Source organism: Streptomyces sp. TG1A-8 (genome assembly GCF_030499535.1).
GTDB lineage: Bacteria > Actinomycetota > Actinomycetes > Streptomycetales > Streptomycetaceae > Streptomyces.
On record NZ_JASTLB010000001.1, the window covers coordinates 4,067,826 to 4,125,496 of the forward strand.

At 75.1% G+C, this 57,671-nt stretch carries 46 protein-coding genes and 2 pseudogenes (1 of these 48 only partly in view); 32 read left to right on the forward strand and 16 right to left on the reverse strand.

The genetic code is table 11. The features are described from left to right. The first annotated feature begins 160 nt into the window (after positions 1-160). From QQY24_RS17825 to thpR, 3 genes are all read left to right on the forward strand, one after another. Positions 161-598: a MarR family winged helix-turn-helix transcriptional regulator gene (locus tag QQY24_RS17825; protein WP_301973682.1), complete on the forward strand. Its 438-nt coding sequence runs from the start codon at positions 161-163 to the stop codon at positions 596-598. 28 nt (positions 599-626) lie between these two features. Then, positions 627-1,970 (forward strand): MFS transporter, encoded by a 1,344-nt coding sequence (locus tag QQY24_RS17830; RefSeq protein WP_301973683.1) that lies wholly within the window; start codon positions 627-629, stop codon positions 1,968-1,970. 89 nt (positions 1,971-2,059) lie between these two features. Further along, positions 2,060-2,632: an RNA 2',3'-cyclic phosphodiesterase gene (gene thpR, locus QQY24_RS17835; protein ID WP_301973684.1), complete on the forward strand. Its 573-nt coding sequence runs from the start codon at positions 2,060-2,062 to the stop codon at positions 2,630-2,632. 177 nt (positions 2,633-2,809) lie between these two features. Here thpR and QQY24_RS17840 read toward each other — a convergent pair whose 3' ends face one another. Beyond that, complete coding sequence (locus tag QQY24_RS17840; protein WP_301973685.1) at positions 2,810-3,802, reverse strand: aldo/keto reductase; 993 nt, start codon at positions 3,800-3,802, stop codon at positions 2,810-2,812. Positions 3,803-3,894: 92 nt separating this feature from the next. Continuing rightward, positions 3,895-4,578 (reverse strand): GDSL-type esterase/lipase family protein, encoded by a 684-nt coding sequence (locus tag QQY24_RS17845; protein WP_301973686.1) that lies wholly within the window; start codon positions 4,576-4,578, stop codon positions 3,895-3,897. A 93-nt stretch (positions 4,579-4,671) separates the two neighbouring features. On the opposite strand from QQY24_RS17845, the gene QQY24_RS17850 reads away from it, so the two are divergent. Next, the gene (locus tag QQY24_RS17850; RefSeq protein WP_301973687.1) at positions 4,672-5,634 is read left to right on the forward strand and encodes a WD40 repeat domain-containing protein; all 963 of its coding nucleotides are present in this window, start codon (positions 4,672-4,674) and stop codon (positions 5,632-5,634) included. Between the two features lie 185 nt (positions 5,635-5,819). On the opposite strand, the gene serC is transcribed toward QQY24_RS17850, so the two are convergent. Next, a complete protein-coding gene (gene serC, locus QQY24_RS17855) occupies positions 5,820-6,938 on the reverse strand; it encodes a phosphoserine transaminase (protein ID WP_301973688.1) in 1,119 nt (372 codons plus the stop codon). Between the two features lie 172 nt (positions 6,939-7,110). Between serC and QQY24_RS17860 the strand changes: the two genes are divergently transcribed. The 10 genes from QQY24_RS17860 to QQY24_RS17905 all read left to right on the forward strand — a co-directional run bounded on the left by QQY24_RS17860 (position 7,111) and on the right by QQY24_RS17905 (position 21,503). Further along, positions 7,111-9,960 (forward strand): FAD-binding and (Fe-S)-binding domain-containing protein, encoded by a 2,850-nt coding sequence (locus QQY24_RS17860; RefSeq protein WP_301973689.1) that lies wholly within the window; start codon positions 7,111-7,113, stop codon positions 9,958-9,960. 206 nt (positions 9,961-10,166) lie between these two features. Continuing rightward, positions 10,167-11,111 (forward strand): DMT family transporter, encoded by a 945-nt coding sequence (locus tag QQY24_RS17865; RefSeq protein ID WP_301973690.1) that lies wholly within the window; start codon positions 10,167-10,169, stop codon positions 11,109-11,111. A 193-nt stretch (positions 11,112-11,304) separates the two neighbouring features. After that, positions 11,305-12,099: a TIGR03084 family metal-binding protein gene (locus tag QQY24_RS17870; RefSeq protein WP_301973691.1), complete on the forward strand. Its 795-nt coding sequence runs from the start codon at positions 11,305-11,307 to the stop codon at positions 12,097-12,099. Continuing rightward, positions 12,096-13,820, forward strand: a complete 1,725-nt coding sequence (locus QQY24_RS17875) for an acyclic terpene utilization AtuA family protein (protein WP_301973692.1) — start codon at positions 12,096-12,098, stop codon at positions 13,818-13,820. Before QQY24_RS17870 ends, QQY24_RS17875 begins: the two co-directional genes overlap by 4 nt. Beyond that, positions 13,817-15,415, forward strand: coding sequence for an acyl-CoA carboxylase subunit beta (locus QQY24_RS17880; protein WP_301973693.1), 1,599 nt, complete (start codon positions 13,817-13,819; stop codon positions 15,413-15,415). The genes QQY24_RS17875 and QQY24_RS17880 overlap by 4 nt, the downstream gene beginning before the upstream one ends. A 91-nt stretch (positions 15,416-15,506) precedes the next feature. Then, positions 15,507-17,417: a biotin carboxylase N-terminal domain-containing protein gene (locus QQY24_RS17885; protein ID WP_301973694.1), complete on the forward strand. Its 1,911-nt coding sequence runs from the start codon at positions 15,507-15,509 to the stop codon at positions 17,415-17,417. After that, positions 17,414-18,574 carry an acyl-CoA dehydrogenase family protein gene (locus tag QQY24_RS17890; RefSeq protein WP_301973695.1) on the forward strand — a complete coding sequence of 387 codons (1,161 nt, stop codon included), beginning with the start codon at positions 17,414-17,416 and terminating at the stop codon, positions 18,572-18,574. Before QQY24_RS17885 ends, QQY24_RS17890 begins: the two co-directional genes overlap by 4 nt. A 33-nt stretch (positions 18,575-18,607) precedes the next feature. Then, a complete protein-coding gene (locus tag QQY24_RS17895; RefSeq protein ID WP_301973696.1) occupies positions 18,608-20,173 on the forward strand; it encodes a 4-coumarate--CoA ligase family protein in 1,566 nt (521 codons plus the stop codon). Next, a complete protein-coding gene (locus QQY24_RS17900) occupies positions 20,170-20,907 on the forward strand; it encodes an enoyl-CoA hydratase family protein (protein WP_301973697.1) in 738 nt (245 codons plus the stop codon). Before QQY24_RS17895 ends, QQY24_RS17900 begins: the two co-directional genes overlap by 4 nt. Next, positions 20,895-21,503 carry a TetR/AcrR family transcriptional regulator gene (locus tag QQY24_RS17905; protein WP_301973698.1) on the forward strand — a complete coding sequence of 203 codons (609 nt, stop codon included), beginning with the start codon at positions 20,895-20,897 and terminating at the stop codon, positions 21,501-21,503. Before QQY24_RS17900 ends, QQY24_RS17905 begins: the two co-directional genes overlap by 13 nt. A gap of 33 nt (positions 21,504-21,536) precedes the next feature. Here the strand turns inward: QQY24_RS17905 and QQY24_RS17910 are convergent, their stop codons facing one another. Beyond that, positions 21,537-22,637 (reverse strand): citrate synthase 2, encoded by a 1,101-nt coding sequence (locus QQY24_RS17910; RefSeq protein WP_301973699.1) that lies wholly within the window; start codon positions 22,635-22,637, stop codon positions 21,537-21,539. Positions 22,638-22,804: 167 nt separating this feature from the next. Here QQY24_RS17910 and pdxH point away from each other — a divergent pair, with 167 nt between their 5' ends. Next, the gene (gene pdxH / locus QQY24_RS17915) at positions 22,805-23,491 is read left to right on the forward strand and encodes a pyridoxamine 5'-phosphate oxidase (RefSeq protein ID WP_301973700.1); all 687 of its coding nucleotides are present in this window, start codon (positions 22,805-22,807) and stop codon (positions 23,489-23,491) included. A gap of 435 nt (positions 23,492-23,926) precedes the next feature. Beyond that, positions 23,927-25,339 (forward strand): PAS domain-containing protein, encoded by a 1,413-nt coding sequence (locus tag QQY24_RS17920; RefSeq protein ID WP_301973701.1) that lies wholly within the window; start codon positions 23,927-23,929, stop codon positions 25,337-25,339. Between the two features lie 134 nt (positions 25,340-25,473). Here QQY24_RS17920 and QQY24_RS17925 read toward each other — a convergent pair whose 3' ends face one another. After that, positions 25,474-26,229 carry an SIS domain-containing protein gene (locus QQY24_RS17925; RefSeq protein WP_301973703.1) on the reverse strand — a complete coding sequence of 252 codons (756 nt, stop codon included), beginning with the start codon at positions 26,227-26,229 and terminating at the stop codon, positions 25,474-25,476. 241 nt (positions 26,230-26,470) lie between these two features. Between QQY24_RS17925 and QQY24_RS17930 the strand changes: the two genes are divergently transcribed. Further along, complete coding sequence (locus QQY24_RS17930) at positions 26,471-27,163, forward strand: metal-dependent transcriptional regulator (RefSeq protein WP_301973704.1); 693 nt, start codon at positions 26,471-26,473, stop codon at positions 27,161-27,163. A gap of 295 nt (positions 27,164-27,458) precedes the next feature. Beyond that, entirely contained in the window at positions 27,459-28,316 is an 858-nt protein-coding gene (locus QQY24_RS17935) for an alpha/beta fold hydrolase (protein ID WP_301973705.1), read from the forward strand. A gap of 133 nt (positions 28,317-28,449) precedes the next feature. Here the strand turns inward: QQY24_RS17935 and QQY24_RS17940 are convergent, their stop codons facing one another. Further along, the gene (locus QQY24_RS17940) at positions 28,450-29,109 is read right to left on the reverse strand and encodes a bifunctional DNA primase/polymerase (protein WP_301973706.1); all 660 of its coding nucleotides are present in this window, start codon (positions 29,107-29,109) and stop codon (positions 28,450-28,452) included. Between the two features lie 268 nt (positions 29,110-29,377). On the opposite strand from QQY24_RS17940, the gene QQY24_RS17945 reads away from it, so the two are divergent. From QQY24_RS17945 to QQY24_RS34785, 3 genes are all read left to right on the forward strand, one after another. Beyond that, positions 29,378-30,763 carry a transcriptional regulator gene (locus QQY24_RS17945; RefSeq protein WP_301973707.1) on the forward strand — a complete coding sequence of 462 codons (1,386 nt, stop codon included), beginning with the start codon at positions 29,378-29,380 and terminating at the stop codon, positions 30,761-30,763. Between the two features lie 422 nt (positions 30,764-31,185). Beyond that, complete coding sequence (locus QQY24_RS17950) at positions 31,186-32,448, forward strand: hypothetical protein (RefSeq protein WP_367658003.1); 1,263 nt, start codon at positions 31,186-31,188, stop codon at positions 32,446-32,448. An 8-nt stretch (positions 32,449-32,456) separates the two neighbouring features. Further along, a complete protein-coding gene (locus QQY24_RS34785; protein ID WP_367658004.1) occupies positions 32,457-32,834 on the forward strand; it encodes a hypothetical protein in 378 nt (125 codons plus the stop codon). 41 nt (positions 32,835-32,875) lie between these two features. On the opposite strand, the gene QQY24_RS17955 is transcribed toward QQY24_RS34785, so the two are convergent. Next, a complete protein-coding gene (locus tag QQY24_RS17955; protein WP_301973708.1) occupies positions 32,876-34,288 on the reverse strand; it encodes an ABC transporter substrate-binding protein in 1,413 nt (470 codons plus the stop codon). A 117-nt stretch (positions 34,289-34,405) separates the two neighbouring features. Here QQY24_RS17955 and QQY24_RS17960 point away from each other — a divergent pair, with 117 nt between their 5' ends. Together QQY24_RS17960 and purU are read left to right on the forward strand one after the other, a co-directional pair. Beyond that, positions 34,406-34,906 carry a hypothetical protein gene (locus QQY24_RS17960; protein ID WP_301973709.1) on the forward strand — a complete coding sequence of 167 codons (501 nt, stop codon included), beginning with the start codon at positions 34,406-34,408 and terminating at the stop codon, positions 34,904-34,906. A gap of 46 nt (positions 34,907-34,952) precedes the next feature. Then, positions 34,953-35,834 carry a formyltetrahydrofolate deformylase gene (gene purU, locus QQY24_RS17965; RefSeq protein WP_301973710.1) on the forward strand — a complete coding sequence of 294 codons (882 nt, stop codon included), beginning with the start codon at positions 34,953-34,955 and terminating at the stop codon, positions 35,832-35,834. 38 nt (positions 35,835-35,872) lie between these two features. Here the strand turns inward: purU and QQY24_RS17970 are convergent, their stop codons facing one another. Then, positions 35,873-37,018 carry an MDMPI N domain containing protein gene (locus QQY24_RS17970; protein ID WP_367658048.1) on the reverse strand — a complete coding sequence of 382 codons (1,146 nt, stop codon included), beginning with the start codon at positions 37,016-37,018 and terminating at the stop codon, positions 35,873-35,875. Between the two features lie 89 nt (positions 37,019-37,107). Then, positions 37,108-37,689, reverse strand: a complete 582-nt coding sequence (locus QQY24_RS17975) for a sigma-70 family RNA polymerase sigma factor (RefSeq protein WP_301973711.1) — start codon at positions 37,687-37,689, stop codon at positions 37,108-37,110. Positions 37,690-38,019: 330 nt separating this feature from the next. On the opposite strand from QQY24_RS17975, the gene QQY24_RS17980 reads away from it, so the two are divergent. The 3 genes from QQY24_RS17980 to QQY24_RS17990 all read left to right on the forward strand — a co-directional run bounded on the left by QQY24_RS17980 (position 38,020) and on the right by QQY24_RS17990 (position 40,136). Continuing rightward, positions 38,020-38,400, forward strand: a complete 381-nt coding sequence (locus QQY24_RS17980; protein ID WP_301973712.1) for an STAS domain-containing protein — start codon at positions 38,020-38,022, stop codon at positions 38,398-38,400. A 186-nt stretch (positions 38,401-38,586) separates the two neighbouring features. Beyond that, positions 38,587-39,117: an EF-hand domain-containing protein gene (locus tag QQY24_RS17985; protein ID WP_301973713.1), complete on the forward strand. Its 531-nt coding sequence runs from the start codon at positions 38,587-38,589 to the stop codon at positions 39,115-39,117. A gap of 545 nt (positions 39,118-39,662) precedes the next feature. Then, positions 39,663-40,136, forward strand: coding sequence for an ATP-binding protein (locus QQY24_RS17990; protein ID WP_301973714.1), 474 nt, complete (start codon positions 39,663-39,665; stop codon positions 40,134-40,136). Positions 40,137-40,468: 332 nt separating this feature from the next. Here QQY24_RS17990 and QQY24_RS17995 read toward each other — a convergent pair whose 3' ends face one another. Further along, positions 40,469-41,482 carry a GlxA family transcriptional regulator gene (locus QQY24_RS17995; protein ID WP_301973715.1) on the reverse strand — a complete coding sequence of 338 codons (1,014 nt, stop codon included), beginning with the start codon at positions 41,480-41,482 and terminating at the stop codon, positions 40,469-40,471. 71 nt (positions 41,483-41,553) lie between these two features. Here QQY24_RS17995 and QQY24_RS18000 point away from each other — a divergent pair, with 71 nt between their 5' ends. Then, complete coding sequence (locus QQY24_RS18000) at positions 41,554-42,867, forward strand: MFS transporter (protein ID WP_301973716.1); 1,314 nt, start codon at positions 41,554-41,556, stop codon at positions 42,865-42,867. Between the two features lie 24 nt (positions 42,868-42,891). Here the strand turns inward: QQY24_RS18000 and QQY24_RS18005 are convergent, their stop codons facing one another. The 3 genes from QQY24_RS18005 to QQY24_RS18015 form a co-directional block, all read right to left on the reverse strand. Next, a complete protein-coding gene (locus QQY24_RS18005) occupies positions 42,892-44,100 on the reverse strand; it encodes an NAD(P)/FAD-dependent oxidoreductase (protein ID WP_301973717.1) in 1,209 nt (402 codons plus the stop codon). A gap of 381 nt (positions 44,101-44,481) precedes the next feature. Next, entirely contained in the window at positions 44,482-45,150 is a 669-nt protein-coding gene (locus QQY24_RS18010; RefSeq protein WP_301973718.1) for a pyridoxal 5'-phosphate synthase, read from the reverse strand. Positions 45,151-45,340: 190 nt separating this feature from the next. Continuing rightward, a complete protein-coding gene (locus tag QQY24_RS18015; RefSeq protein WP_301973719.1) occupies positions 45,341-45,988 on the reverse strand; it encodes a TetR family transcriptional regulator in 648 nt (215 codons plus the stop codon). A gap of 123 nt (positions 45,989-46,111) precedes the next feature. Here QQY24_RS18015 and QQY24_RS18020 point away from each other — a divergent pair, with 123 nt between their 5' ends. Continuing rightward, a complete protein-coding gene (locus QQY24_RS18020) occupies positions 46,112-46,846 on the forward strand; it encodes a VOC family protein (protein ID WP_301973720.1) in 735 nt (244 codons plus the stop codon). 213 nt (positions 46,847-47,059) lie between these two features. Next, the gene (locus tag QQY24_RS18025; protein WP_301973721.1) at positions 47,060-49,399 is read left to right on the forward strand and encodes a PQQ-binding-like beta-propeller repeat protein; all 2,340 of its coding nucleotides are present in this window, start codon (positions 47,060-47,062) and stop codon (positions 49,397-49,399) included. Positions 49,400-49,627: 228 nt separating this feature from the next. Here QQY24_RS18025 and QQY24_RS18030 read toward each other — a convergent pair whose 3' ends face one another. Next, on the reverse strand, positions 49,628-49,798 hold the full coding sequence (locus QQY24_RS18030; protein ID WP_301973722.1) for a hypothetical protein: 171 nt from the start codon (positions 49,796-49,798) through the stop codon (positions 49,628-49,630). A gap of 205 nt (positions 49,799-50,003) precedes the next feature. Next, on the reverse strand, positions 50,004-52,970 hold the full coding sequence (locus QQY24_RS18035; RefSeq protein WP_301973723.1) for a BTAD domain-containing putative transcriptional regulator: 2,967 nt from the start codon (positions 52,968-52,970) through the stop codon (positions 50,004-50,006). Between the two features lie 240 nt (positions 52,971-53,210). Here QQY24_RS18035 and QQY24_RS18040 point away from each other — a divergent pair. The 3 genes and pseudogenes from QQY24_RS18040 to QQY24_RS18050 all read left to right on the forward strand — a co-directional run bounded on the left by QQY24_RS18040 (position 53,211) and on the right by QQY24_RS18050 (position 57,368). After that, positions 53,211-54,088, forward strand: a pseudogene (locus tag QQY24_RS18040) (TIGR03619 family F420-dependent LLM class oxidoreductase). A gap of 59 nt (positions 54,089-54,147) precedes the next feature. Beyond that, positions 54,148-56,732, forward strand: a pseudogene (locus tag QQY24_RS18045) (bifunctional FO biosynthesis protein CofGH). Positions 56,733-56,804: 72 nt separating this feature from the next. Continuing rightward, positions 56,805-57,368, forward strand: a complete 564-nt coding sequence (locus tag QQY24_RS18050) for a hypothetical protein (RefSeq protein ID WP_301973724.1) — start codon at positions 56,805-56,807, stop codon at positions 57,366-57,368. On the opposite strand, the gene QQY24_RS18055 is transcribed toward QQY24_RS18050, so the two are convergent. Continuing rightward, a protein-coding gene (locus QQY24_RS18055) for a DUF2165 domain-containing protein (RefSeq protein WP_301976277.1) crosses the window boundary here: on the reverse strand, positions 57,361-57,671 show its 3' portion. It continues 214 nt past the right edge of the window; the window shows 311 of its 525 coding nt (coding positions 215-525); the start codon falls outside the window, past its right edge; its stop codon occupies positions 57,361-57,363. The two genes, QQY24_RS18050 and QQY24_RS18055, sit on opposite strands and share 8 nt — an antisense overlap.

Genomic DNA, 57,671 nt, shown 5'->3' on the forward strand with positions numbered 1-57,671 from the left:
GTGCCGCCCCGTCCCGGCCTCGGGGCCGCCGGGCACTCCCCGCCCGGAACCCATTGATCCGTTCACTCGTCCGGGTGATCGTGATTCAGTGGTGGGCGTCACGGGCATACATGTGCGCCCCGGTGGTACTTAGTCAGGGTAATGAGTTACGCTAAAGAACATGCCGGACCTTGCCCATGGTGACGACGCCGCCGCCGTGAACTCCCTGCGCTCCGCCGTGATGCGGCTCTCCCGTCGGCTCAAGCACCAGCGGGTCGACGAGTCGCTGAGCCCCACCGAGATGTCGGTGCTCGGCACCCTCTCCCTGTGCGGCCGGGCCACCCCGGGTGAACTGGCCCGCAAGGAGCACGTGCAGCCGCCGTCGATGACCCGCATCGTGGCGCTGCTCGAAGCCAAGGGACTGGTCCGGCTGGAGCCGCACCCCGAGGACCGGCGCCAGAAGGTCGTCACCAGGACGGAACAGGCGGAGGTGATGCTCGAGGAGAGCCGCCGCAAGCGCAACGCGTTCCTGGCCGGCCTCGTCGAGGCCCTCGACGAGGACGAGTGGGCGAAACTGCGCGCCGCCGCCCCGGTACTGGAGAAGCTCGCCCATCTGTAAGTCCACGTTTCCGAGGAGGCGAACCCTTTTGAGTACGGGACCCGGAGCAGCTTCCGCCCCCGCACCGACCCCTACTACCCCCGCGGCCGGCAAGTCCTCGATGTTCAGCTCGCTGAAGATCCGGAACTACCGCCTGTTCTTCATCGGCCAGGTCGTCTCCAACACCGGTACCTGGATGCAGCGCATCGCCCAGGACTGGCTCGTGCTCAGCCTCACCGGCTCCTCCGCGGCCGTCGGCATCACCACGGCCCTGCAGTTCCTGCCGATGCTCCTGTTCGGTCTCTACGGCGGCGTCCTCGTGGACCGGCTGCCCAAGCGGCCCACCCTGCTGGTCACCCAGACCGCGATGGCCCTCACCGGGCTCGCCCTCGCCTTCCTGACCCTCTCCGGACACGTCCAGGTCTGGCACGTCTACCTCGTCGCCTTCGCCGTCGGCCTCGCCACCGTCGTCGACAACCCGGCCCGCCAGTCGTTCGTCTCCGAGATGGTCGGACCCGACCAGCTCCAGAACGCGGTCGGCCTGAACTCCGCGAACTTCCAGTCCGCCCGCCTCGTCGGCCCCGCCGTCGGCGGCCTCCTGATCACCGGCGTGGGCACCGGCTGGGCGTTCCTCCTCAACGGCCTGTCCTTCGTCGCCCCCATCGCCGGCCTGCTGCTCATGCGCGCCCGCGAACTGCACGCGGTGCGGCGCGCCCCGCGCGGCAAGGGCCAGCTGCGCGAGGGCCTGCGCTACGTCGCCGGCCGCCCGGAGCTGATCTGGCCGATCGTCCTCGTCGGATTCATCGGCACCTTCGGCTTCAACTTCCCCGTGTGGCTGTCGGCCTACGCGGACGACGTCTTCCACGCCGGCGCGGGCGCCTACAGCCTCTTCAACACCCTGATGGCCGCCGGCTCCCTCTGCGGCGCCCTGCTCGCCGCCCGGCGCGGCAGGTCCCGGCTGCGGCTGCTGATCGCCGCCGCGCTGGCCTTCGGCGCGCTGGAGACCGTGGCCGCGCTGGCGCCGTCGTACTGGCTGTTCGCCCTGCTGATGGTCCCCATCGGTGTCTTCGGCCTCACGGTCAACGTCACCGCCAACACCGCCGTGCAGATGTCCACCGACCCGGCCATGCGCGGCCGGGTGATGGCCCTGTTCATGATGGTGTTCACCGGCGGCACGCCGCTGGGCGCGCCGGTCGTCGGCTGGATCACCGACACCTACGGCGCCCGGGTCAGCTTCGCCTCCGGCGGCCTCATCGCCGCCGCGGCGGCCGGCGCCATCGGCCTGGTCCTGGCCCGCATCGGCAACCTGCGCCTGTCGGTCGGCTGGCACCGCGGCCACCCGCGGATCCGGTTCGTCCCCCGGGACCGGGGACAACTGGCGACGGCGGCCTGACCCCGGCCCCCGCGCTCCCTCCGGGCCCCGGACGGCCGCCCCGGACCCTTCCGGGGCCCCAGGGGGCGCGGGGCTGGGAGGGTGGGGGCATGAGACTCTTCGCCGCCGTGCTGCCCCCCGAGGACGTCGCGGACGAACTCGCCGCCGAGGTGGCCCGCCTGCGCGGGCTGCCCGGCGCCGACGGGCTGCGCTGGACCGGCCGCCCCGGCTGGCACTTCACGCTCGCCTTCTACGGCGAGGTCGCCGACGACCTCGTACCCGGCCTGTCGGACCGCCTCGCCCGCGCCGCCCACCGCACCGCGCCCTTCCCGCTCGCCCTGTCGGGCGGCGGCCGGTTCGGCGGGGGCAGGGCCCTGTGGGCGGGTGCCTCGGGCGACGTGGCGGCCCTCCGCCTGCTCGCCGGGCGCGCGGAGGCCGCGGCGCGCAGGGCGGGCGTGCCGATGGGGGAGCCCCGGCACTACAAGGCCCACCTGACCCTGGCCCGCGGCCGGGGCCCGGTGGACGTACGGCCGCACGTCGACGCCCTCGACGGCTTCACCGGCCGCACCTGGACGGTGGCCGACCTGGCCCTGGTCCGCAGCCACCTGCCCCGCTCCGGCGCGCCCGGCGAACAGCCCCACTACGAGACGGTCGCCCGCTGGGCACTGGGCGGGCCCGGTTAGGCTCGGCGCGTGGACCCGAAAACCCGGAACCGGATCATGGCCGGTGCGCTCGTTCTCCTGTTCGTGGTGGTGGCGCTGGCGGCGGCCCTCAGGTAGGGCCCGGCGGGCGGCACCGGCGCCGTCCGGTCCGCGGCCGTCCCGCCGCGGACCGGACGCGCCGGTGCCGCCCTCCCGGTGCTACCAGGCGAAGGCCTCCGGGGACGGGCCCGGACCGGGGAAGATCTCGTCGAGGTCGGCCAGCAGTTCCTCGCCCAGCTCCAGCTCGACCGCCCGCAGCGCCGACTCGAGCTGCTCGGCGGTGCGCGGGCCGACGATCGGGCCGGTGACGCCGGGCCGGGTCAGCAGCCACGCCAGGGCCACCTCGCCGGGCTCCAGACCGTGCTTGCCGAGCAGGTCCTCGTAGGCCTGGATGCGCGCCCGGGCAGCGGGGTCGGCCAGCGTGTCGGCGGCCCGTCCGGAGGCACGGCGACCGCCCTGGACCTCCTTCTTGATCACTCCGCCGAGCAGGCCGCCCTGCAGCGGCGACCAGGGGATGACCCCGAGGCCGTACTCCTGCGCGGCCGGGATGACCTCCATCTCGGCGCGGCGCTCGGCGAGGTTGTACAGGCACTGCTCGCTGACGAGCCCGATGGTGCCGCCCCGGCGGGCGGCGGTCTCGTTCGCCTGGGCGATCTTGTAGCCGGGGAAGTTGGAGGATCCGGCGTAGAGGACCTTCCCCTGCTGGACCAGGACGTCGATCGCCTGCCAGATCTCCTCGAACGGAGTGCCGCGGTCGACGTGGTGGAACTGGTAGAGGTCGATGTGGTCGGTCCGCAGCCGCTTCAGGCTGGCGTCCACCGCCCGCCGGATGTTGAGCGCGGAGAGCTTGTCGTGGTTCGGCCAGGCCTCGCCGTCGGCGCCCATGTTGCCGTACACCTTGGTGGCGAGGACGACCTTGTCGCGCCGCCCGCCGCCCTTGGCGAACCAGTCGCCGATGATCGACTCGGTCCGCCCCTTGTTCTCACCCCAGCCGTACACGTTGGCGGTGTCGAAAAGGTTGATGCCCGCGTCCAGCGCCGCGTCCATGATCGCGTGGCTGTCCGCCTCGTCGGTCTGCGGCCCGAAGTTCATCGTCCCGAGAACGAGCCGACCCACCTTGAGCCCCGTGCGTCCTAGCTGTGTGTACTTCATGGTTCACCAGCCAACGTCTTCGAGTGCGCTCGAGGCAAGCGGCCGGCGGGCCGCCCGGGCGGGAGCCGGCGGCCGGGAACCCGCGCGCACGGTCAGCGGGCGCCGCCCGCGTAGGGCTGTCCGACCCCCCACGCCTCCCACATCGCCGCCGCGAACGCCCCCGCCACCTTGTGCTCGCCGCTCGCGTTCGGGTGCGTGCCGTCGTAGGTGTCGGCGTCGATGTCGTACGCGTCCGGCGGCGAGGCCAGCAGCAGCGGGGAGCGGGGCTCGTCCAGGTCGGCGACCGTCTTGGCGAGCAGGGTGTTGAAGAGGTCCACCTGGGCGGCGAAGGACGGGTCCGTCCGGGCCCGGACGTTCGGGATCACCGGCAGCAGCACCATGCGGACGCGCGGCCGGGCCCCGCGCGCACCGGTGACGAAGTCCCGTACGTTGTGCGCCGTCTGCTCGGCGTTCGTGTAGAAGCCCAGGTCGATCAGGCCGAGGGAGACCAGCAGGACGTCGGCCCGGTGCTCGCGCACGGCCGCGCCGATCCGCGGCGCCATGTGCAGCCAGCCCTCGCCCCAGCCGGCCAGGTGGGCGCGGGGGAAGCCCGGTTCGGCGTAGGCGTACGACGTCGGCGCCCCGGCGGCCTGGTCGTACAGCTCCTCGCGCGGGCCGACGAACGTGAACGGCTCGCCGTACGTCTCGCACAGGTGGCGCCACAGCCGGTAGCGCCAAGTGTGTTCACCCGCGCTCCCGATCGTCATGGAGTCACCCACGGGCATGAACCTGAGCATCCGCTCATGATGGACGATCGCGCGGGCGGGCGGAGTGTGAGGCCCGCCACGTCAGGTGCCGGCGACCGGCGCCGGGGATGGCAGGCTTGGGGCATGCGCCGACCGTCCGCCGTCCTTGCCGGAGTGCTGCTCGCGGGTTGCTGTGCCCTGCCCGCCTCCGCCGCCGACGGTGACCGGGGGTTCACCATCAAGGACCCCCGGATCACCGAGTCCAGCGGCCTGGCCGCCTCCCACCTGCACCCGGGGGTCTACTGGACGCACAACGACAGCGACGACGGGCCGTACCTGTACGCCGTGGACAGCGCGACCGGGAAGACCGTCGCCACCGTCACCCTGCGCGGCATCGGCTCCCCGCGTGACGTGGAGGCCGTCTCGATCGGCCCCGGCAACCAGATCTACGTCGGCGACATCGGCGACAACCTCGGCGGGAAGTGGCCGTACGTGTGGATCTACCGGCTGCCCGAGCCGAAGGTGCTGGAGGACCAGGCGGTCACGGCCGTGCAGTACGTCGTGAAGTACGCCGACGGGGCGCGGGACGCCGAGTCGCTGGTGGTGCACCCGAAGACCGGGCGGGTGTACATCATCGACAAGAACCAGGACGGCGGGCACCTGTACCAGGGGCCCGCGCACCTGTCGGCCTCCGGCGCGAACGTTTTCGAGCCGGTCGCCCCGGTGGACCTGTGGGCCACCGACGCGGCCTTCTCCCCGGACGGGCGGCAGCTCGCGGTGCGCGGCTACTTCGGCGGTGTCTACTACGGCTTCGACGGCGGCCGGATCAAGCGCGAGGGGCGGCTCGACGTGCCCCTGCAGGGGCAGGGCGAGTCCCTGACCTACTCCGCCGACGGCACCAGGCTGATGTACGGCAGCGAGGGCGCGGACAGTTCGGTGCAGGCCGAGGACGCGCCGGGCCGGAGCTCCGGCCCGGCGTCCCCGGGGAGCGGCGGCTCCGCCGCGGGCGGGGGCGGTGCCGGGACGAGCGGGGGCGTCGGGCTGGGGGCCGTCGTCGCCGTCGGCGCGGTCGTCCTCCTGTGGATGCGGCGGCGGCGCAGGAGCTGAGGCGGCACGCGCCGCCGGTCCCGGCGCGAGCCGGACTCCGGTGGCACCGGCGGCGCCCCGGAGGGGAAGCGGACGGGCGGGCGGCCCGGGACCGGCCCCGGCGGGAGGCCGGCCCGCACGGTGACGCGGAAAGGGGGCGCCCGGTGCACGCACCGGGCGCCCCCGCAGCCGTGGGGCGGTGTCCGCTACAGCTTCTCGATCACGTAGTCGACGCACTTCGTGAGCGCCTCGACGTCCGCCGGGTCGATCGCCGGGAACATCGCGACGCGCAGCTGGTTGCGGCCGAGCTTGCGGTACGGCTCGGTGTCCACGACGCCGTTGGCGCGCAGCACCTTGGCGACGGCGGCCGCGTCGATCTCGTCGGCGAAGTCGATCGTGCCGATGACCTGCGAGCGCTGGGCCGGGTCCGAAACGAACGGGGCGGCGTACTTGGACTCCTCCGCCCAGGTGTACAGGCGGGTCGAGGAGTCCTTGGTGCGCGCCGTGGACCAGTCCAGGCCGCCCTGGCCGTTCAGCCACTCCAGCTGCTGGTTCAGCAGGAAGAGGGTGGCGAGCGCCGGGGTGTTGTACGTCTGGTCCTTGCGCGAGTTGTCGATCGCCGTGGGCAGGCTGAAGAACTCCGGGACGTGGCGGCCGGAGGCGTGCACGCGCTCGGCGCGCTCGATCGCCGCCGGGGAGAAGACGCCGATCCACAGGCCGCCGTCGGAGGCGAAGGACTTCTGCGGGGCGAAGTAGTAGACGTCGGTCTCGGCGACGTCCACCGGCAGGCCGCCGGCGCCGCTCGTCGCGTCCACCAGCACCAGGGCGCCCTCGTCGGCACCGGCCACGCGCCGGATCGGCATGGCGACGCCGGTGGAGGTCTCGTTGTGGGTGAGGGCGTACACGTCGACGCCCGCCTCGGCCCGCGCCTCGGGGTGGGTGCCCGGGTCGGCGGCGATCACGCTCGGCTCGGCCAGCCACGGGGCGAGCCTGGCCGCCTTCGCGAACTTGGAGGAGAACTCGCCGAACGTCAGGTGCTGGGACCTGTGTTCGATCAGACCGTGGGTGGCGATGTCCCAGAAGGCGGTGGACCCGCCGTTGCCGAGGACGACCTCGTACCCGTCGGGGAGGGAGAACAGGGAGCTGATGCCTTCGCGGACCTGGCCCACCAGCTTCTTGACCGGGGCCTGGCGGTGGGAGGTGCCGAGCAGGGAGCTGCCGGTCGCGGCGAGCGCGTCCAGCGCCTCGGTGCGCACCTTGGAGGGGCCCGCGCCGAAGCGTCCGTCGGCGGGCTTGATGTCAGCGGGAATCTGGATGTCGGCCACGCAAGGAGGTTAGCCGCTGGGGGAAACCGGGGCGAAGCGACGTCCGTCGGGTGAGACGGCTTTTCACCGGGTGTCCGAGGGGGCCGCGCCCCCGGACCCCGGCCCGGCGGGGCCCCGTCCGCGGGCCCCGGGCGGGCTGCCCGTACCGGGCGCGGGCTGGTTTGCTGGGCGTATGACGGATCTCGCGGGTGAACTGCGCAGGACGGTCCGGGGCGAGGTCGGCTTCGACGCCGCCTCCCGGGCGCTCGTGACCATGGACGCCTCCAACTACCGGCGGGTCCCCCTCGGGGTCGTGGCCCCCCGGGACGCCGAGGACGTCGCGGCGGTGCTGGAGGTGTGCCGGGCGCGCGGGGTCCCGGTGGTCGCGCGGGGCGGGGGCACCTCCATCGCGGGGCAGGCCACCGGCACCGGCGTGGTGCTGGACTTCACCCGGCACATGAACGGCCTGCTGGAGCTGGATCCGGCCGCCCGCACCGCCGTCGTCCAGCCCGGCCTCGTCCTCGACCGCCTCCAGGAGGCCGCCGCCCCGCACGGCCTGCGCTTCGGCCCCGACCCGTCCACCCACAGCCGGTGCACGCTCGGCGGGATGATCGGCAACAACTCCTGCGGCTCCCACTCGGTCGCCTGGGGAACCACCGCGGACAGCGTGCGCGAGCTGTCCGTGCTCACCGCGCGCGGGCGGCGGCTGCGGCTCGGGCGGGACTGGGCGGGGGCGCCGGACGGGCTGCGAGAACTGGCCGAAACCGAGCGGGCCCGGCTGCGCACCGGCTTCCCCGACCTGCCCCGCCGCATCTCCGGGTACGCCCTGGACGCGCTGCTGCCCGAGAACGGCGCCGACGTCGCCCGCTCCTTCTGCGGCTCCGAGGGCACCCTCGGGGTGCTCACGGAGGCCGTCGTGCGCCTGGTCGAGGCCCCGCGCGCGCGTGCGCTCGCGGTGCTGGCGTACGCCGACGAGGGCGCTGCCGCCGAGGCCGCCGCCGGACTCCTCCCGCTCGGGCCGCTGACGGTGGAGGGCATGGCCGCCGACCTGGTCCGCCGGCCGGCCGGGCTGCCCCGGGGCGGCGCCTGGCTGTTCGTGGAGACCGGGGGGCGGACGGCGGCCGAGGCGCACGCGCGTGCCGGGGCGGTCGTCCGGGCGGCCGACGTGACCGACTCCCTCGTGGTGACCGACCCGGCGGCCCAGCGGGCCCTGTGGCGCATCCGCGAGGACGCCGCCGGCACCGCCACCCGGATGCCCGACGGCTCCGAGGCCTGGCCCGGCTGGGAGGACTGCGCGGTGCCGCCCGCCCGGCTCGGCGCCTACCTGCGCGACTTCCGCGCCCTGCTCGCCGCCCACGGCCTGCGGGGCACGCCCTACGGCCACTTCGGGGACGGCTGCATCCACGTCCGCGTCGACTTCGACCTGCTCACCGCGGCGGGCGTCGGCCGCTTCCGGCGCTTCTCCGAGGAACTGGCCGACCTGGTCGTCGCCCACGGCGGCTCGCTGTCCGGGGAGCACGGCGACGGGCAGGCCCGCGCGGAACTGCTGCCGCGCATGTACGGCGAGGGGACGGTGCGCCTCTTCGAGCGGGCCAAGGCGGTCTGGGACCCCGACGACCTGCTCAACCCCGGCGTGCTGGTCCGCCCGGCCCCGCTGGACGAGGGCCTGCGCTTCTCGGTCCTGCCGCGCCGCCCGGTCGACGTCGCCTTCGGCTACCCGGCCGACGGCGGCGACTTCCGGGCGGCCGTCCGCCGCTGCGTCGGCGTCGCCAAGTGCCGCACGGCCACCGTGGCCGGGCCCGCCGTGATGTGCCCCTCCTTCCGGGCGACCGGCGAGGAGGAGCACTCCACCCGGGGACGGGCCCGGCTGCTGCACGAGATGCTCGCGGGCGACGTCGTCACGGACGGCTGGCGCTCACCGGAGGTGCGCGACGCCCTGGACCTGTGCCTGGCCTGCAAGGGCTGCCGCTCGGACTGCCCGGTCGGCGTCGACATGGCCACCTACAAGGCCGAGTTCCTGCACCACCACTACGCCGGCCGGCGCCGCCCGGCCGCCCACTACGCGCTGGGGTGGCTGCCGGTGTGGCTGCGCTGGGCGGCCCGCACGCGCACCGCCCCGCTGGTCAACGCGCTCGCCTCCGTCCGCCCGGCGGCCGGCCTGGCCAGGCGGCTCGCCGGGATCACGCCGGAGCGGGAGATCCCCCGCCTGGCGCGGGAGCCGTTCACCCGCTGGTGGCGCCGGCGGCGGAAGCGCTCCCGCGCCGCCGGGGCGCCGGTCGTGCTGTGGCCCGACACCTTCACCGAGCACCTCTCGCCCTCCGTCGGCCGGGCGGCCGTGCGGGTCCTGGAAGCGGCGGGCCTGCGCCCCGTCCCCCCGCCGTCCCGCCCCCTGGGCGGCACCGTCTGCTGCGGCCTGACCTACGTCTCCACCGGCCAGCTCGACCGGGCCCGCGCGGTGCTGCGCCGCACACTGGACCTCATGGAACCGGTGCTGCGGACCGACGCCCCCGTCGTCGTCCTGGAACCGAGCTGCGCGGCGGCCCTCCGCTCCGACCTGCCCGAACTCCTGCACGACGACCCGCGCGCGGCCCGCCTCGCCGCCCGCGTCCTCACCTTCGCCGAAGCGCTGGAGCGGCACGCCCCCGACTGGACCCCGCCCGCCCTGAACCGCCCGGTCACCGGTCAGACCCACTGCCACCAGCACGCCGTCCTCGGTGACGGCGCCGACCGCCGCCTGCGCGCGGCCGCGGGCCTGACCGGCGAGCTGACCGGCGGCTGCTGTGGCCTCGCCGGCGACTTCGGCTTCGGGAAGGGCCACTTCGAGGTCTCGCGCACCTGCGCCGAGGAGCAGCTGCTGCCCGCCGTGCGGCAGGCGCCCCCGGACGCGGTGGTCCTGTCGGACGGCTACTCCTGCCGTACCCAGCTGGAACAGCTCGCCGGCGTGCGGGGACGCCACCTGGCGGAGGCGCTGGCGGAAGGGCTCGCGGCAGGGCGGGCGGAGGCGCCGGTGGAGGCGAAGGGGACGGTGGAGGCGGGGGAGTAGGTGGAAGGCCGGCGTGCGTCCGCGCCGCGGGGGCGGTGTGCGTCCGCGCCGCGGGCGCCGTCGGCCGCCCGGCATCCGAACACGGCGCGTCTCAGCATCCAGGACAGGCACGTACCAGGTGCACACTCCTGTCGAGGTCCATTACCCTGGACTCAGTAGTACATCCAGATGAACATGATCCGTTCCGAGACAGCCCAGGACCGCCCGTGACCTCCTCCAGCGCCGCCGCACCCTCGACGCGACACGCGCCCGGCTCCGGCGGCGGCCCGGGTCGGTTCGGCTCCCCCGGCTCCCTCGGTCCCGTCGGGCTGGTGCTGGCCGGGGGCGTCTCGGTGCAGTTCGGCGGGGCGCTCGCGGTGACCCTCATGCCGAGGGCGGGCGCACTCGGCATCGTCACGCTGCGGCTCCTCGCGTCGGCCGTGGTCCTGCTGCTGGTCTGCCGGCCCCGGCTGCGCGGCCACTCGCGCTCCGACTGGGGCACGGTGATCGCGTTCGGGATCGCCATGGGCGCGATGAACAGCCTGTTCTACGAGGCGATCGCCCGCATCCCCCTGGGTCCCGCCGTCACCCTGGAGGTCCTCGGCCCGCTGGCCCTGTCCGTCCTGGCCTCCCGCCGGATCGCCAACGCCCTCTGGGCCGGGCTGGCCCTCGCGGGTGTCTTCCTGCTCGGCGGCGGAAACTTCGGCACCCTGGACCCCATAGGCGTGGTCTACGGCCTGGGGGCCGGCGCCATGTGGGCGGCTTACATCATCTTCAGCGCCCGTACCGGCCGCCGCTTCCCGCAGGCGGACGGGCTGGCCCTCGCCATGACGGTGGCGGCCCTGCTGGCCCTGCCGATGGGCACCGCCGAGGCCGGCACCCGCCTCCTGAACCCCGTCACCCTCGGTCTCGGCTCGGCCGTCGCCATGCTCTCCTCGGTCCTGCCCTACACCCTCGAACTCCTGGCCCTGCGCCGCCTGCCCGCCTCCACCTTCGCCGTCCTCATGAGCCTGGAACCGGCCCTCGCGGCAACGGCCGGCTTCCTGGTCCTCGGCCAGGCGCTCTCCGCCACCGAGGTCGCCGCGATCGCCCTGGTCATCGTCGCGAGCATCGGTGCGGTACGCACGCGGGTGGCCCGGGGGAAGGCGCCGGAGCCGGTTCCGGAGGCCTGACGGGGCGGTTCCGGGGCCGTCCGGTCACCCGCGGACGGCCTCCGGCCCGGAGGCCGTCCCATCCGTCCCGCCCGCCCCGCCCGCCCCGCCCGCCCCGTCCGCGTCGGCCCCGGCCCGTCGACCCCGTCGTGCCCAGCGCCAAATTCATGCAAGCACGCTTGATTGTTTCTCGGGGCGCTGCCATGCTCCCCCCATGTCCGACCCGATGCGCGTCCACGACGACCTGTGTGAGGAAAGCGCCCAACTCGATTTCCTGGTGGCCGAGTTGAGTGAAGAGGAGTGGGGCCGGGCGACGCCCGCGCCCCGGTGGGACATCGCCCACCAGATCGCCCACCTGCACTGGACGGACCACGCCGCCCTGCTCGCCCTCACGGACGAGGACGGCTTCCGCGGGGTCGTGGAGAAGGCGCTCGCCGCGCCCGGCTCCTTCGTCGACGAGGCGGCCGAGGAGGGCGCCCGCCTCCCGCCCGCCGAACTGCTGGCGCGGTGGCGGCAGGAGCGGGCCGCGCTGGACACGGCGTTGCGGGCGGCACCGGGCGGCAGCCGGTTCCCCTGGTTCGGACCGCCCATGTCGGCTGCCTCCATGGCCACCGGGCGGCTCATGGAGACCTGGGCCCATGGGCAGGACGTGGCAGACGCCCTGGGTGTGGTGCGCGCACCCACCGACCGGCTCTGTCATGTGGTCCGCATCGGGGTGCGAGCCCGGGACTTCGCGTTCGGGGCGCGGGGACTGCCCGTGCCCGAGGAGGAGTTCCGCATCGAGGTCCGGGCGCCCTCGGGCGAACTGTGGGCGTTCGGTCCCGAGGACGCCCGGCAGCGGGTCACCGGTCCGGCCCTGGACTTCTGCCTGCTCGTCACCCAGCGCGCGCACCGTGCCGACCTCGGCGTCCGGGCCGAGGGCCCGGACGCCAACCGCTGGCTGGACATCGCCCAGGCCTTCGCGGGCCCACCCGGCACCGGCCGTCCCCCGAAGGACACCGGCCGGTGAGTGCCGGGCCCCGGCCGGGAAGCCTGCGCATCGGCAACTTCTCCGGCTTCTACGGGGACCGCTCCGCCGCCCTGCGGGAGATGCTGACCGGCGGGGAGGTCGACGTCCTCACCGGTGACTACCTCGCCGAACTCACCATGCTCATCCTCGGCCGCGACCGGCTGGGGGACCCGGCCGCCGGATACGCCCGCACCTTCCTGCGCCAGCTGGAGGACTGCCTCGGCCTCGCGCACGAGCGCGGGGTGCGGATCGTCAGCAACGCGGGCGGCCTCAACCCGGCCGGACTCGCCGGCGCCGTGCGGGAGCTGGCCGGCCGGCTCGGCGTCCCGGTGCGGGTCGCGCACGTCGAGGGCGACGACCTGACCGCCTCCCACCCGGGCGCCCTGGCCGCCCACGCCTACCTCGGCGGCTTCGGCATCGCCGCGTGCCTGCGGGCCGGCGCCGACGTCGTGATCACCGGCCGGGTGACCGACGCGGCCCTCGTCACCGGGCCCGCCGCCGCCCACTTCGGCTGGCGGCCCGGGGACCACGACCGGCTCGCGGGCGCCGTCGTCGCCGGGCACGTCCTGGAGTGCGGGACGCAGGCGACCGGCGGGAACTACGCCTTCTTCGAGGAGGGGGACGTACGCCGTCCCGGCTTCCCGCTCGCCGAGGTCCACGCCGACGGCAGCAGCGTGATCACCAAGCATCCCGGCACCGGCGGCTTCGTCGACGTCGGCACGGTCACCGCCCAGCTGCTGTACGAGACCGCCGGCGCCCGCTACCCCGGGCCCGACGTCACCGCCCGGCTGGACACCGTGCGGCTGAGCCGGGACGGGCCGGACCGGGTGCGTGTCGAGGGGGTGCGCGGGGAGGCGCCGCCGCCCGCCCTCAAGGTCGGTCTCAACCGGCTGGGCGGCTTCCGCAACGAGATCGTCTTCGTCCTCACCGGTCTCGGCGTCGAGGCCAAGGCGGCCCTCGTCCGGGAACAGCTGGCCGGCGTCCTCGCCGCGTCACCGCCGGACGAGGTCCGCTGGGAGCTGGTCCGCACCGACCGTGCCGACGCCGACAGCGAGGAGACGGCCAGCGCCCTGCTGCGGCTCGTCGTGCGGGACGCGGACCAGCGGGTCGTCGGGCGGGCGCTGAGCGGGGCCGCGATCGAGCTGGCCCTGGCCAGCTACCCCGGATTCCACGTGCTGGCCCCACCCGGTAAGGGCGAGCCCTACGGAGTCTTCGAGGACGTGTCCGTCCCCCAGAGTGCCGTCGACCACGTGGCGGTCCTCCACGACGGGCGCCGTATCCCTGTGGCACCGGCCTACGACGCCCCCGTGACCGACGGTCCCACCGGGACACCGCCCCTCCAGGTACCGCTCCCCGAACCACCCCTGCCCGCCCCCCTCCCGCCCGGCCCCACCCGCCGCGCCCCCCTCGGCCTGGTCGCCGGGGCCCGCAGCGGGGACAAGGGCGGCGACGCCAACGTCGGGGTGTGGGCGCGGTCGGAGGAGGCCTGGCGCTGGCTCGCGCACGAGCTGACCGCCGACCGGTTCCGGGAGCTGATCCCCGAAAGCCGCGGCCTGCCCGTCACCCGGCACGCGCTGCCGAACCTGCGCGCCCTCAACTTCGTCGTGACGGGGATCCTCGGCGCGGGCGTCGCCGCCCGGCACCGCTTCGACCCGCAGGCCAAAGCGCTCGGCGAATGGCTGCGCTCCCGCCACCTGGACATCCCGGAGGCCCTGCTGTGACGGTTCTCGACACCGCCCTGGACACCCACGGCCCCGACCACCGGGCCAACCGCGACGCCCTGCTCGCCAAGCTCGCCGGCCTGGAGGCCGAGCACGCCAAGGCGCTCGCGGGCGGCGGCGAGAAGTACGTCGCCCGGCACCGCGGGCGCGGCAAGCTGCTCGCCCGCGAGCGCATCGAACTGCTCCTGGACCCGGACACCCCCTTCCTGGAGCTGTCCCCGCTGGCGGCCTGGGGCAGCGAGTACCCGGTCGGCGCCTCCCTGGTCACCGGCATCGGCGTGGTCGAGGGCGTGGAGTGCCTGATCACCGCCAACGACCCGACCGTGCGCGGCGGCGCCAGCAACCCGTGGAGCCTGAGGAAGGCCCTGCGCGCCAACGACATCGCGCTCGCCAACCGGCTGCCCTGCGTCAGCCTGGTGGAGTCGGGCGGTGCCGACCTGCCCTCCCAGAAGGAGATCTTCATCCCGGGCGGGGCCGTCTTCCGCGACCTGACCCGCCTGTCGGCCGCCGGCGTCCCCACCGTCGCCGTCGTCTTCGGCAACTCCACGGCCGGCGGCGCCTACGTCCCCGGCATGTCCGACCACGTCATCATGGTCAAGGAACGCGCGAAGGTGTTCCTCGGCGGGCCGCCGCTGGTGAGGATGGCCACCGGCGAGGAGAGCGACGACGAGTCCCTGGGCGGCGCGGAGATGCACGCGCGCGTGTCGGGCCTCGCCGACCACTTCGTTGTGGACGAGCGGGACGCCCTGCGCCAGGCCCGCCGCGTGGTCGCCCGCCTCAACCACCGCAAGGCGTACCCGGACCCGGGCCCGGCCGAGCCGCCCAGGTACGACGCGGAGGAACTGCTCGGCATCGTCCCCGGCGACCTGAGGACGCCCTTCGACCCGCGCGAGGTCATCGCCCGGATCGTCGACGGCTCCGACTTCGACGAGTTCAAGCCGCTGTACGGGACGAGCCTCGTGACCGGCTGGGCGCGCCTGCACGGCTACCCGGTCGGCATCCTCGCCAACGCCCGGGGCGTGCTGTCCAGCCCCGAGTCCCAGAAGGCCGCCCAGTTCGTCCAGCTGGCCAACCAGCGCGACATCCCCCTGCTCTTCCTGCACAACACCACCGGCTACATGGTCGGCCGGGAGTACGAGCAGGGCGGGATCATCAAGCACGGCGCGATGATGATCAACGCGGTGAGCAACAGCCGGGTCCCGCACCTGTCGGTGCTCATCGGGGCCTCCTACGGCGCCGGGCACTACGGCATGTGCGGGCGCGCCTACGACCCGCGCTTCCTGTTCGCCTGGCCCAGCGCCAAGTCGGCCGTCATGGGCCCGCAGCAGCTCGCGGGCGTGCTGTCGATCGTCGCCCGGCAGTCGGCGGCGGCCAAGGGACAGCCGTACGACGAGGACGCGGACGCCGCCCTGCGGGCGATGGTGGAGCAGCGGATCGAGTCCGAGTCGCTGCCGATGTTCCTGTCCGGGCGGCTGTACGACGACGGCGTCATCGACCCGCGCGACACCCGCACCGTGCTCGGCCTGTGCCTGTCCGCGATCCACACCGCCCCCTACCAGGGCGCGCGCGGCGGCTTCGGCGTCTTCCGGATGTGAGGGAACCCCAGTGACCCCGACGACCCCCGTGACCCCGACGACCCCCGTGGCCCCGACGACCCCCGTGGTCCCAACGGCTCCACGGACCCCGGTGATCACCTCCGTACTGGCCGCCAACCGGGGCGAGATCGCCTGCCGGATCTTCCGCACCTGCCGTGAGCTGGGCATCCGGACGGTCGCGGTGCACTCGGACGTGGACCAGGACGCGCTCCACACGCGCGTGGCCGGCGCGGCGGTACGGCTGCCGGGGGCGACGCCCGCGGAGACGTACCTGCGCGGCGACCTGATGGTGAAGGCGGCCCTGGCCGCCGGCGCGGACGCCGTGCACCCCGGTTACGGCTTCCTGTCCGAGAGCCCCGGCTTCGCCCGCGCCGTGCTCGACGCCGGCCTGGTCTGGATCGGCCCGCCGCCCGGGGCGATCGAGGCGATGGCCTCCAAGACCCGCGCCAAGGAACTGATGGGCATCGCCCCCCTCGGGGCGCAGGACGTCACCGACGCCGACCTGCCGGTGCTGGTGAAGGCGGCGGCGGGCGGCGGCGGGCGCGGCATGCGGATCGTGCGCCGCCTGGCCGACCTGCCGGCCGCCCTGGAGGGCGCGCGCGCCGAGGCCGCGAGCGCCTTCGGTGACGGCGAGGTGTTCGTGGAGCCCTACCTGGAGCGGGGCCGCCACGTCGAGGTGCAGGTCCTCGCCGACACCCACGGCACCGTCTGGACGCTCGGCACCCGCGACTGCTCCCTGCAGCGCCGCCACCAGAAGGTGATCGAGGAGGCCCCGGCCCCGGGGCTGCCGCCCCGGCTCACCGACGAGCTGCACCGGACGGCCGTGCGCGCCGCCCGGGCCGTGTCCTACGTGGGCGCCGGCACCGTCGAGTTCCTGGTCGCCGACGGCCGGGCGCACTTCCTGGAGATGAACACCCGCCTCCAGGTGGAACACCCGGTCACCGAGGCCGTGTTCGGCCTCGACCTGGTCGCCGAGCAGATCCGCGTCGCCGAGGGCCACCGGCTCCCGGCCGAACCGCCCCGCCCGCGCGGCCACGCGGTGGAGGCCCGCCTGTACGCCGAGGACCCCGCCCGCGGCTGGGCCCCGCAGACCGGCACCCTGCACCGCCTCGCCGTACCGGACGGCGTCCGCCTCGACACCGGCTACACCGGCGGCGACCGGATCGGCGTCCACTACGACCCCCTGCTCGCCAAGGTCGTCGCCCACGCGCCCACCCGCGCGGAGGCGGTCCGCAGGCTCGCCGGCGCCCTCGACGCCGCCACCGTCCACGGCCCGGTCACCAACCGCGACCTGCTGGTCCGCTCCCTGCGGCACGAGGAGTTCGCGGACGGCCGCATGGACACCGGCTTCTACGACCGCCACCTCGCCGCCCTCACCGAGCCCGCCCCCGACCCCCACGCCCCCCTGGCCGCCGCCCTCGCCGACGCCCACGGCCGCTCCCGCTTCGGTGGCTGGCGCAACGTGCCCTCGCAGCCCCAGGTGAAGCGGTACGCCGGAGCGGGACAGGAGTACGAGGTCCACTACCGGCACACCCGCCGGGGCCTCGCCGCCGACGGGGTGCGGGTCGTGCACGCCGACGCGCGCCTGGTCGTCCTGGAGATCGACGGCGTACGGCGCCGGTTCGAGGTCGAGCGCCACGGCGAGCGGGTCTACGTCAACTCCACCGCCCTCACCGCCCTGCCCCGCTTCCCCGACCCGGCGGCCCAGTCCGCCCCCGGCTCCCTGCTGGCCCCCATGCCCGGCACCGTCGTGCGCGTCGCTGACGGCCTGGCCGAAGGGGCGGCCGTACGGGCCGGACAGGACCTGATCTGGCTGGAGGCCATGAAGATGCAGCACCGGATCACCGCACCCGTCACCGGAACGCTGACCACCCTGCGGGCCGCCGTGGGACGGCAGGTGGAGGTGGGCGCGCTCCTGGCGGTGGTCGACGCCGGCCCGCCCGGGGCCGCGGGGGACCGCCCGAACAGCGACGGCCAGGCCGCACCCGGAGGGACCGCATGACCACGTCCGTCGAACCCGAGGAGCACCGGGCCCTGCGGTCCGCGGTGGCCGCCCTCGGCGAGCGCTACGGCCGCGACTACCTCACCCGCACCATCGCCGAGGGCCGCCACCCCACCGAACTGTGGTCCGAGGCCGGCGCGCTCGGCTACCTGGGCGTCAACCTGCCCGAGGAGCACGGCGGCGGGGGCGGCGGCATCACCGAACTGTCCATCGTGCTGGAGGAACTGGGCGCCGCCGGCTCCCCCCTCCTCATGCTCGTCGTCTCCCCGGCCATCTGCGGCACGGTCATCTCCCGCTTCGGCACGCCGGAACAGAAGCGGACCTGGCTGCCCGGCATCGCCGACGGCACCCGCACGATGGCCTTCGGCATCACCGAACCCGACGCCGGTTCCAACTCCCACCGCATCACCACCACGGCCCGCAGGGACGGCGCCGACTGGCTCCTGACCGGCCGCAAGGTGTTCGTCTCCGGCGTGGACCGGGCGGACGCCACCCTCGTCGTCGGCCGCACCGCGGACCGCCGCACCGGCACCCTCAAGCCCTGCCTGTTCATCGTCCCGCGCGACGCCGAGGGCTTCTCCCGCAACCCCGTCGACATGGAACTGCACGCGGCGGAGAAGCAGTTCGAACTCGTCCTGGACGACGTACGGCTGCCCGCGGACGCGCTGGTCGGCGACGAGGACGCGGGCCTGCTGCAACTCTTCGCCGGCCTCAACCCGGAACGCGTCATGACGGCCGCCTTCGCCATCGGAATGGGCCGCTACGCCCTGTCCAGGGCCGTCGCGTACGCCCGCGACCGCACCGTCTGGAAGACGCCCATCGGCGCCCACCAGGCCATCGCGCACCCCCTGGCGCAGGCCCACATCGAGCTGGAACTGGCCCGCCTGATGATGCAGAAGGCGGCCCGCCTGTACGACCGCGGCGACGACGCCGGCGCGGGCGAGGCCGCCAACATGGCCAAGTACGCCGCCGCGGAGGCCTGCGTGCGGGCGGTCGACCAGTCCGTGCACACCCTCGGCGGCAACGGCCTCACCCGCGAGTTCGGGCTCGCCTCACTGGTGACGGCCGCGCGCGTGGCCCGCATCGCCCCGGTGAGCCGCGAGATGATCCTCAACTACGTCTCCCACCAGACCCTGGGCCTGCCCAAGTCGTACTAGGCCCGCACGCGCACCGCCGCGCGAGGAGGAACCGTGTTCCGCAGCGAGTACGCAGACGTCCCGGCCGTCGAACTCCCCATCCACGAGGCCGTCCTCGGCCACGCCGCCGCCTTCGGCGACCGGCCGGCGCTCATCGACGGCACGGACGGCACCACCCTCACCTACGGGCAACTGGACCGGTTCCACCGGCGGCTGGCCGCCGCATTCGCCCAGACCGGCGTCCGCCAGGGCGACGTCCTCGCCCTGCACAGCCCCAATACCATCGCCTTCCCCACCGCCTTCTACGCCGCCACCCGCGCCGGCGCCACCGTCACCACGGCCCACCCCCTGGCCACCCCCGAGGAGTTCGCCAAGCAGCTCTCCGACAGCGGCACCCGCTGGATCGTCACCGTCTCCCCCCTGCTCGACCGCGCCGAGCGCGCCGCCGAACTCGCGGGCGGCGTACGGGAGATTCTCGTGTGCGACGGCGCACCCGGGCACCGCTCGCTGACCGACATGCTCGCCTCGACCGCACCCGAGCCGCACATCCGCATCGACCCGGCCGAGGACGTCGCCGCGCTGCCCTACTCCTCCGGCACCACGGGCCTGCCCAAGGGCGTGATGCTCACCCACCGGCAGATCGCCACCAATCTCGCCCAGCTGGACCCCGCCGTCCCGGCCGGCCCCGGCGACCGCATCCTCGCCGTCCTGCCGTTCTTCCACATCTACGGCCTGACCGCCCTGATGAACGCCCCCCTGCGCAAGGGCGCCACCGTCGTCGTCCTGCCCCGCTTCGACCTGGACACCTTCCTCACCGCCATCGAGGACCACCGCATCACCCACCTCTACGTCGCCCCGCCCATCGTCCTCGCCCTCGTCAAGCACCCCGCCCTCGCCCGCTACGACCTGTCCTGCCTGAAGTACGTCATCAGCGCCGCCGCCCCGCTGGACGCCCGCCTCGCCGCCGCCTGCGCCGAACGCCTGGGCCTGCCCCCGGTCGGCCAGGCCTACGGCATGACGGAACTGTCCCCCGGCACCCACGTCGTCCCCGTCGACGCCCTGCGCGAGGCACCCGCCGGCACCGTCGGCAGGCTCATCGCCGGCACCGAGATGCGCATCGTCTCCCTGGACGACCCCGCCAGGGACCTGGGCACCGGGGAACCGGGCGAGATCCTGATCCGCGGCCCGCAGGTGATGAAGGGCTACCTCGGGCGGCCCGACGCCACCGCCGCCGTGATCGACGCCGACGGCTGGCTGCACACCGGGGACGTCGGCCGCGTCGACGCCGACGGCTGGCTGTTCGTCGTCGACCGGGTCAAGGAACTCATCAAGTACAAGGGCTTCCAGGTGGCCCCCGCCGAACTGGAGGCCCTGCTGCTCACCCACCCCGGCATCGCCGACGCCGCCGTCGTCGGCACCCGCGACGCCGACGGCAACGAGGTCCCGCACGCCTTCGTCGTCCCCCTGCCCGCCGCCGGCCCCGACGCGAACGCGCTCATGCGCTACGTCGCCGAACGCGTCGCACCCCACAAACGGATCCGGCAGGTCACCTTCGTCCCGGACGTGCCCCGCGCCACCTCCGGCAAGATCCTGCGCCGGCAGCTCAGGGAGCGCACGTGACCCCCCTCCTCACCCGCACGCGCACCCGCGCCGTCGAAACCCTCAGCCTGGACTCCGCCGGCACCCGCAACGCGCTCTCGGCCGCCCTCGTCCGCGGCCTCGCCGACGCCCTGGCCGACTGCGCGGGGGACCCGGAGGTCCGGGCCGTCGTCCTCACCCACACCGGCGGCACCTTCTGCGCCGGCGCCGACCTGCGCGACCCGCCCCCGCCCGGGGAACTGGTGGGCCTGTTGCGGCAGATCGCCGAACTGCCCAAACCCGTGGTGGCCCGCGTCACCGGACACGTCCGCGCCGGCGGCCTCGGCCTCCTGGCCGCCTGTGACGTGGCCGCGGCGTCCACCGCGGCCACGTTCGCCTTCCCCGAGGTCCGCATCGGCGTCGCCCCGGCCGTCATCTCCCTCCCGCTGGTCCCCCGCGCCGACCCGCGCGCCCTGGCCCGTTACTGCCTCACCGGCGAGCGCTTCGGCCCCGCGGAGGCCGTCGCCGCGGGCCTGCTCACCCTGGCGGCACCCGACGTGGACGAAGCCCTCGTCCCCGTCCTGGACGGCCTGCGCCGCTCCTGCCCGCAGGCCCTGGCCGCGACGAAACGACTGCTCACGGCTAGGGTGCTGGAGACGTTCGACCGGGACGCGGCGGACCTGACCGCGCTCTCGGCCCGGCTGTTCGCCTCCGCCCACGCCCGGGAGGGGATGACGGCCTTCCTGGAGGGACGGGACGCGGCATGGGTGGTGTGATGAACACGGCGGAGCGCGAGCGCGTGCCCAAGCAGGACCGCAGCCGGGCCACCCGGCAGCGGCTCCTGGAGGCAGCCGTGGCCTGCCTCGCCGAACGCGGCTGGGCGGGCTCCACGGTCGCCGTCGTCGCCGAACGCGCCGGCGTCTCCCGGGGCGCCGCCCAGCACCACTTCCCGACCCGCGAGGACCTGTTCACGGCAGCCGTCGAGTACGTCGCCGAAGAACGCTCCAGCGCGCTGCGGGACCTGTTCCCCGGCGGCGCCGCCGACCGCACGGCCGTCGTCGCCGCCCTGGTCGACCTCTACACCGGCCCCCTCTTCCGCGCCGCCCTGCACCTGTGGGTCGCCGCCCGTGACGAGGACCAGCTGCGCGCCCGGGTGACCGAGCTGGAGGCCCGCGTCGGCCGCGAGACCCACCGCATCGCCGTCGAACTGCTCGGCGCCGACGAATCCCGCCCCGGTGTCCGCGAGACCGTCCAGGGCCTGCTCGACATGGCCCGCGGCCTCGGCCTCGCCCACCTCCTCACCGACGACACGGCCCGCCGCGAACGCGTCGTGGCGCAGTGGGCGCTCCTGCTGGAGGAGGCGCTGCGCTGAGGACGCGGCGGACCGTCACGGGCGCGCCCGCCCTCAGCCGGCGATGTCCGCGTACCCCTCGATGTCCCGCGGGCCGCGCGCCCCCGGGCCCACGTACGTCGCCGACGGCCGCACGAGCCGCCCCGTCCGCTTCTGCTCCAGGATGTGCGCCGACCACCCGGCGGTGCGCGCGCACGTGAACATCGAGGTGAACATGTGGGCCGGCACCTCGGCGAAGTCCAGCACGATGGCCGCCCAGAACTCCACGTTCGTGGCCAGCACCCGGTCCGGCCGCCGGTTGTGCAACTCCTCCAGCGCGGCCTTCTCCAGCGCCTCCGCGATCTCGAACCGCGGAGCGCCCAGCTCACGGGCGGTGCGCCGCAGCACCCGCGCCCGGGGGTCCTCCGCCCGGTACACCCGGTGCCCGAACCCCATCAGCCGCTCACCGCGGTCCAGGGCCCGCTTGACGTAGGCCCCCGCGTCCCCGGTGCGCTCGATCTCCTCGATCATCCCGAGCACCCGTGACGGCGCGCCCCCGTGCAGCGGCCCGGACATGGCGCCCACCGCGCCGGACAGCGCCGCGGCGACGTCCGCGCCCGTCGAGGCGATGACCCGCGCCGTGAAGGTGGACGCGTTCATGCCGTGCTCGGCGGCCGACGTCCAGTAGGCGTCCACGGCGGCGACGTGCCGGGGGTCCGGCTCGCCCCGCCAGCGGATCATGAACCGCTCGACCACCGACCGCGCCTTGTCGATCTCCCGCTGCGGCACCATCGGCATCCCCTGCCCGCGCGCGGACTGGGCGACGTACGACAGCGCCATGACGGCGGCCCGCGCCAGGTCCTCCCGGGCCTGCTCCGCGTCGATGTCCAGCAGCGGCTTCAGGCCCCAGACCGGGGCGAGCATGGCGAGCGCGGACTGCACGTCGACGCGGATGTCCCCGGAGTGCACCGGGATCGGGAACGGCTCGGCGGGCGGGAGGCCGGGGTTGAAGGCGCCGTCCACCAGCAGCCCCCACACGTTCCCGAACGAGACGTGGCCGACCAGGTCCTCGATGTCGACGCCCCGGTAGCGCAGGGCACCGCCCTCCTTGTCCGGTTCGGCGATCTCCGTCTCGAACGCGACGACTCCCTCGAGCCCGGGCACGAAGTCGGACATCAGGCGGCTCCTCATGATGGGTCGGCGGCGGTCACCCGCGCCGCGGGGGGACCAGCACCATAGCGCCGAGTGCCACCTTTGGGGAGGGTGGGCGACACTCAGTGCCACTCGGGATCCGAAACCCGGCGGGAACGCGCCACCCCGCGTCCGTACGGCAAGATGACCGGGTGACCGACCGCGAACCCGCCCCCGACCCCGTCTTCGACCCCGCGGCCATGCGCAAGCAGTACCAGGCCCGGGGCCTGTACGAGCAGGACCTCGCCACGCACCCCATGGACCAGTTCGCGCGCTGGTTCGAGGAAGCCGTGCGGGCGGCCGTGCACGGCACGCTCTACGAGCCCAACGCGATGGTCGTCTCCACGGCGGACGCGGCCGGCCGCCCCAGCTCCCGCACGGTCCTCATGAAGCAGTTCGACACCGACGGCTTCGTCTTCTACACCAACTACGACTCCCGCAAGGCCCGGGACCTGGCGCAGAACCCCGCCGTCGGTCTGCTCTTCCCCTGGCACCCGCTGGCCCGCCAGGTCGTCGTCACCGGCACCGCCCGCCGCACCGGCCGCGACGAGACCGCCGCCTACTTCCGCACCCGCCCGCACGGTTCCCAGCTCGGCGCCTGGGCCAGCGCCCAGTCCTCGGTGATCGCCTCCCGCGCCGAACTCGACACCGCCTACGCCGAACTCGGCGCCCGTTACCCCGAGGACGAGCGGGTCCCGGCCCCGCCGCACTGGGGCGGCTTCCGCATCGCGCCCGAGACGGTCGAGTTCTGGCAGGGCCGCGAGAACCGCCTCCACGACCGGCTGCGCTACACCGCCCGGCGGGACGGCTCCTGGAAGGTCGAGCGGCTCAGCCCCTGAACGGCCCGCGGACGCAGACGACCCGCGAGTCGTGGTCCCCCGCCGGAGGCGGGGGAGCCGGCCGGACGTACCGGCGACTCGCGGGTCGGGTGACTGCCTGGGATTGGGCCGGCTGCACGCATCCGTCGCGCGCTGGTCCGGCACCGCACTGGTGTGGTGACGGGCCGCTAGCCCGCAGCCACCTCACGCGTCCGGTATTCACACATCTGCCGAACCACCTCCCTTCTCGTGTGTTCCACACCTTAGGAAGCGACGGGCGACCGCTCAACTGTTTTTTCGCCGCGGCTCCTCCCCGGCGGCACCCCGGGGAGAAGCGGGACGGGATTCCCTGTGAACTTCCGGGAACATGACGTGGGCTGTGTCACGTTCCAGTTGAATGAAGGCCGGAGAGCGAATCGAGCGCCGTACGCGCGTACGCAGTCTCAGGGAGTTCAGGTGAGTGCTTCGCGGTGGAGTGGGACCACCGACGAACTGGGACCGGACGAGCCCGGTCCCGAGGAGTCCGGCGGCTCGGACCTGCTGGCCGCGCTGCTGGACGGGATGGACGCGGCCCTGTGCGCCTTCGACGCGGACGGGGTCGTCACGCACTGGAACCGGGAGGCCGAGCGGATCCTCGGCTGGACCGCGGCCGAGGCGGTGGGGCGGCGCGGGTTCGCCGGGTGGGCCGTGCGCAGCGCCGACGCCGAGGAGATCCAGGGGCGGCTGATGTCCGCGATGCACGCCCCCGGACGCCAGGTGCACGAGTTCGCCCTGGTCACCAAGGGCGGCGGCCGTGTCCTCGTGCGCACCCAGTCCGCCGCCGTGCGCGGGCCCGAGGGGAAGCCGGCCGGGCTGTACTGCGCGTTCAGCGAGGTGCACACGCAGATCGACCTGGAGCGGTCGATCGCGCTGAGCGAGGCCCTGTTCGAGGACGCGTCCTGGGGCGTGGTCCTGGTGGACGCCGACCTGCGGCCCGCCGTCGTCAACGCGTACGCGGCGCGCGCCCTGGGCATCCGGCGCACCGCCGCGCTGGGCCGGCCGCTCGGGGAGCTGCTCGCGCAGGGCGTGGAGGAGCTGGAGGGTGCGCTGACCCACGTGCTGGCCGAGGGCGCGCCGCCCGCGCCCGCCGAGATGTGGGTGAGCGTGCGCACGGCCGAGGGCGAGAAGCGGCGCTGCTGGCGCAGCGGCTTCCTGCGGCTGTCCTCGCCGCTCGCCGAGGAGCCGGTGCCGCTCGGGGTGGGCTGGCTGTTCCGCGACGTCACGGAGGCCAGGCAGGGGGAGCAGGAGGCGTCCCTGCTGCGCTTCCGCACCCACCAGCTGCACCGGGCGTCCCGCGCCGCCGCCGAGTGCGAGGACCCGTCGGAGGCGGCCACGGTCCACCTGGACTTCGCCCTCGCCGGCTTCGCCGACCACGCCCTGCTCGACCGCGTCGCGGGCGCCCCGCGCGCGGAGGGCGACGACACGGCACCGGTGCGGCTGGTGCGGCTCGCCGCCACGCCCGCCGGGGCGCCGGGGCCCAGCGTCCTGACGGGCGCGGCCGGCCTGCCGGCGCGCTACGAGGCGGGCCACCCGGCGCTGCAGTGCATCGAGCGGGCCGGTGCCGTGCGCGCGGGCGCCGGGTCGGTTCCGGCCGAGCGGGCGCGGGAGTGGGCGCTGGCCCGGCAGTGGCCCGGTGACGCCGTGCACGCGCTGTGCGTGGTGCTGCGCAGCCGGGGCCGCACGCTGGGCGTGGTCACCTTCCTGCGGGGGGCCGGCCGCAGCCGCTTCGAGCGGTCGGACGTGGCCTACGCGGAGGACGTGGCCGGCCGGATAGCGGCGGCCCTGGACCTGGCGGAGGCGGCGCGGACCCGCGACGGGGCGGGGGAGTAGCCGCCGGAGGGGCGTACCCGCGGACTCCCGCCGGGTGCCGGGTGCCGGCGGCCGCTGGACCGGGGCCGCCCGCCCCGGTACGGCGGCCGGGGGCCGCCGTCTCCCCGGGGGTTTCCGCGCCCGGCGGCGGGCGCTCAGTGCCGGTAGAAGATGCGGTCGCCGTACTCCGTCATGATGCGGGCGTTCCAGTCGTGGCCGCCGTCGACGTTGCCGGAGCGCAGCAGCGGGGGTTCGATGCCGCGGTCGGCCAGGGTGGCGGCCGTGGTGGCGAGGACGGCCTGCATGAGGGCCGTGGTGACCACCGTGGAGGCGGGCGCGAAGGGCGCCGGGACCGTGTCGAGCGCGAGTTCCGCGTCGCCGACGGCGATCTTGGAGTCCAGGACGATGTCGCAGTGGTCCTTCAGGAAGGTGCCCGAGGCGTGCTGGGAGCTGGTCTCCGCGGCGTAGGCGACGGAGGTGACGCCGACGACCTTGACGCCGAGGGCGCGCGCGTTGAGGGCCATCTCCACGGGCAGGGCGTTGCGGCCGGACAGGGAGATGATCACGAGCGCGTCGCCGGCGCGGACCGGTGAGGTGGCCAGGACGGCGCTCGCGAGGCCGCCGACGCGTTCCAGGGCGGAGCCCAGGGTGGCCGGGGTGATGTCGACGCCGACGACGCCGGGAACGGCGAGCAGGTTCATCAGGGCGAGTCCGCCGGCCCGGTAGACGACGTCCTGGGCGGCCAGCGAGGAGTGCCCGGCGCCGAAGGCGAACAGCCGGCCGCCGGCGGCCACGGTGTCGGCGAGCAGGGCGCCGGCCGCGGTGATGGCCCCGGCCTCCTCCTCGCGGACCCGTTGCAGCAGCCCGACGGCGGCGTCGAAGAACAGGTCGGCAGCCGTGCCGTCGCTCATGCGGAGCCCCTTCGCAGCGTCTGTGTCGCGGATCACCGTGCGGTCCGGACCAGTACGGTGTCAATACGGGGGCGCGCGCACGTGCCGCGGGGCGTACGTTGGCGTCGTCGGGCGGTTTCCGCGGCGCGGCACGGTTGCCGGTGGCTTCCGGCAGAATTGAATGCAGGGCCAGGTTGAATGCAGGGCCAGCGCACGCGCCGGCGAGCGGCGAGCTTCCGGCAGAGGTAATCAAGGGGCACGTATGTCCGGACTGATCGACACCACGGAGATGTATCTCCGCACCATCCTCGAACTGGAAGAGGAAGGCGTCGTCCCCATGCGCGCCCGCATCGCGGAGCGGCTCGACCAGAGCGGGCCGACGGTGAGCCAGACGGTGGCGCGGATGGAGCGCGACGGGCTGGTGTCCGTCGCCAGCGACCGTCATCTGGAGCTGACCGACGAGGGCCGCCGGCTGGCCACGCGCGTGATGCGCAAGCACCGTCTCGCGGAGTGCCTGCTGGTCGACGTGATCGGCCTGGAGTGGGAGCAGGTGCACGCGGAGGCGTGCCGCTGGGAGCACGTGATGAGCGAGGCGGTGGAACGGCGCGTGCTGGAGCTGCTGCGGCACCCGACCGAGTCGCCGTACGGCAACCCGATCCCGGGCCTGGAGGAGCTGGGCGAGAAGGACGGGGCGGATCCGTTCCTCAACGCGGGCATGGTGTCGCTGGCCGACCTGGACCCGGGCTCCGACGGCAAGACGGTCGTCGTCCGCCGGATCGGGGAGCCGATCCAGACGGACGCGCAGCTGATGTACACGCTGCGGCGCGCGGGTGTGCAGCCCGGCTCCGTGGTGAGCGTGACGGAGTCGGCCGGCGGGGTGCTGGTCGGCAGCGGCGGTGAGGCGGCGGAGCTGGTGGCGGACGTGGCCTCGCACGTGTTCGTGGCCAAGCGCTGACACGAGCGGGCCCCGGCGCCTGGTGGCGCCGGAGCCCGTCCTCCCCCGTGCTGACCCGGAGCCCCGAGCTCTCAAGGTCATCCCCCTCGGACCGTTTTTCCCCGAGCGGTCCGCCTCTTGCCAGAAAGATCCCCTGGAGGGCGGCGATCATTCCTTGCGCGGTGTCACTCGAATGAGGGGTGTTGTCGACGGGCACTCCGTCTTCGAATAGCCATTCGATAGTCTGCGACGGCAGTGCGACTTCGGCGGTACACCGGTACGGGGCGGGCGGAGCTGGGTGGGGGGTGCCTGATCGATGGCACGGCGTATCGACGTGACGGGGGCGGGCGGGCTGCGCCTGGCCGCCTGGGAGTTCCCCGGTCCGCCCGCGGAGGCGGAGCCCGGCGCGCCGGGCGTGCTGCTGCTCCACGGCCTGATGGGCCGGGCCTCGCACTGGGCGTCCACCGCCCGCTGGCTGGGCGAGCGGCACCGCGTCGTCGCGCTCGACCAGCGCGGCCACGGCCGGAGCGACAAGCCGCCGCAGGCCGCCCACACCCGCGAGGCCTACGTCCAGGACGCCGGGGCCGCCCTGGAACAGCTCGGCCTGGCCCCCGCCGTCGTCATCGGCCACGCCATGGGCGCCCTGACCGCCTGGCAGCTCGCCGCGCTCCGCCCCGACCTGGTGCGCGGCCTGGTCATCTGCGACATGCGGGCCTCTCCGCTCGGCGCCGCCTCGCAGCGCGAGTGGGCCGACTGGTTCCGTTCCTGGCCCGTGCCCTTCGCGACCCTCGCCGACGTCCGCAGGTGGTTCGGGGAGGACGATCCCCGGGTGGAGCGCCCCTGCCCCTCCCGGGGCGCGTTCTACGCCGAGGTCATGCAGGAGTCCGCCGACGGCTGGCGCCCCGTCTTCGAGCCCGAGCAGATGCTGCGGGCCCGGGAGAGCTGGGTGCACGACGCGCACTGGGAGGAACTGGCGCAGGTGCGGTGTCCCGCGCTCGTCGTGCGGGGGCTGGACGGGGAGCTGGGGCGGGCCGAGGCGCAGGAGATGGTGCGGGTGCTGCCGCTGGGGGCGTACGCGGAGGTGGCCGACGCGGGGCACCTGGTGCACCTCGACCAGCCGGCGGCCTGGCGGGCGGCCGTCGAGCCGTTCCTGGAGGCCGTGCGGTCGGGGTGAGGGCCGCCCGGCCCGGCGCGCCCGCGCGGGCGCCCTGCCGCGGGGAAGGCGCGGAAGGCGTTCCCGGCCCCGGGCGAGGGGACGGGGCCGTGCCCGGGAGGGACCGGGGGAGGCCGGTCGCCCGTGCCCCGCGCTACCGCCCCCGGCCGCAGGCGTAGGCGAGCGGCGCCATCAGTTCCTCCGCGTCCGGCAGCCACCGGTTCGCCGGCGCCGGCCGGCGCGCCCACTGGGCGACCCCCCGGGACCCGAACCGGGTCGGCGGGGCGACCACGTAGTCCCCGTCGCCCAGGGGCGCCAGGTGCAGCAACGACACCGGCCACCCGAGCCTGCGCACCAGGCCGCGCACCTTCACGGCGGCGCCCGGCAGCACGAAGAACTGCATCCGCCGGTCGGGGGTGTGGGTCACCGGCCCGAGCGCCAGCTCCATCCGCTCCATCCGGGCGAGCGCCAGGAACCCCGCGCACTCCGGGACGGACAGCGCGTCGAACGCGCGCCCCGTCGGCAGCAGGATCGACGCCGTCGGCCGCCGCTGCCACATCCGGCGCGCGACGGCCGCGCTGCCGGTCGCCTGGCTCGCCCAGTCGGGGTGCGCGGGGTGTGCGCCGGGCGCGAGGCAGAAGACGTCGGCGCACGAGCAGCGCTGCACTCCGTCGGTGGCTTGCAGCCAGGTGCCCGGAACCACGTCCCAGTGCCGCTCCCCGGCGTAGTGCACGGCGGTCTCCAGCAGCGACACCTCGCGCCGCGGCGGAACCCGAGCGGCTTCGGTGCCCGCGATCGTCTCTTCCACGCCCATCTCAACTCCCTCTCCCGGGCCGGGTTACGGCCGTCGTCCGCGCGGGGGAGGAGCACCGATTCCGCACCCGGGGCGCATGGGTGCACGGGCGGGGGCGCGCGGGAGGAAGCGGCGCGGGAGGTGGGTAACCAGGGGTGGGGTCGGCAACAGCCTTTACCCCGGCAAACCGCACATGTCGTGCATTGACGGTATGTCAGGTGGGCAGTGATCGGCACGACCGGAACCTTCCGGCCGCATTCACGTTCCAGGGGTTCGCAGGGGGTAGCACATGGCCGCAAGGCCTCTCGTGGCGAGGCAGCCGAACGAACGGCTGCAGGCACTCATCCAGGAAGCGGGGTGTTCGAACGCCGGACTGGCCCGGCGGGTCAACATGTGCGGCGCCGAGCACGGTCTCGACCTGCGTTACGACAAGACGTCCGTGGCCCGCTGGCTGCGCGGCCAGCAACCACGGGGCCGGGCCCCGGCGATCATCGCCGAGGCGCTCGGGCGCAAGCTCGGCCGTACGGTGACGATCGACGAGATCGGCATGGCCAACGGCAAGAACCTCGCTTCGGGGGTCGGTCTCCAGTTCTCGCCGACGGTACTGGGGGCCATCGAGCAGGTCTGCGAGCTGTGGCGCAGCGACGTGGGCCGGCGGGACTTCCTGTCCGGCTCCTCCGTCGCCGCCTCCGCGCTGGTCGAGCCCAGCCGCGACTGGCTGATCTCGGCGCCGGACGCCCAGGTGGCCCGGCAGACGGGCCCCCGCGTGGGCCCGTCCGACGTGGCCGCCGTGCGGTCCATGACCCAGGCGCTGGTGGACCTCGACCACCAGTACGGCAGCGGGCACGTGCGCCCGGTCCTCGTGCACTACCTCAACAGCGTCGTCTCCGGGCTCCTGGCGGGCTCGTACCGGGAGGCGGTGGGCCGCGACCTGTTCGCGGCGGTCGCCCGGCTGACCGAGCTGGCCGGGTACATGGCCGTCGACACCGGGCAGCCGGGGCTCGCCCAGCGGTACTACATCCAGTCGCTGCGCCTGGCGCAGGCGGCCGGCGACCGCGGGTACGGCGGGTACGTCCTCGCCGCCTCCATGAGCCACCTGGCCGCCGAGCTCGGGAACCCGCGCGAGATCGCGCAGTTGGCGCGGGCCGCGCAGGAAGGGGCGCGCGGGCGGGTGACCCCGCGGGCGGAGGCCATGTTCCACGCGGCCGAGGCGCGCGGCCACGCCCTGCTCGGCGACCTGCGCGCCGCGCAGGCGGCCGCCGGGCGGGCGGTCGCGGCGATGGAACAGGCCGACCCGGTCTCCGGGGACGACCCGGCGTGGATCGCGCACTTCGACGAGGCCTACCTGGCCGACGAACTGGCGCACTGCCACCGCGACCTGGGACAGGCCGAGGCGGCGGCCCGGTACGCCGAGCAGTCGCTGGCCGGACACCCCGCCTCCCGTGCCCGGCGCCGTGCCATCGGCCACGTGCTGCTCGCCACGGCCCAGGTGCAGCAGCGCGAGATCGAACAGGCCTGCCACACCGGCCTGAAGGCGGTGGAACTGCTGGAGACGCTGCGGTCCAACCGGGGCGCCGAGTACCTGGACGACCTCCAGCAGCGGCTGGAGCCGTTCCGGGAGGAGGCGGTGGTGAAGGAGTTCGGGGCGCGCCTCGAACTGCAGACGGCCGCCTGAACACCGGCCCCGCGGTGGCGTGAACGCCGGGGAAACGGCACCCGTGCGCGCGCGGGCGCCCCGTACCGGCGCGCCGCGGGGCGGTCGTGTTACCGCCGTCACAGGGCGGAAGGTCATGCCCTGAGCTGCGTGGCACCCGACTCGGGAGACCCGGTAGCGTGAGCCGACGATTCCGAAGGTCCCCCATTCGTAGGAGTCCCGGTGACGCAGAGTGGACAGGGCGAGGAGCCCTCGGCGCGGCAAGCGCGCGAAGGCATCGTGCTGCCCTCCGACGGAGGCGAGCCCCTGCTGCCGGGCATGATGGGTGCACCCGCCTCCCCGGCCCCGGCCGGCGGCCGGTCCTGGGGCGGCCCGTGGGGCCCCGAGCAGGAGCAGCAGCCGCCCCGGCAGGAGCAGGAGTGGCCCCCGGCGCAGGGCCCGCAGTGGGGCGACCCCGGGCCCCGGCCCGGTGGCCCCGGCCCCCTCCCCCGGAGGGCGCCCCCGGCCCGGCCCCGTCGTACGGCGGCCAGGCCTACGGCCCGGGCGGCGAGGAGCAGGGCTACGGCGGCCAGGGCCGGCCGTACAACTCCGACAGTCAGGGCTACGGCTACGGCGGCCAGGCGCAGGGTCAGGGGTACGGTTCCGACGGCCAGGGTCAGGGCCAGGGCTACGGCTCCAGTGGCCAGGCGCAGGGCTACGGCTCCAGTGGCCAGGCGCAGGGCTACGGCCCGGCCGGTCAGGACCCGGCCCAGGGCGGCACCGGCCAGACCCCGGGGTACGGGCAGGCGCCCGCCCACGGCTCCGGCGAGGGGCACCCCGGACACGGCCCCGGCCCGGCGCACGGGAACGGCGACCGGCAGGCCGCCCACGGCGCCGGCCGGCCGTACCCGCAGCAGTACCCCCCGCAGGCGCCCGGCGCGCCGGCCGCGCCGCTGCCGCCCGCCGCCCCGGACGCGTACGCCGGGCCCGGCGACGCGCGGGGCGCCGCGCTGCCCCCGACGGCCGACGGCGCGACGCAGTACCTCCCGCCGGTGCCGTCCGGCGGCGCGCCCGCCGACGAGGGCGCGACCCAGTACCTGCCGCCGGTCCCGCAGGCACCCGGCGACGAAGGGGCCACCCAGTACCTCCCGCCCGTGGGGGCGGGTGCGCTGCCGCCCGAGTCCCCCGCGGAGCAGACGCGGTACCTCGGACGGCGGGCGCCGCAGCAGCCCGCCCCGGCCGCGCACCCCGACGCGGAGGCCACGCAGCACATACCGCCGTACGCCACCCAGGCGCAGGAGGGGGAGCGGCAGCCGCCCGCCGAGTTCGACAACCTCTTCCGCAGCGGTCCCGCGGGCGGCGAGGGCCCGGCCGGGGCCACGCAGCAGCTGCCCCGGGTCCAGGAGCAGGACGCCCGCACCCGCCCGGCCCAGCCGCCGTACGCCCCGCCGGGGGAGGCCGGCGCAGGGCGCAGGGGCGGCGGCCGCTCGCGCTCGCGGGTGCCGCTGATCGCCGCGGTCGGGATCGGCATCGTCGTCGTCGGTGTCGCCGCCGGCGTGCTCCTCAGCGGCGGGGGCGGGGACCAGGGGGGAACGGCGAGGACGTCGCCGCCTCCGGCCCGGCCACCGCCCAGGAGTCCTCCCCGCCCGCCGCCGACCCCGCCCAGCAGCAGGCGGTCGCCCTGGACAAACTGCTCGGCGACAGCGGCAGCAGCCGTGCCACGGTGATCCAGGCGGTGGCGAACGTGCGGCAGTGCAAGGACCTCGGCCAGTCCGCGTCCGACCTGCGCGACGCGGCCAAGCAGCGCGGCGAGCTGGTCACCCGGCTCGGCAAGCTGTCCGTCGACCGCCTGCCGGGCAACGCCGACCTGAGCGCCGCGCTCACCAGGGCCTGGCAGGCGTCCGCCGCCGCCGACAACCACTACGCGGCCTGGGCCGGCCAGGTGAGCGGCAAGAAGGGCTGCCACAAGGGCCAGGCCCGCAGCACCGGCCAGACCCAGGCCGGCAACCGGGAGAGCGGCACCGCCAGCGCGCAGAAGGCGAAGGCGGCGGCGCTGTGGAACACCATCGCGAAGAAGTACGGGCTGACCCAGCGCCAGCCGACCCAGCTGTAGGGGCGCGGAGGCCGCGGAGCGCGCCGGCCGGGCCGGGCCGGTCAGTCCAGCTGCGCGCGCTCCAGCGTCTTCGTCATGTCGGCGGTCCCGTCGGCGTCCGCGCCCGCGATCCGCTTCGCCGCGACCAGCCGGCCGCCGCGCACCACCTGGAGCGTCACGTCGGCGTTGACCAGCCGCGGCAGGCCCACCGCGGCCAGTTCGCCGTCGTGCGACCAGCTCAGGGTCGGGGTGAGGCCGCCGGTGGAGACCTCCAGGCCGTCGTCGAGGGCGTGCCGCACGCCGTCGGCGCTCACCTCGCCGTCGCCGATCCCGTCCAGGACGGCCTTCAGCACGGTGTAGGCGATCCAGGTGGTCTGCACCCCGGCGTCCGCGGGGTCGATGCGGTTGTCGCCGAATGCCTCCTCGTCGATCACCTTCCTCATCGGCTCCCAGCGCTCGTCCGAGGCCACCGGGTACCAGCCGGTGATGTACGCCCCCTCGTACGGCCCCGCCGCCCCGCCCGTCGCGTTGATCACCGTCTGGTCGACGCTGCCCAGGACGGTCGCCGTGCGCACCTCGGGGAAGTCCTCGCGGGCGCGCCGGAAGGAGTCCATGAAGGTGCCGGTGCGGTCACCGAGCGCGGGCACCACGCACCCCTCGCCCCCCGCCCCGGAGGCCGGGTCCCGGGCGGGGGACGAGGCCGGGTCCTGGGCGGGGCCTTGGGCCGGGTCCGGGACCGCGCCGCCCGCCGGGCCCCCGGTCGCGTACCGCAGCGCCCGTTCGGCCTGGCCGCCGTACTCGGTGGCGTCCTCGGCGGCGAGCTGGTCGCCGGCGGCCGCGTGCCCGCCCGCCGTCAGGCCGGAGTCCAGCAGCGCGGGCAGCGCGTCGCCGGCGATGCTGTCGGGGCGGACCAGGACGATCCGGCCGCAGGTGGCGGCCAGGGCCCTGCCGAGGCCGGCCAGGAGGGCGGGCTGGCCGCCGTTGACCGGGTACGACGTGGAGCCGGTGAACTCGTCGCCGGTGACGCCGTAACCGCCGATGTAGGGGATGCCGGCGCTCTCCAGCGGGGCGAGGAAGGAGTCGCCGAACTGGCTGTAGGAGCCGACGACCGCGACCACCCCCTCGCGCGCCGCGCGCCGGGCGCACGTCGCGGCGCCCACGCTGTCGTTGTGGTCGTTGCAGGTCAGCACCTTGAGCGTGCGGCCGTGGACACCGCCGTGGGCGTTGACCCACTTGGCGTAGGCGATGGCCATCGCGGGCATGCCGGGCTTGTTGGTGGCGTCGGTGTCCTGGGGTGCCCAGGTCATGACCTTGATCGGGCCGTCCCCGGAGCCCCCCGTGGCACCGGGGACGGCGCCGCACCCGGCGGTGAGCGACGCGCAGGCGGCCAGCGCTCCCGCGGTCAGGGCGGCCGCCCGGGCTGGCCGGGAGAAGGAGGGGAGGGGGACGCTGCGCGAAGGTCGCCTGCCGGTCATGGGCACACACGATTCCCCCACACCCCCAACCGGGGGGTGACCCGCGGTCGAGCGGAGGTGACGCGGCGGTGAATTGCGGGGTCCGGTGAACCGCCCGGACCGAAGAACGTACGATCGATGACCGTGCAAGGTTCGGAGAACTCTTCCCGTCGCGGCCGTCGCTCCTCCACCATGGGCGGCATGCCCTTGAACGACATGCCGTGGTGGCGCTGGCGCAGCAACGTGCGCTCCGCGCTGCACATGCTCTCCGACCCGGTGTTCCAGCAGGACGTCTGGCTGGCCGGCGTGGACGGGTACGGCGACGTCACCGACGCGGTGTACCGACTGGTGGAGGACACCTGGCTGGACAACTGGTCGGCGGAGAAGTACGTCGGCACGATCTTCCGGGACTCGCAGGAGGCGGCGCTCGTCGACACCGCGGTGCTGCGCGTGCTGCGGATCATGCACCAGGTCGGGCCGGACGCCCCGGTCTCCGCCTACCTCGACCACCACGCCTGGCCGGAGGCCGTGCGGGCGGCCCGGGACGCGCACCTGCGCCTCGCGGCGAGCGACGGCGACGACCCCGACGCGCCCCCGCGGAGCCTGGAGGTCCTGCGGATCATGACCAGGTCCGCCTGACGGACACGGGCCCGCCGGGCCGGGGCGGCGTGAGACCCTGTGGTGCATGAGTGAGCAGTCCACGCGAGCCGCCGCACTTGCGGACCAGTACGTCCTCACCCTCTCTTGCCCGGACGAGAAGGGCATCGTGCACGCCGTGTCGAGCTACCTGTTCATGACCGGCTGCAACATCGAGGACAGCCAGCAGTTCGGCGACCACGACACCGGCCTGTTCTTCATGCGGGTCCACTTCTCGGCGGAGGCCCCGGTCACCGTGGACAAGCTGCGGGCGAGCTTCGCGGCGATCGGCGACTCGTTCCACATGGACTGGCAGATCCACCGGGCCGACCAGAAGATGCGCATCGTGCTGATGGTCAGCAAGTTCGGCCACTGCCTGAACGACCTCCTCTTCCGCGCCCGCATCGGCGCGCTGCCCGTGGAGATCGCGGCCGTGGTGTCCAACCACACCGAGTTCCAGGAGCTCGTGGGGTCGTACAACATCCCCTTCCATCACATCCCGGTGACGAAGGACAACAAGGCGCAGGCCGAGGCCCAGTTGCTGGAGCTGGTGCGCGAGCGGAACGTCGAGCTGGTCGTGCTCGCCCGCTACATGCAGGTGCTCTCGGACGACCTGTGCAAGCAGCTCAGCGGCCGGATCATCAACATCCACCACTCGTTCCTGCCGAGCTTCAAGGGCGCCAAGCCGTACCACCAGGCGCACGCGCGGGGCGTCAAGCTGATCGGTGCGACCGCGCACTACGTCACCGCCGACCTGGACGAGGGGCCGATCATCGAGCAGGAGGTCGAGCGGGTCGGGCACGAGGTGACCCCGGACCAGCTGGTCGCCGTCGGCCGCGACGTGGAGTGCCAGGCGCTGGCGCGGGCGGTGAAGTGGCACGCGGAGCGCAGGATCCTGCTGAACGGGCGGCGGACGGTGGTCTTCGCCTGACGCGCCCGACGGCACCCCGGGCCGGCGCGCGGCCGCTCTCACAGGCGGCTCAGGCCCGCCGCGGCGAACAGCACGTCCCTGATGGCCTCCCGGTCGCCGCCCTGTCCCGCCGCGGCCTCCTGCGGCGGCAGGTGACCGGCCGCCAGCTTGCAGAACTCCACGCCGTCCAGCGCGACATGGGCCACCTCGAACTCCGTGGAGGCCACCGCCGCGGGCGAGTCCAGCGGGATCAGCCACACCCCGCCGGCCGCTCCCTCGATCTCCAGCCGCAGGCTGCGCCCCGGCTTCCCCGCGGGCACGAGGTGCCGGATCCCGCCGGGCGCGGACCGGCCCGCCCGGCGCCGCTCGGCGAGCGCCGCCGGCAGCAGCCGGGCCGCGAGGTCGATCATGCCGTGCAGGTGGCGCGGCGCGGGCGGCCCGTACGGGTAGTCCACCGCGTCCGCGACGTCCTCCGCGTGCACCCAGCACTCGAAGGCGCGCTCCAGCATCGCGTCGTGCAGCGGCAGTTCGAAGTCGCCGTAGGGCACCGCGAGTCCGCCGGCGCTGCTGCCCGTGAAGGACACCGTCCGGACCAGGTCGTGGCTCTGCTCCCGCCACGGTCCCCGCACCGAGCGGGTGGGCGGGAGGCGGCAGGCCCGCCAGTACGCCTCGGTCCGCCCGACCGGGCCCGCGCCGCCCCGCGCGCCGCTCCCGCCGCCGTCCTCCGCCAGGACGTGCGCCAGCGGGTCGGCGAGACCGAGCGCCGCCGCGACCAGCCCGTCCACGGACAGCAGGTGCGCGATGACCCCGGCGACGGTGGTGCGGCGGCTCGTCGGCGCGTCGTCGTCGAACCAGCGCAGCCGCACCGGCGCGTGCCACTCGGCGTCCCCGAAGTCCTGCAGCAGGGCGTCCAGCCGCGCGGTCTCGGCGTCGTACGGCAGCGCCCACGCGGGCACCGGGATGCGCGGCGGCCGGCGGACCAGGCAGCCGTCCAGGACGCGGGTGCGCAGCCCGGGGTCCAGGTCCAGGCTCTCCGCCCGGTGCAGCAGTCCGACCGCCTCGCGCAGCCGCAGCGCCTCCTCCGCACAGGTCCCGCAGACGCCGAGGTGGTCCTCCACGGCGGCCGTCTCCGCCGCCGAGCAGGCGGCCAGCGCCCAGGCGCCGAGGAGCGACTTCAGGACGTCGTGCGACAGGCCGGGCGGCACGGGCGCGAGGCCCCCGGGAGCGTCCCGCCCGGAGCCGTCGCCGTGCGGCCCCGCGTTCCCGTCCGGCACCGGGAACCGGGCCGCGCCGCTCACGCCGCACCCCCGGGGTCCGGCGGTGCGCCGGTGTCGTGGGCGTCGTGGGCGGTGGACAGGAGCTGGAGGCCGAGGCGGAGCCGGCGGCGGGCCTCGTCGTCGGTGACGCCGAGGTCGGCGGCGGCCTGGCGGTAGTCGCGGCGCTGGAAGTAGGCCAGGTCGAGGGCGGCGCGCAGCGGGGCGGGCATGGAGTGGACGATGTAGTCGGCGCGGGCGGCCACCGAGGCGCGGCGCACCGTGCGTTCCAGTTCCTCGGCGCCGCCGCCGTCCTGCTCGCCGAGCGCGGCGGTCCCGTTGGCGCGCAGCCGCTGCACGGCGATCCGCTGGGTCACGGTGGCGATCCAGGTGCGCAGCGTGCCCTGCCTGGGGTCGTAGCCGTCGGGGTGCTCCCAGACGTGCGCGAAGACCTCGCGGGTGACGCCGTCGGCGGCCTGCTCGTCGCCGAGGACGCGGTGGGCGAGGCCGTGCACGAGGGAGGCGAACCGGTCGTACAGCTCGCCCAGGGCCGCCGCCTCGCCCCGTGCGAGCCGTTGCTGCATCGTGCGGTCCCAGCGGGGCGGTGCGTCCTGGTGCGCCATGCGGTCCCCTCCCCTCGCCCGAGTCCAGCCTGCGGGTGCCGTCGTCCCGAATGTAGTCGGCACGTCGGGCAGCGCACGCCCCGTTGTGTCAATGCGCGCCCCCTGGAGCGCCGCAGGTGATAGTGCCCTCTTCACACATCCTTCACTCTGGCCGCGCCCGTTTTTCGATCGAAACCGATCGGCGCTGACTGAAACGAACCCCCGGGTGATCGCCCACTGTTTGTCGTCTGAAGTTTCAGGGAACGGCCGCTTGGGCAGCCGCGCGAAAAGAAGCGCAGGAGCCGCTTCCGTTTCCCGGCGGTTTCCCGAAGACCCGGCGAACGGAGGGGCGTGGCCGTGGCATTCAGCGTGAACGGCGTCGAACGGGACCGGTGGGCCGTGCTCCACGTGTCCGGAGAGCTGGACCTGGTGACCTCGCCGGTGCTGCGCCAGCGGGTGCACGACGTGGTCGCCGAGGGCCACCACGACCTGGTCCTCGACCTCTCCGACGTCTTCTTCTGCGACTCCAGCGGGGTCGGCGTCCTCGTCGCGGCCCGCCGGCTCATCCGCTCCTGTCAGGGCCGGCTGCGGCTGATCCTGCCCGACCGGGGCGCGGTCGACGGCTCGCACGTCAACCGGGTCCTCGGCGCACTCGGCGTGCGCCGGCTCTTCGACGTCCACCCCGACGTGCGGTCGGCCACCGCGGACGAGGCGGACCCGCTGTCGGTGTGAGCGCTCCGCCCGCCCCGCCCCCACCCGTGCCCCGCCTCCTCGCCCCGCCCCCCTCCGCCACACCGTTGCCGCGGAATTCCCCCGGTATGGTCACAACCGCCGCATTCCCGCCACCTCGCCGCCCTGCGCGACGTACGCTCCCTGCCGGGGGGATCCTCACGTCAACACGAGGCGGCAGGAGCAGACATGGCCAGTACCGAGTACGAGCGCAGGATCGCCGCCCGGTTCGCCACCTTCGACCAGGACGGCAACGGCCGCATCGACCGCGGGGACTTCAACGCGGCGGCCAAGGCGCTGCTCGCCGAGTTCGCCGTGCCCGCCCGCTCCGACCGGGGGCAGGCGCTGTACGCCGGCGCGGAGGCGTTCTGGCAGGGCATGGCGGGGATCGCGGACCGGGACGGCGACCAGCGCATCACCCGCGAGGAGTTCGTCACCGGCGCGGTCAAGCGCCTGCGCGACAACCCCGACCGCTTCGCCGAGATCGCCCGGCCCTTCCTGCACGCGGCCCTGGTCGTGGCGTCCGCGCACACCGGGCCCGGAGGCGGCACCGCGGTCCGGGTCTCCGTCACCGACGCGGCCCGCGCGCTGCGCGTGTTCCACGTCCCGGAGGACGCCGCCCGCACGGTCGCGGCGGCCCTCGACGCCGACGGCGACGGCGCGGTCGGCGAGCCGGAGGTCGTCGCGGCCCTCGCCCGCTACTTCACGGTGCCCGAGTAGACCGGCGCGAACCGCTGCGGACCGGTGGCCCCGGTGCGCCCGCGTGCCGGGGAGCGTGGCGCGCGGCGGTCACGGAGCGTCGGGAGCGGGCGGTGTCCTTCGCGGGCCCCGTCACGGCCCGGAGCCGGCCGCCCTCCGGTACCTTGGGTGGGATGCGAGTGGCTGCGAGCACGAGCCGTGCGGACGGCGCCCCCGGGGCGTCGCCCCACCGCTGGGTGCGCGCCGCAGTTCGCGGGGCGGTGAGGGCCGGTTCCCCCGCCTGTTCGACTGCCCGGCACACGTCTCGCACAGTATGCCGCACGCGTACTCCTTCGCGCTGGAATATGCCCGAAGCGCTTGTTGGGGTGGCGGTGCGTCAACCATGCTGTGACGCGGGGGAGTCACGTTCCGTGACTCTTGCTCCGGCCGTGGTCGGGGCCATGCAGACAATGGCTGTGATCACTGCCCCCGTCGTGCTGGTCGTCGCGGTGTGCGCCGTGGCGCCCGGCCGGCGCGGGGCCGTGTGCCGGCCGGTTCGGATGGTGTGAGCGGTGCAGGTGCTTCAAGTGCAGCTGGATGTGCGGCCCGACCCCGCGGAGGTGGGGCGGGCCAGAAGGTGGGTCCGCTCCCGGCTCGCCGGTCTCGGCACGGGGGCCGACGAGTCGCTGACCGAGACCGTCGTCCTGCTCGTCTCCGAGCTGGTGACCAACGCCGTGGTGCACACCGGCCGTCCGGCCGTCCTGCGGCTCTCCCTGCCGGGCGCGGCGGCGCAGGGGGCCGCGCCGCCCGCGGTGCGGCTGGAGGTGGCCGACAGCAGCTCCCGCCCGCCCGCCCCGCGCTGCGCCGGCCGTGACGCCACCGGCGGCCGGGGCCTGGCGCTGGTCGCCTGCCTCGCCGACCGCTGGGGCTGGAGCCCCGACGGCGTCGGCAAGAGCATCTGGTGCGAGCTGGACCCGTGTTCGCCGTCCCGGGAGGGCGCGGCCACGGCGTACGGGGGCGGACGGTCCGCGTACGAGGGGCTCGCCCGCAGAGCGGTGTGACCGTCCCGGGCGGTGGTGCGCCGGTGGTGCATCCGTACGCGGCCGTCGTGAGGAGGGTGCCGACGGCCCGCGGTCGCAGGGGTGTTGACGCCGCGTGACCGGATGCTCACGCTGGTGGCAACGATTCGCCGGGAGGGGACGACGAGGGACCGGGTGACGGCGGCTCTCGTCGAGTGTGGGTCGAGCCGGGTGGCGACGCGGGCCGGACCGGGGGGCGCGTCGTCACCCGGCACCCGCGGCGTGCGGCGGACGCACGCCGGACGCGGCCGTCCACAGGCTGTGGACGGATTCCGTCGCCCCCGCCCCGTCGTCCGGCCGTCGCCCGCGGCCCCTCAACCCACCGGCTGCGCCGGGCCGCTCGCGCCCGTGCGGAAGGTGCGGCGGTAGGCCGTCGGGGTCACGCCCAGGGACTGCTGCAAGTGCTGGCGCATCGACTGGGCCGTGCCGAAGCCCGCGGCGCGGGCGATCCGGTCGACGCCGAGGTCGGTGGACTCCAGCAGGTGGCGGGCGCGTTCGACGCGCTGCTGGGTGAGCCACTGGCCGGGGCTGACGCCGACCTCCTCGCGGAAGCGGCGGGTGAAGGTGCGCACCGACATGGCCTCCTGCTCGGCCATGTCGCGCAGTTGGATCGGTTCGTGCAGGCGGCCCAGGGCCCAGGCGCGGGCGGCCGCGGTCGTGGACAGCTGCGGGTCGGGGACCGGGCGGTGGATGTACTGGGCCTGGCCGCCGTCGCGGTGGGGCGGGACGACCGTGCGGCGGGCGATGTCGTTGGCGACGGCCGTGCCGTGGTCGCGGCGCACCATGTGCAGGCACAGGTCGATCCCGGCGGCCACCCCGGCCGAGGTCAGCACGTCCCCGTCGTCGACGAAGAGCACGTCCGCGTCGACCCGGATCCTCGGGAACATCCGCTGGAGGCGCTCGGCCTCCGCCCAGTGCGTGGTCGCCGGGCGGCCGTCGAGGCGGCCCGCGGCGGCCAGGACGTAGACGCCGGTGCAGATGGAGGCGAGCCGGGTGCCGGGGCGGACGAGGGCGAGGGCGGCGGACAGCTCGTCGGTCAGCCTGCCCTCCTCGTAGACCGGGCCGAGTTCGTACGACGCCGGGACGATCACCGTGTCGGCCGTCGCCAGGGCCTGTGGCCCGTGTGCCACGTGCACCGTGAAGTCGGCGTCCGTGTCCACCGGGCCCGGTGGACGGACCGAGCAGGTCACCACCTCGTACAGGGGCCGTCCCGCGGCGTCCCTCGGGCGGCCGAAGATGCGGTGCGGGATGCCCAGCTCGAACGGGAGCAGCCCGTCCAGCGCGAGGACGACGACACGGTGCGGGTGGAACTCCTGGCCGGACGGCATGGCCCGATCCTAGCGAACGCTGTCCTCCGGGCCACTCGTCGCGCCGGACCCGGGACAGGACGCTGTGTGACGTGACTCAGACAAGCCCCGCCGTCGCCCCCCTGCAGGCCCCGCCCGCCCGGCGCCGCCGTGTGCACCGCGCCTGGTTCGTCGCCGCCGTCACCTTCGTCACGATCGTCGGCGCGGCCGCCTTCCGCTCCCTGCCCGGCCTGCTCCTGGACCCCCTGCACGAGGAGTTCGGCTGGTCACGCGGCACGATCGGCGCGGCCGTCTCCCTCAACCTCGCCCTCTACGGGCTCACCGCGCCCTTCGCGGCCGCGCTGATGGACCGCTTCGGCATCCGCCGCGTCGTCGCCGTCGCGCTGACCGTGATCGCGCTCGGCTCGGGCCTGACGGTGTGGATGACGGCGGCCTGGCAGCTCCTGCTCTGCTGGGGCCTGCTGGTCGGCCTGGGCTCCGGCTCGATGGCCCTCGCCTTCGCCGCCACGGTCACCGGGCGCTGGTTCACCGAGCGGCGCGGCCTGGTCAGCGGCATCCTCACCGCGGCCTCCGCCTCCGGCCAGCTGGTCTTCCTGCCGCTGCTGTCCTGGATGATCGGGACGTACGACTGGCGACCGGCCGCCGTCACGGTCGCGCTGGCCGCGCTCGCGGTCGTCCCGTTCGTCTGGCTGCTGCTGCGCGACCACCCCGCCGACGTGGGCCTGAAGCCGTACGGCGCGCGGGAGTTCGTCCCGAAGCCGCCGCCGGTCGCCGGCGCCGCCCGCCGCACGCTGGCCGTCCTCGCCTCCGCCGTGCGCACCGGCCCGTTCTGGCTGCTCGCCGGCACCTTCGCGATCTGCGGGGCCTCCACCAACGGCCTGGTGCAGACCCACTTCGTGCCCGCCGCCCACGACCACGGCATGCCGGCCACGGCGGCGGCCTCGCTGCTCGCGGTCGTCGGCGTGTTCGACGTCGTCGGCACGATCGCCTCCGGCTGGTTCACCGACCGCTTCGAACCGCGCCGCCTGCTCGCCGTCTACTACGCCCTGCGCGGCGTCTCCCTGCTCTTCCTGCCCATGCTGCTGGGCCCCGCCGTCCACCCTCCGATGGTCTTCTTCATCGTCTTCTACGGCCTCGACTGGGTGGCCACCGTCCCGCCCACCCTCGCGCTGTGCCGGGAGCGGTACGGCGAGGACAGCGCCATCGTCTTCGGCTGGGTGCTCGCCTCCCACCAGATCGGCGCGGCCCTCGTCGCCTTCCTCGGCGGCGTCGCCCGCGACGCCTTCGGCTCCTACGACATGGTCTGGTACGCCTCCGGAACCCTGTGCGCGGCGGCGGCCCTCATGGCCCTGGTGATCCGCCGGGCGTCGTCGCCCGGGGCCGGGCAACGGGCGGCCACGGCCTGACCGGACGGTGCTCCGGCGGAGCGTTCAGCGGCGGGCCCTCCGGCGGGCCCCGTCGAGGCCGGCGGTCACGGCGCGCGCGATGCGGGTGGCGTCGCGGGCCAGTTCGCGCAGCATGCCGCTGATGGGGTTGGTGAAGCCGGTGAAGTACAGCCCGGGCGCGCCCGCCGGGGTGCGCGGCCCGTGCACCACGGGCCTGCCCCGCTCGTCCAGCACGCCGAGGTGCCCGACCAGCCCCTCCAGCGCCCGCGCGTACCCGGTCGCGGCGATCACCGCGTCCGGCGCGACGCGGTTGCCGTCGGCGAGGACCACCTTGCCGCCCTCGAACCCCTCGACGGCGGCCACGACCTCCACCTTCCCCCTGCGCACGGCGTCGATGAGGCCGACGTCCTGGACGGGGATGGCGCCCTCCCGCACGCGGGTGTAGAGGCCGGTGTCCGGCCGGGGCAGGCCGTGGGCCGACAGGTCGGGCAGGCACAGCCGGGCCACCGGCCGGGCGAGCCGGTCGACCAGCCGCACCGGCAGCCGCCGCACCAGCACGCCCGTGTACTGGGCGGGCCAGCCCAGGGTCGAGCGGCGCACCAGGTGCGGGGCGGTGCGCACGGCCAGCCGTACCCGCGCCGCGCCGCCCTCCACCAGGTCCACGGCGATCTCCGCGCCGGTGTTGCCGGCCCCGACGACGAGCACGTCACGGCCCGCGTACGGCTGCGCGTTCCGGTACCGGCAGGCGTGCAGGAACTCCCCGGCGTACTCCTTCAGGCCCGGCCAGTCGGGCACGTGCGGGGTGTGGTTGTGGCCGGTGGCGACGACCACCGCGCTGCCGGTCAGCTCCCGGCCGCCGGAGGCGTGCAGCAGCCAGCCGCCGTCCTCGCCGTCCGCCGCCCGCTCGACGCGGAACACCTCCACCCCGGTGACGATCTCCAGCTCGTGGTGCTCGGCGTACTTCTCCAGGTAGCGCACCACGTCGTCGCGGGACACCCAGCGCCCGGACCGGCGGGGGATCCGGAGTCCCGGCAGGGCGGACAGCCGGCGCGTGGTGTGCAGGTGGAGCCGGTCGTAGTGGCCGCGCCAGGAGGCGCCCACCCGGTCGGCCTTCTCCAGGACCACCGCCCGGACGCCCCGCGCCCGCAGCGCGTGGGCGACGGCCAGGCCGCCGGGACCGGCGCCGACGACGTACACGGGACGGTCGGCGGGGGTCGCGGAGAGGTGCGCGGGAGCGGGACGGGAGACGGCCATGAGCGGGAGCGTAATCACGTGCCCGGTTGATGGGTCTCGGTCAAGACCGGAATCGGTTGCGGATTGGTCACGGCTGGGGGAGAAGTGCGTGCAATCCGTGCCGCTCCGGTCCCGGTGTGTCCCGGACGTGGGCGGATGTGTCCGGTCCGGTCCGGATGCGGGGCGGTCGTGTCCCCGCGGCGACGGGTGCGCCGCGCCACCGGACCCGGGTGCCCGTCCCGGCGCCGCGGCGGGGGAGGCGCCCCGCCCGCGGCGGGAGGGAGCGCCGGGCACCGCGTCCCGGCGCGCGGCCGTCCCGCCGCGCCGCCGCGGCCGGAGGGCCGGCCCCACCGGCCGGCGCCGCCCCTCGGCCGCGCGCCCCTCGGCCGCCCGGCCGCCGGCTCACGGCCACAGCAGGCCCTTGGCCCAGCCGAACTCCGTGCGCCGGTACTCCAGGCGTACGTGCCGTCGTTCGCCGTCGCCCTGGAAGAACTCCACGCTCTCCGGGCGCAGCCGGTACAGGGTCCAGGTGGGGGAGGGCTCGCAGGGGTTCCCGCGGGCCTTCTCCCAGGCCGCCTCCGACGCCCGCCGCAGCTCCTCCAGCGAGGACAGCTCCTCGCTCTGCCGCCCGGTGAGCGCCGCCGCCAGGGCGCCGGTGGAACGGGCGTGCAGGTCCGCCTGGCTCTCCGCCGGCGACGCCGCCGCCACCGGGCCGCGCACCCGCACCTGCCGGCCCAGCACCGGCCAGTAGAAGGCCAGGGCCGCGTACGGGCGGACACCGAGCGCACGGCCCTTGCGGCTGGTGGCGTGGGTGCCGAAGGACCAGCCCTCGGCGTCCGCCCCGTGCAGCATCACGATCCGCACGTCCGGCCTGCCGTCCTCGTCCGCCGTGGCGAGCGACATCGCGTGCGGCTCCGGCTGCCCCGCCTCGACCGCCTCCGCGAACCAGCTCGTGAACAGCAGCAGCGGCGTCGGGGGAGCCGTGTCCGGGTCGAAGGGGGACAGCCGGGTCACCTCGGGCGACCACACCCGCTGCGACCGCAGCATGTGGTGGAGATCTTCGTGTGCCATGCGCCGAGTATCACCCCCGCCCACCGGCCCCGGACGGAAGGACCCGCCCGGCCCCGTGGCACGCGGCCGGGCGCACCGCCCGCCGGGACGCGCCGGCCCCGGGTCCGGCCCGCACAACGGCGCAGGCGGTGGTTCACCGGGTGAACCACCGCCTGCCAGACAGGACTTGAGGGGCCGGACGGGCCGTGCGCTACCTGCTCGGTCTCCTGCCCGTCACCCCGAGGTGGACCAGCAGCGCCAGGTTCGGCTTGATGTCCGCCTGCTTCACGCCCCACGAGGAGAAGCCCTTCTGGTGGGACGCCACCGCCGCGAGCATCGCGACCAGCGAACCGGCCACCGCCGCCGGGTTCACGTCCTTGTCGACACGGCCCTTGGACTGGAGTTCGGTGATCGAGTCGGCGAGGGAGGTGTTCACGGAGTTCAGGATCCTCAGGCGGATCTTGTAGAACCGTTTGTCCCCCTCGGCGGCGCCGAGGTCCACCACGCGCAGGATCGCGTCGTGCTTGCGCCAGAACTCCAGGAAACCGTCCACGAGTTCCTGCGCGGCCTGCCAGCCCGCCTTGCCGGTCCAGGCGCGTCCCCGGACCAGTTCGGTCAACCCGGCGCCCTCGCTGGCCATTTGCTCGGCGAGCTCCAGGACGGCGCCCTCGACGTCCGGGAAGTACTGGTAGAAGGTCGCCGGCGAAGTGCCCGCCCTCCGGGCGACATCGATGACCTTGACGTCCCGGTACGGGGAGGAGCTGAGCATCTCGCTGAGGCAGTCGAGCAGCTTCTGCCGGGTCGCCTGCCCGCGCCGGCCGGCCACGCGACCGTCGACGGTACGCACTTGTCCTGTCATGTCGTCAGCTTACCGAGGGGTGACATGAGCGCTATTCGGCCGACTGCAAATGGGGTGCGCGACCGTCTGGGGCGCGGCGTCCCTGGTCCTGCGGGGTGCGCGCCGTCCGGTTACTTTGACCACATGGCCGAAAATGGGGCATCCGTGATCGAAGAGGCGTACGGCGAGGGCGTGCCCTGCTGGGTGGACGCGCAGCTGCCCGACGTCGAGGCGGGCAGGCGGTTCTACGGCGGACTGTTCGGCTGGGCCTTCGAGCCCGGCCCCGGCACCTCCGTGTGGGCCCGGCTGGCGGGGCGGCCGGTCGCCGCGCTCGTCCCGAAGACGGACGGCCGGATGCCCACGGTCTGGACGGTGTACTTCGCCACCCCGGACGCCGAGGCCCTGGGCCGCCGGATCGCCGCGGCCGGCGGTCAGCTGGTGACGGCCCCGCTGCCGGTGGACGGCCTCGGCGCCGTCGCCCTGGCCGCCGACCCCGGCGGCGCGGTGTTCGGCCTGTGGCAGCCCGGCAGCCACCCCGGCTTCGGGCGCCGCCGCGAGCCGGGCACCTTCGCCTGGGCCGAGCTGTACACCCGCGACGCCGCCGCCGCCAACGCCTTCTACGGCGGTCTCTTCCACGAGGCGCTGTTCGGCGCCCGCGCCGAGCCCGACGTCGGCCGGGCCGACATCGGCGAGGTCTTCCCGGCCGAGATGCCCCCGCACTTCCTCGTCCACTTCCGGGTCGCGGACCTGGACGACGCCCTCGCGGCCGTCCGGCGGCTCGGCGGGCGCCTCCAGGTGCCGCCCTTCGGGACGTCGTACGGACGCGTGGCCGTGGTCGCCGACGACCAGGGGGCCTCCTTCGCCCTGCTGACCCGCTGACGCGCCCCGGCGGGGCGGTGACACACCCGCCGGTTCGGTGAAATGAGCGCATGTGGCACGAGACACCCCGGTTTCGCACCGAGTTCGCAACCTGCCGCCCGGTTAGGAAGAATCGGGGTGCGTGCCGCCACGGCGGTGCGGTGGTGAGACGCTGCACTTCGGTCGCGTACATATATGTAGGTGGCGCGGCTCGTACGGGGAGGTGGCAGGCAAGTGGTGGATCAGCTGACGCAGCACGATCCGCGGCGGATCGGGCCGTTCGAGGTGCTGGGCCGGCTGGGGGCCGGCGGCATGGGGCTGGTCTATCTGGCACGTTCGGCCTCCGGGCGGCGCGTGGCGATCAAGACGGTCCGCACCGAGCTGGCCGAGGACCAGCTCTTCCGGGTGCGCTTCACCCGCGAGGTCGAGGCGGCCCGTGCGGTCTCCGGCTTCTACACGGCGGCCGTCGTCGACGCCGACCCGCGTGCCGCCGTGCCCTGGCTCGCGACCGCGTACGTCCCCGCGCCCTCCCTGGAGGAGATAGTGAACGACTGCGGGCCGCTCCCGGCCCAGGCCGTGCGCTGGCTCGCGGCGGGCATCGCCGAGGCGCTGCAGTCCATCCACGGCGCCGGTCTGGTCCACCGCGACCTGAAGCCCTCCAACGTGCTCGTGGTCGAGGACGGCCCCCGGGTGATCGACTTCGGCATCGCGTCCGGCGTCTCGAACACGCGCCTGACCATGACGAACGTCGCCGTGGGCACCCCCGCCTACATGTCCCCGGAACAGGCCAAGGACTCCCGCAGCGTCACCGGCGCCAGCGACGTGTTCTCCCTCGGCTCCACCCTCGTCTTCGCCGCCACCGGCCACCCGCCCTTCCACGGCGCCAACCCGGTCGAGACGGTGTTCATGCTGCTGCGCGAGGGCCCGGACGTGACCGGCCTGCCGGACGAGCTGCGCCCGCTCATCGAGGCCTGCATGCAGATGGAGGCCCCGGCCCGCCCCACCCCGGCCGACCTCCAGGCCCAGCTCGCCCCGCACCTCTTCGGCTCCGGCTCCGACGACAGCGGCACCGCCTCCGCCTGGCTGCCCGAGAAGGCGGTCGCCCTCATCGAGTCCCGCCGCGGCGGGCGCCCCGCCGCCAAGCCGGCCCCCGCCCCGCCCGGCCCGCCCGGCGGCCGGGTCACCGTGCCCCCGCCGCCGCCGTACGACCCTCCCGTCCCGCCGCCCCTGCCCACCGGCGCCCCCGGCACCGACGCGGTCCGCCTGGCCGGCACCCAGGTGTCCATCGGGCCCGGCCCCCGCGTCGCCGACGCCCGCGCCGCAGCCGTCAAGGCGCCCCCGCCGGAGACCGGCCTGATCGCCGGCTGGTCCCGCCCCCGCCCCGGCGGGGGCGGCACCGACCCCGCCGTACCGCCCGCCCCGCCCGCGCCCCCGGAGCCGGCGAGCGGCTGGCGCCCCTGGCGCTTCCGCATGTCGAACGACGTCTGGGGCACCCCTTCCGTCGCCGGCGACCTCGTCTACGTCACCTCCTTCGAGGTGCACGCCCTGGACGTGGCCACCGGCCGCCGCCGCTTCAAGACGCGGGACGTGGCCTGGTCCATGGCGGTCGCGGACGGCCGCATCCACGCCTCCGACGGCCCCACCCTCTTCGCGCTGGACGCCCGGGAGGGCGCCGACCTGTGGCGGCTGTCCACGGACGCCTGGGTGTACTCCCTGAGGGCCGACCGCGGCACGGTCGTCACCGGCACCCGCGGCGGCGGCGTCCAGGCCTGGGAGGCCTCCGGCGGCCAGAAGCTGTGGGAGATCACCGGCTGCCAGACCGACTTCGAGTCCCCCGAGGCCGGCCCGGCCGTCCACGACGGCACCGTCTACGTCTGGCAGGACGCCCGGCTGCGCGCCCTGGAGGCCCGCACCGGCGAGGAGCGCTGGTCGTACCCCATCGGCGACGCGGCCTCCTGCGGCGGCGTCCCGGTCCGGCTCACCCCGGCCCCCGACGGCTGCGTGTACGTCTGCGCCGGCACCCGTGTCCTCGCCATCGACGCGGCCGGCGGCATGGTGCGCTGGCACTTCGAGGCCCCGGCGGTGTTCCTGTGCCCGCCGGCCTTCGCGCCCGGCCCCGCCGTCACCGGCGGCGGCATCTACCTCGCCGACTACCTCGGCACCGTCTACGCCCTGGACGCCACCGACGGCCGCGACCGCTGGCGCATCGCCACCGAGGCGCGCTCCTCCGTCGAGCCGGTCCTGGTCGCGGCCGGGCACGTCCACGTCGGCAGCGGCAAGGGCCTGTACACCCTGGACGCGGTCACCGGCACCCCCAAGTGGCGCTTCCAGGCCGGCGGCGACGTCGTGGGCGCCCCCGCGGTCGCCGAGGGCCGCATCCACTTCGGCTCCACCGACCACCTGCTGTACACCCTGAAGGCCGACGACGGCCGCCTGCGCTGGAAGCTCGCCACGGGCGGCGAGATCACCGGTTCGCCGGTGGTCCGGGACGGCGTGGTGTACGCGTGCAGCAAGGACCGGTGCGTGTACGCGCTGGACGCGGAGAAGGGCACGGGCACCGCGCGCACCGCCTGACCGGCGCGGGACGGTCGCCGCACCGGGCGTCGCACGGAAGGGGCCGGTGGCCGGTGGACGGCCGCCGCCGCCGCGGGGGCGGGAGCCCCGCGCCCCCACCGCCACCCCTACCGCCGGTGCCGCGCCGGACACCCGGTGACGGGCCGGACACCGCCCGGACACACCTCAGCCGCGGCGGCTTCCCCTCCGCGCCGCCGCGGCTGATCCCCCGTCAGGTGGCAGGTGTGGTCAGGCGGTCTCGCCGGTGGCGTGCGAGTTGTTCGGCCTGACCGTTCCGGTCGTCTCGTCACCGACGGCCGTGATCTTCACCGGCTCGATGGTGGCGTGGCTGTTCATGGTGGTCACCTCGGCGGCCTCGGTCTGCGCCGGCACCGTCGCGGTCGTCTTGTCGTCGCTCATGACTTCGCTCCCCTGGAAGTTCGTGTCGCACTTGCTGGAACACCCGTCCGGCGGCTCCCCCGAGGGCCGCCGGACGGGTGCTTCCGGGCCGGTACACCTTACGGTGCGGCCACCGGACGAACCGCCTGCCCCCCGACGCGACGGTCCGACACCACAAGCGTGCCGTGCGGGGATAAACGAACGATGAACGCCCGCACGCGTCGGGTCAGACGGCCGCCCGGGGCTGCAGGAGCGCCCGCACGTCGTCCGCCTCCGAGGCGTCGAGCGCCTCGAAGATCTCCAGCGCCTCCTGCCAGCAGACCTGGGCGCGGCCGATCTGCCCGATGCCGTTCAGGGCGCGCCCCAGCACCGTCAGCGCGTTGCCGCGCCGCCAGTCGCCGCCGATGCCGCGCAGCAGGGCGAGCGCCGTCTCGGCGTTGACCGCCGCCCGCGCGGGCCGGCCGGCCGCCAGGTCGAGTTCGGCGAGCCGGAACAGGGACATGCCCTCCCACAGCCGCTGCCGGCTGTCCCGGAACACCGCCAGCGCCTCCTGCAGGCGGTCGGCCGCCTGGTCGTACCGGCCGCACTGGGTGAGCGCGAGCCCCAGCGCGTAACGGCCGTTGGCCCCCTTCAGCGCGTGCCCCATGTCGTCGTACATGCCGGTGCCCTGCTGGGCCAGGGTCACCGCGCTCTCGGTGTGCCCCGTCGCCAGGCGGATGCGCGAGAGGTTGCACAGGGCGCTCGCCTCGCCGGCCCGGTCCCCGCAGGAGCGGAAGCTGTCGATGGCGCGGGTCAGGTGCCGCTCGCCGTCGGCGAACCGGCCCTGGTACAGGGCGATGATGCCCAGCATGTTCGACGCCCAGCACCGCGGGAGGGGGTCCCCGGCCGCGTCGGCGAGCCGCAGCGCCTCGGTGGCCTCTTCGTCGGCCAGTTCGAAGCGCCCCGTCAGGTGGTGGCCGTTGGCCAGCGTGACGAGCGCCCGCGCCTCCGCCTGCCGGTCGGCGGCGGCACGGGCCGCGGCGCGGACGGCGGCGCCGGTGGCCTCGTACTCGCGGGAGTTGGCGCCCGACTCGGTCAGGTCGACGGCCGCCCACAGCAGGTCCACGGCCCGCCGCAGCAGGTCGGGGCGGGTCGACCGGCGTACGCACGCCAGCAGGCAGTCCGCCTCCGCGTACAGCCAGTCCTGCGCCCGGTGCCGGTCCTCGAAGGCCAGGCCCGGGTACTCGGTCGGCGCCAGGTGGTCCACCAGGCGGTCCCCCGGCCGCTCGATCGCGTAGACGCGCGCGGTCGTGGCCAGGTGGAAGTCCAGCAGCCGGGACAGGGCGGCCTCCCGCTCGCCGGGCGGCTGCTCGTCCCGCTCCGCGCAGGCGCGGGCGTACAGGCGCACCAGGTCGTGGAAGCGGTAGCGGCCGGGCGCCGCCGACTCCAGCAACGACGTGTCCACCAGGGACTCCAGCAGGTCCTCGGCCTCCTCCACCGCCAGGTTGAGGAGTGCCGCCGCCGCCGCCAGCGACAGGTCCGGGCCGTCCGCCAGCCCCAGCAGGCGGAACGCGCGGGCCTGGGCCGGTTCGAGCTGGCCGTAGCCGAGTTCGAAGGTGGCCTTGACCGCCAGGTCGCCGGCCTGCAGCTCGTCCAGCCGGCGCCGTTCGTCGGCCAGCTTGGCCGCCAGGACCGCGACCGTCCAGGTGCGCCGGGCCGCGAGACGGGAGGCGGCGATGCGGATCGCGAGCGGGAGGAACCCGCACGCGGCCACCACGTCCAGCGCCGCCTCCCGCTCCGCGGCCACCCGCTCCCCGCCCACGATCTTCGTGAAGAGGGACAGCGCCTCCTCGGGGGACATCACGTCCAGGTCCACCAGGTGCGCCCCGGCCAGGTCCACCATGCGCACCCGGGAGGTCACCAGGGCCGCGCACCCCTCCGTGCCCGGCAGCAGCGGCCGCACCTGGGCGGCGTCCCTGGCGTTGTCCAGCAGGACGAGGACCCGCCGGCCGTCGAGCATCGAGCGGTACAGCGCCGCCCGCTCCTCCAGCGAGTCCGGGACGGCCGAGTCGGCCGTGCCCAGCGCCCGCAGGAAGGACCCGAGGACCGTCTCCGGATCCGCCGCCCGCTGCCCCGCCCCCATCAGGTCCACGTACAGCTGCCCGTCGGGGAAGGCCGCCCGCGCCCGGTGCGCCACGTGCACGGCGAGCGTCGTCTTGCCCACGCCCCCGATCCCGGCCAGCGCCGAAACCGCCATCACCCGGCCCTCCGTCTCGGAGGCCGACGCCAGCACCTCGGTCAGCTCGGTCACGAAGGTGTCGCGTCCGGTGAAGTCGGGCACGGACGCCGGGAGTTGCGCCGGGCGTACGGCCACCACCGCGGGCTCGGCGACCGGCGCGGACGGCTCGGCGAGTGCCGGGTCCGCCTGGAGGATGCGCTGCTGCAGCTCCCGCAGGCCCGGCCGCGGGTCCACGCCCAGCTCCTCCGCCAGCAGGCGCCGGGTGTCCGCGTACACCGCGAGCGCCTCCGCCTGGCGGCCGCTGCGGTACAGCGCCAGCATCAGCAGTTCGCGCAGCCGCTCGCGCAGCGGGTGCACCGCCGTCAGGGCCGTCAGCTCCGAGACCGCCTCCGCGTGGCAGCCCTGCTCCAGGTCCATGTCCAGCCGGGACTCCAGCAGTTGCAGCCGCCACTCCTCCAGCCGCGCCCGCTGCGCCTGCGCGTACGGGCCGGGGACGCCGGCCAGCGGCTCGCCGTCCCACAGGGCCAGCGCCCGGTTCAGCGCCTCGCGCGCCCGGCCGAGGTCCCCGGCCGCCCGCGCCTTCTCCGCCCCGGCCGCCAGCTCCTGCGCCGTCGCGAGGTCGAGCGCGTCCGGGGCCGGCGCGCGCACCGCGTAACCGCCGGACTCGCTCACCAGGGCCCCGGGGCCCAGCACCTTGCGCAGCCGGGAGGCGTACGTGCGCACCGCCGCCAGCGCCTGGGAGGGGGCCTCGGTGCCCCACAGGGCGTCGATCAGCTCCGCCGCCGTGGCCGTACGGCCCTCGCGCAGCAGCAGAGCGGCCAGCAGGGCGCGCTGCTGCGGGGAGCCGGTGTTCAGGGACTCCCCACCGCGCCAGGCCCGTACCGGCCCGAGCACGCCGAAGCGCAACGCCGCCGGTTCCGCGACGGCCGCGGAGCCGGGACGCCGCTGCTCGGGTACGCGCGGCCGACCGTCCATGTGTTCGCCCCCCTAGGCATCATGAACAACCCCGTCAGTTTGCCTTGTTCACGGCGGTTGCGTCAGCCGTGGGAGACCCCGATCACACACCGGTGCACCCGGGGGCACACGCTCCTCACAGCCTCTCCGCAACAAGCGGGCCGTGCGGCGGCGTCGGCCCCGGCGCCCGCCGGCCCCGCCATGCCAGGATGCCGATCGGCCGGTATGGACAGGCGGTGCCGCGCCCGGTGCAGAGGGCGCGTGCGCATCCCCGTCATGGTCTTCCCCACCGACGAGACCGTCACCCCCGTCCGGCTCGCCCGCGAACTGGTACAGCGCGGCTTCGCCGGGCTGTACCTGCCCGAGCACACCCACATCCCCGTCGAGCGGACCAGCCCCGACCCGGCCGGCGGCGAACTGCCGCGCGAGTACGGCCGCACCCTCGACCCCTCCGCCGCCCTCGCCCGGGCGGCGGCCGCGACCGAGCGGCTGGGCCTCGGCACCGGCATCACCCTGGTCGCCCAGCACGACCCGATCGGCCTGGCCAAGCAGGCCGCCACCCTCGACCACCTCTCCGGCGGACGCTTCGCGCTCGGCCCGGCTTCGGCTGGAACGTGGAGGAAGCCGCCGACCACGGCGTCGAGTGGCGCACCCGCCGGGCCCTGGTCCGCGACCGCACGGGCCTCGTGCGCGCCCTGTGGTCCGAGGAGCCCACGGGCTACGACGGCCGGTACGGCGGCGTGCGCCCCGGCTTCGCCCACCCCAAGCCGGTGCCCGCGCCGCGCGGGCCGGTCGTCGGACCCCGCACCCTGGTCGGCGGGGCCGCCGGGCCGAAGCTGTTCGCCGACATCGCCGACATCGCCGACATCGCCGACATCGCCGCCTGCGGCGACGGCCGGCTGCCCATCGGCGGACACGGCCCCACCGAGTCGCCGCCCGTGCTGCGCCCCGTGTGGGCGGACGCCGGCCGCGACCCGGCCGCCCCCCAGGTCGTCCCCTACGCCGTGCACCCCACCCCCGGCAAGCTCGCCCACTACGCCGACCTGGGCGTCGAGGAGGCCGCGCTGCAACTGCCGTCCGCCGGCGAGACGGAGGCGCTGCGCACGCTCGACGCCCACGCCGGCTGCCTGGCGGCGTGAACCGGCCGGGGCCCCGAGTCCCCCCACCGCGCTGATCAGGGCGAACGTATGCTCAAGGAATGACGACTTCCGCGACCTCCGGAACCGGCCCCACCGAGAACTCCATGCGTCGCGCCCTCAAACGTGCCCGGGACGGCGTCGCCCTCGACGTCTCCGAGGCGGCGGTGCTGCTCCAGGCCCGCGGCGAGGCCCTCACCGACCTCGCCGCGTCCGCCGCCCGGGTGCGGGACGCGGGCCTGGACGCCGCGGGCAGGCCCGGCGTCATCACCTACTCGAAGAGCGTCTTCATCCCCCTCACCCGGCTGTGCCGGGACACGTGCCACTACTGCACCTTCGCCACCGTCCCCGGCAAGCTGCGCCGGGCGGGCCACGGGATGTTCATGTCCCCCGACGAGGTGCTCGGCATCGCCCGCCGGGGCGCCGCCCTCGGCTGCAAGGAAGCCCTGATCACCCTCGGCGACAAGCCCGAGGACCGCTGGCCCGAGGCGCGCGAGTGGCTGGACGCGCACGGCTACGACGACACCATCGCCTACGTCCGCGCCGTCTCCATCCGCATCCTGGAGGAGACGGGCCTGCTGCCCCACCTCAACCCGGGCGTCATGACCTGGACCGACTTCCAGCGGCTGAAGCCGGTGGCCCCGTCGATGGGCATGATGCTGGAGACGACCGCCCGGCGGCTGTGGTCGGAGCCGGGCGGCCCGCACCACGGCTCCCCGGACAAGGAACCCGCCGTACGGCTGCGCGTCCTGGAGGACGCCGGCCGCTCCTCCGTCCCCTTCACCTCCGGTCTGCTGATCGGCATCGGCGAGACCCACGAGGAGCGCGCCGAGTCCCTGTTCGCGCTGCGCAGGGTGGCCCGGGCCCACCACGGCATCCAGGAACTCATCATCCAGAACTTCCGCGCCAAGCCGGACACGGCGATGCGCCGGATGCCCGACGCCGAACTGGACGACCTGGTCGCCGCGGTGGCCGTCGCCCGGCACGTCATGGGCCCCTCGGCCTGCCTCCAGGCGCCGCCGAACCTCGTCGACGACGAGTACGAGCGGCTGATCGCGGCCGGCATCGACGACTGGGGCGGCGTCTCCCCCTGACGATCGACCACGTCAACCCCGAACGCCCCTGGCCGCGGATCGAGGAACTCGCCGCCCGCTCCCGGGCCGCCGGCTTCGAGTTGCGCGAACGCCTGTGCGTGTACCCGGAGTTCGTCCGCCGCGGCGAGCCCTGGCTGGACCCGCGGCTGCGCCCGCACGTCAGCGCCCTGGCCGACCCGGTGACCGGCCTGGCCCGCCCGGACGCGGTGGTCGAGGGCCGCCCGTGGCAGGAGCCGGAGGAGGTCTTCACCGCCACCGGCCGCACGGACCTGCACGCGTCCATCGACACCGAGGGCCGCACCGGCGACCGGCGCGGCGACTTCGACGAGGTCTACGGCGACTGGGCGGCGCTGCGCGAGGCGGCGGCCCCCGGCATGACCCCGCAGCGCATCGACACGGACGTGCGCCAGGCGCTGCGCACGGCGGCCGACGACCCCACGAAACTCACGGACGAGGAGGCGCTCGCCCTCCTGCACGCCGACGGCCCGGCGCTCGACGCGCTGTGCCGGGTGGCCGACGACGTGCGCAGGTCGGCGGTCGGCGACGACGTCACCTACATCGTCACCCGCAACATCAACTTCACCAACGTCTGCTACACCGGCTGCCGCTTCTGCGCCTTCGCCCAGCGCCGGACGGACGCGGACGCCTACACGCTCTCCCTGGAACAGGTCGCCGACCGGGCCCAGCAGGCCTGGGACGTGGGCGCGGTCGAGGTCTGCATGCAGGGCGGCATCCACCCCGACCTGCCCGGCACGGCCTACTTCGACATCGCCAGGGCGGTCAAGGAACGCGTCCCCGGCCTGCACGTCCACGCGTTCTCGCCGATGGAGGTCGTCAACGGCGCGACCCGCACCGGCCTGTCCGTGCGCGAGTGGCTGACGGCCGCCAAGGAGGCGGGCCTGGACTCCATCCCCGGCACGGCCGCCGAGATCCTGGACGACGAGGTCCGCTGGGTCCTCACCAAGGGCAAGCTGCCCGCGGCGACCTGGATCGAGGTGGTGACCACCGCCCACGAACTGGGCATCCGCTCCTCCTCCACGATGATGTACGGCCACGTCGACCAGCCCCGCCACTGGCTCGGCCACCTGCGCACCCTGGCCGCCGTGCAGCAGCGGACGGGCGGCTTCACCGAGTTCGTGACGCTTCCCTTCATCCACACCAACGCCCCGGTGTACCTGGCGGGCATCGCGCGCCCCGGCCCCTCCCTGCGCGACAACCGGGCCGTGACGGCGATGGCCCGCCTGCTGCTGCACCCCCACATCCCCAACATCCAGACGAGCTGGGTCAAGCTGGGCACGGAGGGTGCGGCGGAGATGCTCCGCTCCGGCGCCAACGACCTCGGCGGCACGCTCATGGAGGAGACGATCTCCCGCATGGCGGGCTCCTCCTACGGCTCGTACAAGTCCGTCCGCGACCTGATCGCGGTGGCGGAGGCGGCCGGCCGCCCCGCGAAACCCCGCACCACCCTCTACGGCGAGGTGCCCGGGGAACGGCGGCGGGCGGCCGAGGCCTCCGACGGGCACCTGCCCGAGCTGCTGCCGGTCCTGGACTGAGCGCGGACTGAGTACGATGATCCGACCCCCGTTCTGAGCAAGGGGGACCCGTAGCGGAGGAGATGCGTACCCGTGGCTGCCCGACTGCCCTCGTGGGCCTGGGTCTCCGGTCTGACGGCGGGGGCGACCGCGGTCGTCGTCGCCCTGGCCGTCCAGGCGGACCACGGGCCGCATCCCACCGCCGCGACGGCCGGGCCCCGGCCGTCGGCGCCGGCGAGCGCCCACGCGTCCGCCGCCCCCAGGCCGGCGGCGCCGCCCGCGGTCCCCGAGCTGTCCGGCACGGGCCGCCGGATCGTCTACTCGCTCGCCGGGAAGCGGGTGTGGCTGGTGGACGCCACGGGCGAGGCGTCCCGCACCTTCACGGTGTGGCCGGGCACGGTGAACCCCGCGCCCGGCCGCTACTCGGTGACGTTGCGCAAGGACAGCATCACCGGCTCGGACGGCGTGCCCATCGAGCACATCCTCTACTTCACCGTGGCGTCGGGCGTGAACATCGCCTTCTCCAACGCCGTCGACGGCTCGTCCCCGCCGCCGGCCGAGGGCAAGCAGACCGGCGGCATCCGCGTCCACAAGCAGGACGGGGCGGCACTGTGGGCGTTCGGGGACACGGGCACGAAGGTGTCGGTCGTCAAATAGCGTCCCGCTGCCCGCCGGGCAGGTGGTTGACGATCAGCGCGACGCCGCTGAGCAGGAACACCCGGGTCGCGGCGTCCAGCCCGTTCCAGCTCTTGGACTGCCACATCGCGAACCACTCCCCGCCGATGGCGATGAACCCGGCCCCGAACAGCAGCAGGAGCATCAGCAGCCCGTAGGTGGACAGCCGCCGGGCGCGCAGGCGGTCCCGCCGGGCCCACAGGTACGTGCCCGCGATCAGCACGAGGGCGGCGACGGTCTCCCACACGATGATGGCCACGTAGGCGGCGTCCTGCAGCCCGGTGC

What these genes read in the sequence shown, in the direction of transcription:
- QQY24_RS17925 (WP_301973703.1), bottom strand. Translation starts at nt 26,229, where the DNA reads ATGAGCGACGGCACGGCTGCCGACCTGTTCTTCGACGCCGCCGTCGGG.
- QQY24_RS18010 (WP_301973718.1), bottom strand. Translation starts at nt 45,150, where the DNA reads ATGGCACACGAAGATCTCCACCACATGCTGCGGTCGCAGCGGGTGTGG.
- QQY24_RS17995 (WP_301973715.1), bottom strand. Translation starts at nt 41,482, where the DNA reads ATGCCGTCCGGCCAGGAGTTCCACCCGCACCGTGTCGTCGTCCTCGCG.
- QQY24_RS17905 (WP_301973698.1), top strand. Translation starts at nt 20,895, where the DNA reads ATGGGTGGTGTGATGAACACGGCGGAGCGCGAGCGCGTGCCCAAGCAG.
- QQY24_RS17985 (WP_301973713.1), top strand. Translation starts at nt 38,587, where the DNA reads ATGGCCAGTACCGAGTACGAGCGCAGGATCGCCGCCCGGTTCGCCACC.
- QQY24_RS17955 (WP_301973708.1), bottom strand. Translation starts at nt 34,288, where the DNA reads ATGACCGGCAGGCGACCTTCGCGCAGCGTCCCCCTCCCCTCCTTCTCC.
- purU (WP_301973710.1), top strand. Translation starts at nt 34,953, where the DNA reads ATGAGTGAGCAGTCCACGCGAGCCGCCGCACTTGCGGACCAGTACGTC.
- QQY24_RS17825 (WP_301973682.1), top strand. Translation starts at nt 161, where the DNA reads ATGCCGGACCTTGCCCATGGTGACGACGCCGCCGCCGTGAACTCCCTG.
- QQY24_RS18005 (WP_301973717.1), bottom strand. Translation starts at nt 44,100, where the DNA reads ATGGCCGTCTCCCGTCCCGCTCCCGCGCACCTCTCCGCGACCCCCGCC.
- QQY24_RS17860 (WP_301973689.1), top strand. Translation starts at nt 7,111, where the DNA reads ATGACGGATCTCGCGGGTGAACTGCGCAGGACGGTCCGGGGCGAGGTC.
- QQY24_RS17845 (WP_301973686.1), bottom strand. Translation starts at nt 4,578, where the DNA reads ATGCTCAGGTTCATGCCCGTGGGTGACTCCATGACGATCGGGAGCGCG.
- thpR (WP_301973684.1), top strand. Translation starts at nt 2,060, where the DNA reads ATGAGACTCTTCGCCGCCGTGCTGCCCCCCGAGGACGTCGCGGACGAA.
- QQY24_RS17890 (WP_301973695.1), top strand. Translation starts at nt 17,414, where the DNA reads ATGACCACGTCCGTCGAACCCGAGGAGCACCGGGCCCTGCGGTCCGCG.
- QQY24_RS17910 (WP_301973699.1), bottom strand. Translation starts at nt 22,637, where the DNA reads ATGTCCGACTTCGTGCCCGGGCTCGAGGGAGTCGTCGCGTTCGAGACG.
- QQY24_RS17975 (WP_301973711.1), bottom strand. Translation starts at nt 37,689, where the DNA reads ATGGCGCACCAGGACGCACCGCCCCGCTGGGACCGCACGATGCAGCAA.
- QQY24_RS17850 (WP_301973687.1), top strand. Translation starts at nt 4,672, where the DNA reads ATGCGCCGACCGTCCGCCGTCCTTGCCGGAGTGCTGCTCGCGGGTTGC.
- QQY24_RS17940 (WP_301973706.1), bottom strand. Translation starts at nt 29,109, where the DNA reads ATGGGCGTGGAAGAGACGATCGCGGGCACCGAAGCCGCTCGGGTTCCG.
- QQY24_RS17945 (WP_301973707.1), top strand. Translation starts at nt 29,378, where the DNA reads ATGGCCGCAAGGCCTCTCGTGGCGAGGCAGCCGAACGAACGGCTGCAG.
- QQY24_RS18015 (WP_301973719.1), bottom strand. Translation starts at nt 45,988, where the DNA reads ATGACAGGACAAGTGCGTACCGTCGACGGTCGCGTGGCCGGCCGGCGC.
- QQY24_RS17930 (WP_301973704.1), top strand. Translation starts at nt 26,471, where the DNA reads ATGTCCGGACTGATCGACACCACGGAGATGTATCTCCGCACCATCCTC.
- QQY24_RS18020 (WP_301973720.1), top strand. Translation starts at nt 46,112, where the DNA reads ATGGCCGAAAATGGGGCATCCGTGATCGAAGAGGCGTACGGCGAGGGC.
- QQY24_RS17960 (WP_301973709.1), top strand. Translation starts at nt 34,406, where the DNA reads ATGACCGTGCAAGGTTCGGAGAACTCTTCCCGTCGCGGCCGTCGCTCC.
- QQY24_RS17870 (WP_301973691.1), top strand. Translation starts at nt 11,305, where the DNA reads ATGTCCGACCCGATGCGCGTCCACGACGACCTGTGTGAGGAAAGCGCC.
- QQY24_RS17935 (WP_301973705.1), top strand. Translation starts at nt 27,459, where the DNA reads ATGGCACGGCGTATCGACGTGACGGGGGCGGGCGGGCTGCGCCTGGCC.
- QQY24_RS17840 (WP_301973685.1), bottom strand. Translation starts at nt 3,802, where the DNA reads ATGAAGTACACACAGCTAGGACGCACGGGGCTCAAGGTGGGTCGGCTC.
- QQY24_RS18035 (WP_301973723.1), bottom strand. Translation starts at nt 52,970, where the DNA reads ATGGACGGTCGGCCGCGCGTACCCGAGCAGCGGCGTCCCGGCTCCGCG.
- QQY24_RS18030 (WP_301973722.1), bottom strand. Translation starts at nt 49,798, where the DNA reads ATGAGCGACGACAAGACGACCGCGACGGTGCCGGCGCAGACCGAGGCC.